This is a genomic window from Pseudaminobacter sp. Soil_N_29, assembly GCF_057656055.1.
The window spans coordinates 192,998-250,668 of record NZ_JBDGLC010000006.1 but is presented as its reverse complement, the minus strand read 5'-3'; the positions used below and the strand labels follow the sequence as shown (position 1 = coordinate 250,668).

47 protein-coding genes and 1 pseudogene (2 of these 48 running past the window's edge) are annotated in these 57,671 nt (G+C 63.8%); 15 read left to right on the top strand and 33 right to left on the bottom strand.

Features of this window, described 5'->3' with window-relative positions; genetic code table 11:
• Positions 1 to 484: the 5' end (the start) of a MobA/MobL family protein gene (locus tag AC3A4H_RS15715; protein WP_487767513.1), read on the bottom strand. The gene continues 1,010 nt to the left of window position 1, outside the view; only the first 484 of its 1,494 coding nucleotides appear in the window; its start codon is at positions 482 to 484; the stop codon falls past the left edge of the window.
• Positions 485 to 673: 189 nt separating this feature from the next.
• Here AC3A4H_RS15715 and AC3A4H_RS15710 point away from each other — a divergent pair, with 189 nt between their 5' ends.
• The 3 genes from AC3A4H_RS15710 to AC3A4H_RS15700 all read left to right on the top strand — a co-directional run bounded on the left by AC3A4H_RS15710 (position 674) and on the right by AC3A4H_RS15700 (position 3,087).
• Positions 674 to 973, top strand: a complete 300-nt coding sequence (locus tag AC3A4H_RS15710; RefSeq protein WP_487767512.1) for a hypothetical protein — start codon at positions 674 to 676, stop codon at positions 971 to 973.
• Entirely contained in the window at positions 960 to 1,736 is a 777-nt protein-coding gene (locus tag AC3A4H_RS15705; protein WP_487767511.1) for a hypothetical protein, read from the top strand. Before AC3A4H_RS15710 ends, AC3A4H_RS15705 begins: the two co-directional genes overlap by 14 nt.
• A 151-nt stretch (positions 1,737 to 1,887) precedes the next feature.
• Positions 1,888 to 3,087 carry a GGDEF domain-containing protein gene (locus AC3A4H_RS15700; RefSeq protein ID WP_487767510.1) on the top strand — a complete coding sequence of 400 codons (1,200 nt, stop codon included), beginning with the start codon at positions 1,888 to 1,890 and terminating at the stop codon, positions 3,085 to 3,087.
• Between the two features lie 377 nt (positions 3,088 to 3,464).
• Here AC3A4H_RS15700 and AC3A4H_RS15695 read toward each other — a convergent pair whose 3' ends face one another.
• The 9 genes from AC3A4H_RS15695 to AC3A4H_RS15655 all read right to left on the bottom strand — a co-directional run bounded on the left by AC3A4H_RS15695 (position 3,465) and on the right by AC3A4H_RS15655 (position 17,046).
• Entirely contained in the window at positions 3,465 to 4,100 is a 636-nt protein-coding gene (locus AC3A4H_RS15695; RefSeq protein ID WP_487767509.1) for a hypothetical protein, read from the bottom strand.
• A gap of 101 nt (positions 4,101 to 4,201) precedes the next feature.
• Positions 4,202 to 4,759, bottom strand: coding sequence for a hypothetical protein (locus AC3A4H_RS15690; RefSeq protein WP_487767508.1), 558 nt, complete (start codon positions 4,757 to 4,759; stop codon positions 4,202 to 4,204).
• 41 nt (positions 4,760 to 4,800) lie between these two features.
• Positions 4,801 to 7,488, bottom strand: coding sequence for a DEAD/DEAH box helicase family protein (locus AC3A4H_RS15685; protein ID WP_487767507.1), 2,688 nt, complete (start codon positions 7,486 to 7,488; stop codon positions 4,801 to 4,803).
• Entirely contained in the window at positions 7,488 to 9,170 is a 1,683-nt protein-coding gene (locus AC3A4H_RS15680; RefSeq protein ID WP_487767506.1) for a site-specific DNA-methyltransferase, read from the bottom strand. The genes AC3A4H_RS15685 and AC3A4H_RS15680 overlap by 1 nt, the downstream gene beginning before the upstream one ends.
• A complete protein-coding gene (locus AC3A4H_RS15675) occupies positions 9,167 to 12,055 on the bottom strand; it encodes an SNF2-related protein (protein ID WP_487767505.1) in 2,889 nt (962 codons plus the stop codon). The genes AC3A4H_RS15680 and AC3A4H_RS15675 overlap by 4 nt, the downstream gene beginning before the upstream one ends.
• A gap of 88 nt (positions 12,056 to 12,143) precedes the next feature.
• Positions 12,144 to 12,392, bottom strand: coding sequence for a hypothetical protein (locus AC3A4H_RS15670; protein ID WP_487767607.1), 249 nt, complete (start codon positions 12,390 to 12,392; stop codon positions 12,144 to 12,146).
• A gap of 371 nt (positions 12,393 to 12,763) precedes the next feature.
• Positions 12,764 to 14,113, bottom strand: coding sequence for a hypothetical protein (locus AC3A4H_RS15665; protein WP_487767504.1), 1,350 nt, complete (start codon positions 14,111 to 14,113; stop codon positions 12,764 to 12,766).
• A 353-nt stretch (positions 14,114 to 14,466) separates the two neighbouring features.
• Positions 14,467 to 14,802 carry a DUF2958 domain-containing protein gene (locus AC3A4H_RS15660; RefSeq protein WP_487767503.1) on the bottom strand — a complete coding sequence of 112 codons (336 nt, stop codon included), beginning with the start codon at positions 14,800 to 14,802 and terminating at the stop codon, positions 14,467 to 14,469.
• Between the two features lie 477 nt (positions 14,803 to 15,279).
• On the bottom strand, positions 15,280 to 17,046 hold the full coding sequence (locus AC3A4H_RS15655) for a recombinase family protein (RefSeq protein ID WP_487767502.1): 1,767 nt from the start codon (positions 17,044 to 17,046) through the stop codon (positions 15,280 to 15,282).
• A gap of 35 nt (positions 17,047 to 17,081) precedes the next feature.
• Between AC3A4H_RS15655 and AC3A4H_RS15650 the strand changes: the two are divergent.
• Positions 17,082 to 17,984: pseudogene (locus AC3A4H_RS15650) on the top strand (YifB family Mg chelatase-like AAA ATPase); the annotation flags it as partial.
• A gap of 232 nt (positions 17,985 to 18,216) precedes the next feature.
• Positions 18,217 to 18,975 (top strand): SDR family oxidoreductase, encoded by a 759-nt coding sequence (locus AC3A4H_RS15645; protein ID WP_487767501.1) that lies wholly within the window; start codon positions 18,217 to 18,219, stop codon positions 18,973 to 18,975.
• Between the two features lie 138 nt (positions 18,976 to 19,113).
• Here the strand turns inward: AC3A4H_RS15645 and AC3A4H_RS15640 are convergent, their stop codons facing one another.
• The 8 genes from AC3A4H_RS15640 to dnaK form a co-directional block, all read right to left on the bottom strand.
• The gene (locus tag AC3A4H_RS15640; RefSeq protein ID WP_487767500.1) at positions 19,114 to 19,734 is read right to left on the bottom strand and encodes a transglutaminase-like cysteine peptidase; all 621 of its coding nucleotides are present in this window, start codon (positions 19,732 to 19,734) and stop codon (positions 19,114 to 19,116) included.
• A gap of 182 nt (positions 19,735 to 19,916) precedes the next feature.
• Entirely contained in the window at positions 19,917 to 21,191 is a 1,275-nt protein-coding gene (locus AC3A4H_RS15635) for a polyhydroxyalkanoate depolymerase (RefSeq protein WP_487767499.1), read from the bottom strand.
• A 245-nt stretch (positions 21,192 to 21,436) separates the two neighbouring features.
• Positions 21,437 to 21,724 (bottom strand): DUF1330 domain-containing protein, encoded by a 288-nt coding sequence (locus AC3A4H_RS15630; RefSeq protein WP_487767498.1) that lies wholly within the window; start codon positions 21,722 to 21,724, stop codon positions 21,437 to 21,439.
• A gap of 76 nt (positions 21,725 to 21,800) precedes the next feature.
• The gene (gene pyrF / locus AC3A4H_RS15625) at positions 21,801 to 22,496 is read right to left on the bottom strand and encodes an orotidine-5'-phosphate decarboxylase (RefSeq protein WP_487767497.1); all 696 of its coding nucleotides are present in this window, start codon (positions 22,494 to 22,496) and stop codon (positions 21,801 to 21,803) included.
• Positions 22,496 to 23,086 carry an NADPH-dependent FMN reductase gene (locus AC3A4H_RS15620; RefSeq protein ID WP_487767496.1) on the bottom strand — a complete coding sequence of 197 codons (591 nt, stop codon included), beginning with the start codon at positions 23,084 to 23,086 and terminating at the stop codon, positions 22,496 to 22,498. Before AC3A4H_RS15620 ends, pyrF begins: the two co-directional genes overlap by 1 nt.
• A gap of 67 nt (positions 23,087 to 23,153) precedes the next feature.
• On the bottom strand, positions 23,154 to 23,762 hold the full coding sequence (gene pmtA / locus AC3A4H_RS15615; protein WP_348778816.1) for a phospholipid N-methyltransferase PmtA: 609 nt from the start codon (positions 23,760 to 23,762) through the stop codon (positions 23,154 to 23,156).
• A gap of 142 nt (positions 23,763 to 23,904) precedes the next feature.
• The gene (dnaJ, locus tag AC3A4H_RS15610; RefSeq protein ID WP_487767495.1) at positions 23,905 to 25,026 is read right to left on the bottom strand and encodes a molecular chaperone DnaJ; all 1,122 of its coding nucleotides are present in this window, start codon (positions 25,024 to 25,026) and stop codon (positions 23,905 to 23,907) included.
• Between the two features lie 195 nt (positions 25,027 to 25,221).
• Complete coding sequence (dnaK, locus tag AC3A4H_RS15605; protein WP_487767494.1) at positions 25,222 to 27,141, bottom strand: molecular chaperone DnaK; 1,920 nt, start codon at positions 27,139 to 27,141, stop codon at positions 25,222 to 25,224.
• Positions 27,142 to 27,357: 216 nt separating this feature from the next.
• On the opposite strand from dnaK, the gene AC3A4H_RS15600 reads away from it, so the two are divergent.
• Entirely contained in the window at positions 27,358 to 28,458 is a 1,101-nt protein-coding gene (locus tag AC3A4H_RS15600; RefSeq protein WP_487767493.1) for a zinc metalloprotease HtpX, read from the top strand.
• Here the strand turns inward: AC3A4H_RS15600 and AC3A4H_RS15595 are convergent, their stop codons facing one another.
• The 7 genes from AC3A4H_RS15595 to infC form a co-directional block, all read right to left on the bottom strand.
• Positions 28,459 to 29,445: a Gfo/Idh/MocA family protein gene (locus AC3A4H_RS15595; protein WP_487767492.1), complete on the bottom strand. Its 987-nt coding sequence runs from the start codon at positions 29,443 to 29,445 to the stop codon at positions 28,459 to 28,461.
• Between the two features lie 109 nt (positions 29,446 to 29,554).
• Complete coding sequence (gene pheT / locus AC3A4H_RS15590; RefSeq protein ID WP_487767491.1) at positions 29,555 to 31,960, bottom strand: phenylalanine--tRNA ligase subunit beta; 2,406 nt, start codon at positions 31,958 to 31,960, stop codon at positions 29,555 to 29,557.
• Between the two features lie 22 nt (positions 31,961 to 31,982).
• Positions 31,983 to 33,068 (bottom strand): phenylalanine--tRNA ligase subunit alpha, encoded by a 1,086-nt coding sequence (gene pheS, locus AC3A4H_RS15585; protein ID WP_487767490.1) that lies wholly within the window; start codon positions 33,066 to 33,068, stop codon positions 31,983 to 31,985.
• Positions 33,069 to 33,215: 147 nt separating this feature from the next.
• Complete coding sequence (rplT, locus tag AC3A4H_RS15580; RefSeq protein WP_348778809.1) at positions 33,216 to 33,614, bottom strand: 50S ribosomal protein L20; 399 nt, start codon at positions 33,612 to 33,614, stop codon at positions 33,216 to 33,218.
• 32 nt (positions 33,615 to 33,646) lie between these two features.
• Positions 33,647 to 33,850, bottom strand: a complete 204-nt coding sequence (gene rpmI, locus AC3A4H_RS15575) for a 50S ribosomal protein L35 (protein ID WP_348778808.1) — start codon at positions 33,848 to 33,850, stop codon at positions 33,647 to 33,649.
• 167 nt (positions 33,851 to 34,017) lie between these two features.
• Positions 34,018 to 34,635 carry a methyltransferase family protein gene (locus tag AC3A4H_RS15570; RefSeq protein WP_487767489.1) on the bottom strand — a complete coding sequence of 206 codons (618 nt, stop codon included), beginning with the start codon at positions 34,633 to 34,635 and terminating at the stop codon, positions 34,018 to 34,020.
• A 124-nt stretch (positions 34,636 to 34,759) separates the two neighbouring features.
• Positions 34,760 to 35,296 (bottom strand): translation initiation factor IF-3, encoded by a 537-nt coding sequence (infC, locus tag AC3A4H_RS15565; RefSeq protein WP_348779206.1) that lies wholly within the window; start codon positions 35,294 to 35,296, stop codon positions 34,760 to 34,762.
• A 199-nt stretch (positions 35,297 to 35,495) separates the two neighbouring features.
• Here infC and AC3A4H_RS15560 point away from each other — a divergent pair, with 199 nt between their 5' ends.
• From AC3A4H_RS15560 to AC3A4H_RS15520, 9 genes are all read left to right on the top strand, one after another.
• Complete coding sequence (locus AC3A4H_RS15560) at positions 35,496 to 36,269, top strand: alpha/beta hydrolase (RefSeq protein ID WP_487767488.1); 774 nt, start codon at positions 35,496 to 35,498, stop codon at positions 36,267 to 36,269.
• 3 nt (positions 36,270 to 36,272) lie between these two features.
• Positions 36,273 to 37,430: a benzoate/H(+) symporter BenE family transporter gene (locus tag AC3A4H_RS15555; RefSeq protein WP_487767487.1), complete on the top strand. Its 1,158-nt coding sequence runs from the start codon at positions 36,273 to 36,275 to the stop codon at positions 37,428 to 37,430.
• A 110-nt stretch (positions 37,431 to 37,540) separates the two neighbouring features.
• Positions 37,541 to 37,981 carry a DUF2852 domain-containing protein gene (locus AC3A4H_RS15550; RefSeq protein WP_348778804.1) on the top strand — a complete coding sequence of 147 codons (441 nt, stop codon included), beginning with the start codon at positions 37,541 to 37,543 and terminating at the stop codon, positions 37,979 to 37,981.
• A gap of 138 nt (positions 37,982 to 38,119) precedes the next feature.
• Positions 38,120 to 38,878 carry a M48 family metallopeptidase gene (locus AC3A4H_RS15545; protein ID WP_487767486.1) on the top strand — a complete coding sequence of 253 codons (759 nt, stop codon included), beginning with the start codon at positions 38,120 to 38,122 and terminating at the stop codon, positions 38,876 to 38,878.
• A 79-nt stretch (positions 38,879 to 38,957) separates the two neighbouring features.
• Positions 38,958 to 39,617, top strand: a complete 660-nt coding sequence (locus tag AC3A4H_RS15540; RefSeq protein WP_487767606.1) for a phosphoribosylanthranilate isomerase — start codon at positions 38,958 to 38,960, stop codon at positions 39,615 to 39,617.
• 75 nt (positions 39,618 to 39,692) lie between these two features.
• Positions 39,693 to 40,913: a tryptophan synthase subunit beta gene (gene trpB / locus AC3A4H_RS15535; RefSeq protein WP_487767485.1), complete on the top strand. Its 1,221-nt coding sequence runs from the start codon at positions 39,693 to 39,695 to the stop codon at positions 40,911 to 40,913.
• Positions 40,914 to 40,915: 2 nt separating this feature from the next.
• Positions 40,916 to 41,743: a tryptophan synthase subunit alpha gene (trpA, locus tag AC3A4H_RS15530; RefSeq protein ID WP_487767484.1), complete on the top strand. Its 828-nt coding sequence runs from the start codon at positions 40,916 to 40,918 to the stop codon at positions 41,741 to 41,743.
• A gap of 36 nt (positions 41,744 to 41,779) precedes the next feature.
• Positions 41,780 to 42,700: an acetyl-CoA carboxylase, carboxyltransferase subunit beta gene (gene accD, locus AC3A4H_RS15525; protein WP_487767483.1), complete on the top strand. Its 921-nt coding sequence runs from the start codon at positions 41,780 to 41,782 to the stop codon at positions 42,698 to 42,700.
• A gap of 54 nt (positions 42,701 to 42,754) precedes the next feature.
• On the top strand, positions 42,755 to 44,086 hold the full coding sequence (locus AC3A4H_RS15520; RefSeq protein WP_487767482.1) for a bifunctional folylpolyglutamate synthase/dihydrofolate synthase: 1,332 nt from the start codon (positions 42,755 to 42,757) through the stop codon (positions 44,084 to 44,086).
• A gap of 3 nt (positions 44,087 to 44,089) precedes the next feature.
• On the opposite strand, the gene AC3A4H_RS15515 is transcribed toward AC3A4H_RS15520, so the two are convergent.
• The 8 genes from AC3A4H_RS15515 to ahcY all read right to left on the bottom strand — a co-directional run.
• Positions 44,090 to 44,371: a cupin domain-containing protein gene (locus tag AC3A4H_RS15515; RefSeq protein WP_348778798.1), complete on the bottom strand. Its 282-nt coding sequence runs from the start codon at positions 44,369 to 44,371 to the stop codon at positions 44,090 to 44,092.
• A gap of 134 nt (positions 44,372 to 44,505) precedes the next feature.
• Positions 44,506 to 44,826 carry a thioredoxin gene (gene trxA, locus AC3A4H_RS15510; RefSeq protein WP_487767481.1) on the bottom strand — a complete coding sequence of 107 codons (321 nt, stop codon included), beginning with the start codon at positions 44,824 to 44,826 and terminating at the stop codon, positions 44,506 to 44,508.
• A gap of 74 nt (positions 44,827 to 44,900) precedes the next feature.
• Positions 44,901 to 48,428 (bottom strand): double-strand break repair helicase AddA, encoded by a 3,528-nt coding sequence (gene addA, locus AC3A4H_RS15505; protein ID WP_487767480.1) that lies wholly within the window; start codon positions 48,426 to 48,428, stop codon positions 44,901 to 44,903.
• Positions 48,425 to 51,556, bottom strand: coding sequence for a double-strand break repair protein AddB (addB, locus tag AC3A4H_RS15500; RefSeq protein WP_487767479.1), 3,132 nt, complete (start codon positions 51,554 to 51,556; stop codon positions 48,425 to 48,427). Before addB ends, addA begins: the two co-directional genes overlap by 4 nt.
• Positions 51,553 to 52,272 (bottom strand): nucleotidyltransferase family protein, encoded by a 720-nt coding sequence (locus AC3A4H_RS15495; RefSeq protein ID WP_487767605.1) that lies wholly within the window; start codon positions 52,270 to 52,272, stop codon positions 51,553 to 51,555. The genes addB and AC3A4H_RS15495 overlap by 4 nt, the downstream gene beginning before the upstream one ends.
• An 11-nt stretch (positions 52,273 to 52,283) precedes the next feature.
• A complete protein-coding gene (tsaE, locus tag AC3A4H_RS15490; protein ID WP_487767478.1) occupies positions 52,284 to 53,795 on the bottom strand; it encodes a tRNA (adenosine(37)-N6)-threonylcarbamoyltransferase complex ATPase subunit type 1 TsaE in 1,512 nt (503 codons plus the stop codon).
• Positions 53,796 to 53,803: 8 nt separating this feature from the next.
• Positions 53,804 to 56,371 carry a sensor histidine kinase gene (locus AC3A4H_RS15485; RefSeq protein ID WP_487767477.1) on the bottom strand — a complete coding sequence of 856 codons (2,568 nt, stop codon included), beginning with the start codon at positions 56,369 to 56,371 and terminating at the stop codon, positions 53,804 to 53,806.
• A 196-nt stretch (positions 56,372 to 56,567) separates the two neighbouring features.
• Positions 56,568 to 57,671: the 3' portion of an adenosylhomocysteinase gene (gene ahcY, locus AC3A4H_RS15480; RefSeq protein ID WP_487767476.1), read on the bottom strand. The gene runs 297 nt beyond the window's last position; 1,104 of the gene's 1,401 nt are visible here — the last part of the coding sequence; its start codon lies off the right edge, out of view — the gene reads right to left on this strand; the stop codon is at positions 56,568 to 56,570.

Below are 57,671 nucleotides of genomic sequence, written 5' to 3'. Positions count from 1 at the left end.
CGTTCCAAGTGCGGTCCTTTCGCTTCGAAAATCCGTCCCTGTCGAGTGGCCGCAGGGTTGCGAGGCCATGGACATTCGCGTTCCTGCCGCCGTCGCTCGCGGGCGTGTCATGGATGTCGACCTGGAAGATCATGCCGCGCTCAAGGAAGGGCGCATAAACATGACGGATGCAAGACTCCCACAACACCTCAGGAATCTGCCTCGGCATCGAGAAATCGACTATACGCGCCTCCTGCGCGTCGATCCGTTTCTCAGCCCCCGCCGCACGCTGCCATAGGGACTCCGGCTCGTGTGTCCAATCCGGCGCGCGCTCCGGCAGAAGCATGATCGTGCGGACGTGCTCCTTGCGCCTTCTGCTGAAATCAAACGCGCGGCCTTCGTGATCCACGGCCCGGCCGCATGCCTGATAGGCCGAGCGTTTCGCGGCGGAGTGCCCGTCGCCGCGGCTGACCACGCCGAACTGTACACGAAAGAAATCAGCCATCGGCCTTCACTCCGTGGCCGAAATCGCTGCCGCCAGGATCTTCTTTCGAGCTGACGTTGCGCAGCAATGTATAGGCGAGCCTCATCTTCTTTTTCCTTCCAGTCATCGCATGATGGTGAGCTCGCGTTTGCGCCGGCGCAAACGCCGACAAACAATAGTCCCGGAGGCATCATCAACCGGAGGGACGACATGGCCGAATCCATGGAACAGAGGCTCGAAGCGGCACGGCAAAAGGAGCGCGCTGCGCGGGCAAGGACGGCACGCCTGCGCCGTTCGCTCGATCGCTCGAACCGGAAGACGCAAAGCCAGGTCAGGTTCGTCCTTGGGGCGGCAATCATCGCCCTGGCGGACGCAGGCCGGGGGGAGCAGCTTGTCGCCAGCTTCCGCAGGTGGCTGGATCATCATCTCACGAGGCCACACGACAGGCACGTCCTGAAGGATACGCCTTTCGCGCTGGTGGAGAAGGAGGATGCCCATGGCGACGCATGAACACTTCGCCCCTCCCTCGCGATCGGGACGAACATCCTCCCGGGCTGTGGGACCCATTCCGGACACCGGGAAGAGAAGGAAACGACGAAGGGGCTGCGGCGCAACTGCCAGAAGACATGCCCGTCGCCACATAGCCAAGCGCCGCCTGCCGAACGTGCTCTGGCCGATCCTAGCAGCGCTCTTCTTCATCGCCATCGCCTTTGAGCGGTCGAATGGGTACACGCAGACGAGAGCTCGCGCACGGAACAGCCGAGCCGAAACGAAAACTCGATCGCCGCTGCATGGACCGGACGAGGAAGCCCAAACGTTGCCCTCTGAAACGGGTGCGGCACTCAACGGCGAGGCTATCCTAGAATACCGCCCTCCGGTCGATTTCCAGGCCAAGCGCGCTGCCGAGATAGTGGCGTTTCTGATCAGGAACCGGGGGAGGCTGGACACTGATGTCGTGCGTGCGAAGTGGAAACATCTCGACGGGTTTTCGCTGCCTCTTGCGCTCTACCTGCGCGACATTGATGCAAGGGGTGATTGGTTTGAACTCAAAACCGAGATTGCTGCATCGCCGCGTCTGGTGAACCCGAAGCCTTTTCGCCCCGATATTCCCTCCTCAATAAGGCACAGGAAGATTCTGGAGCTGATCCCAGAGTGGGCGCGGCGTGGCGAAGAGCTGCTCGCATTGCTCGATGCTGGAGAACTCGCTCCGGTTGCGTCTTCGGATCATCATCCGTACGATTACGACGCGCCGCGGAAGCCGACACGTCGGTAATTCCTCGCATACTTTCAAATCCCATAGGTTCTGCGCCAGGGTGCAATCAGCCAAGGAGAAGTCACGGATTTGATGCACTCCCCTACTTAACCGATACGCAACGGTAGCGTTCTAGTGTTCTTCCAGTACTGCGTGCGGGGAGGCACGACATTTGGATCCGACATATCTCCTTTCATTGGCCAATCCGATAATCGCAGGCCTGTTCTTTCTGACATTCTATTCGATCTGGCTTAGGCAGCGGGAGCGCACCTATATCCTCGCCTGGTCATTGGTCTATATGGCCGCAAGTGTCAGCTGGGGGGTCGAATTCCTGCGCGTCTTTTTCGGCGACATATGGGTTTCGTGGGCGGCCAACGCCATCTTTCCTGCTGTGACGTTTTTCACGGCGAGAGGCGTATGCCTGAGATATGCGGGCTCCTCACCTGATCGCCTTCTCTCATCGATCTACGGCCTGTCAGTGGCCGTCTCGTCGTATTTCTCCCTCGTCCATGTCGATGTATTCTGGCGTGGAACCTCGATTAGCGGCGGTATGGCGGTGATGCTCACTATCGGTCTCATGGCCGTGCTCCGAAAGAGACCACGCGATCGTGTTGATTTTGGGATAGCATTCGTCCTCGGCTTGGTAGCTATCATGGTGGCCTCGCGCCCCATCCTGTCGATTCTAGTCGAAGGTCCTCCGGCCGGGGGTGGAGCGATGCCAGCGTCATTCTGGATCGTGTCGATTAAGCTGACTGCTCTGTTCTCCTGGGTCACGTTTGCGATACTGTTCCTTATACGTATCGCCTCAGACCTGATGGAGGATCTCGCCGAGGTGTCGGTGACAGATGCGCTTTCTGGAGTTCTCAATCGTCGAGGCTTCTTCGAGCGTGCGGCTCCAATGCTGGAGCGGGCTAGTGCAGTACTTCCGGCAACGGTCCTGATCTGTGACATTGATCGGTTCAAGAAAATCAACGACATCTACGGCCATAGCGTGGGGGATGCTGTCATCAAAGGCCTCGGTAGGGTACTTGGCGATGCTACAGGTCAATCCGGAATAGTTGGTCGGCTCGGTGGCGAAGAATTCGCTGTCATATTGCCCGCAACTGAAACTCGCGCTGCGCTGCTTTTCGCCGAGGCCGTCCGGACTGCCTTCTCTCATGATCGCCATGAGGGACTCCCCTCGTCACATCAACCCACGGTAAGCATTGGCTTGGCCGAGGCACGAGGTGGAGAGAATCTGGACAGTGCGTTGGAGCGGGCCGATGCCGCATTGTACCGGGCAAAGCGTGGCGGACGCGATCGCGCTGAGTGCTGTTTTATGTCTGCCCCAGAGCCGCCGCCGTACCTAGCGGTTGAAAGGTGCTCGTCCTGAGCAGCTGGGCTGGCCATCCAGAATCCATCCCCTTGTTCAACGGATAGGCCGCCTCATCGAGTTGACCTCTGCGCTGACAGAGAATTGGCGGTCACATGAAAAGCATCAGTCGGACACGAGGGATTATCAACATCTCTTCGGGCAATATGAGATGGGTCTTCAACAAGAGGGCGGGCGCGGCTTGGTAGCCGCCCGCCTTTTTGACTGGCTCATGTCTACGCGTGACGCTCGATGAGCAGGGAAGCCCACTGGAGCGTGCCGCGCTTGGCGGACCACTCATCCGGGTATTCCTGCCGGAACACGTAGCCACCCAGCTTCGTGATCTTAGATGCTCTCTTCAGATCGCATCCAGCTTTGACGATCGTCGCGCGTTTAGATCAGTTCGTCGAAGTCGACAATGTAGTCAGAAAGCGCTTGGAATCCGTCCCGCAAGTCGCCCTAAACAGGTGAATGGCAGCGATGATCTCATCGGCTGCAATGGCAGGAACTTTGGATGACCGGATCAGGCGGGCGGCTTCGTAACAGGCGAGAAGAACGTCTCCCATAGGCGTGTCGTTCTTCCCTTGATAGTCTCCTACAAAGAGAGAGCGAGCCAAATCCCCGAGCGCCTCCAGCGCCTCGTGAGTTGCTCCGTGGGCGGACTCTCGCAATTTCGCATTTTCAAGCGCTTCCACATGATCGCGCATAGCCTTGTATCTAGGAGGTCGAGCAGACCGCCACATCTCTGGAACCTCAACCAGTGCGGCAGCGATCACGGCAACGTCCTCAGGGACCTTCGATCGGTAGCTCTTCACGCGTGAATAGAGGAGCCAAGCCTTGAACCGGGCCAGATCATACATCCTATCATCACTGATGAGGATCGGTTCATCGATAGGACCTTCGCAATATCCGTTTTGGACTGCATGCTTGAGAGCGGCGGCAAGTTGCTGCGCAGACATGAAATCGCGCGATGGTTCCAACGGAGCATCCATCCACCGCTTCCACTGATGTTCATCGGTTCTGTTGTTGGCCATTCACTTGCCTCTCCCGCCTTTGGCGCGCTTGTGCGCCCACGCGAGTTAAGAATTGGCCAATGAACGATCGTTCTGCATCCCAACTCGTTGGATCAGCATCGTCACGCGCCGCTCACGAGCAAGCGCCGGACCTTGGCTAACAGTAATGGGTCGATCTCGTCACCCGCCGAAGGCCGCACCATTCTTTCTGTCGCCTTGCCGACAAGCTTCTCAAGCTCGCGCGCCAGATTGAACGCTGCGCGGCTTGATGGCGACTTCGACATGAGCGTCCAATATGGGTTCTCAACCGCCGCCGTGCGATCCGCGTGCTTGTCTTTCGAGAATTTCAATTTCCCTGCAACGCTTGTGACTCTACCGTATCGGCAGAACCACTCCAGGACCGCATTCCTGTCGGCCTCCTTTTCGACTGCCTCTAAGAGCGAATGAACGATCCGAACGTCGTTATGCTTTGCGACGTGATCAAAAATCCCGATCGCCACCTCATGGATTATCTTCTTCTCATGTGGCCTGGTCGTCCTCGCCGGAGAGCGGCTAGACCCGCTGACCGACGCAAACTTCTTCTCCAGCTTCGTTAGGCTTTCAGGCAGTGGTCGGTTCTTGTCACTCTTTAGGTCGGCCAGGAGTTTGAAGATCGGCCTTTCATGATTCAGTCTGGTCACACCGATGCTCCTCCGTGCCTCTTCAAGACCTTGGCCACGCCTCAAACAAGCTCCGCCGCTTGCGCATAGGAAGAGACCAGCGATGCCATCGTCGCGCTGGGCTGCACCGCATCATGCGGGATCAGGACGTAGGTCCACGGCTTCCCGCCCGTGTCCCGGGCGTGTTCGTTGGCGTGGTGAACCCATTTCCGGGCCGCTTTGGCCTTGGACTGGACTACGGGATCGGCGATCTCATTTTTCGCCTTTATCTCGACGATCAGCTTGTTCTTCTCTGTCTCCACGACGAAATCCGGCTCGTATGATTGCCCGGCCGCATACTCGATCCGGAACTGACCGACTCCCGGCTTCATCCACCGCTGCACTGCCGTCTCGCTCGCCGCCTCCAGGATCACGGCGAACTGGCGTTCGGTATCCGAGTCAAATTTCTGGAACGGGTAGCAGCATTTCGAGAACCCCGCGAAGACGTATTTCGGGGTGTGGTTCAAGGGGTTGGCGGGCGTTCGGAAATCTCGAATGAATTCCTCGCTCGGCACGTTGTATGCCTGCGGCTTCAGCATGACGAAGCCTCTGGATACGTTCGCCCGATAATCTGTAGCCGTCTCCCAGTAGTGATTCTGCATTTGTCCAAAGATGAAACGGGCGAGATCCTTCCCGTGCACGATGAGGACGTTCTCCACGTCCTCCGGCGTGGTGAGGTAGGACTCCAGGCGCTTCACCATCTGCCCGGCCAGCTTGAAGAGGAGTTCGCTCTGGGTCTCGTAGTCGACCTGCGGCAGGTCCATCAGGTGGCGGACGAGGTAATTCTCCAGCCGCTCCTCCTTCGCCTGCTCAACCGTGCGTGCAAGGAAGGCGCGGGACTCGTCGCGTAGCCGCTGCACCATGATCTGGTCCGACAGCGGCTGCTTGGCGATGGTATCGAGATTCGAAAGATCGAAGTCTTGGAAACCGAAATTCACGTCACTCGTCGGGAGCACCACGATCTCGGGGATCGAGACGGTGTGCATGACGAGCTGCCTGGTCACTTTCGCGACGGTCGCGGCGACGTCCGTTTTTCGTTCGGAAAGTTCGAACGAACCCTGCTCCGGAGCCATGACCTGCTGCACGATCCGGGTGATTTCGGCCTGAACCTCCGGCGTTTCGAGCTTGTCGATCCCGGTCTTGATCTTGCGCTCGAACTCGCGCTGGATGACTTCCAGGGTGACGCGCGCAACCTCGCGCTCCTCCTGAGTAGGAAAGACGTAGGGCTCCTGTTCGGATTCCCCCAACTCTCCCGCCGTCCCGGTCAGCAACGTTTCGACTTTCGAAGGAGCTTCGATGACGTGCGCTCCTGCGTCCGACACGTCGCCACTGCCGCCGACGATGATGGTCTTCCGGATTGAAATGAGGGAGTCCGCGTCGCGCGCTGCCTTGATCACGTCGTCAAAGCGGTCGTGGGCGATAATCGTCAGTCGGTCGACTGCCTCCACGCCAGTCCGCTGGCCATAGGGCAGCCGCAGCCCGCGCCCGAGTGTCTGCTCCGTCAGGATATCGGATGCGGACGCGCGCAGCGGGACGATGGTGTAGAGGTTGGTGACATCCCAGCCCTCTTTCAGCTTGTTCACGTGGATGACAATGTCTGTCTGGGCATCGTGCTCCAGCGCCACCAGCTTTGCCGTGGCCTCCTCGGTCTCCTCGCCGCGCGTGCCGGAATGGACCTCGATCACCCGACCCTTGTATCGGCCCTGGAAGAACTCCTCGGACTCGACGTGCTTCCGGATGTCGCTGGCATGCGTCGTGTCCTGCGCGACCACGAGCATGAACGGATGGACAAGCTTGCGCCCGGTCTGCTGCGCGTAGATCGCCAGCTCCGCCTTGGTATGCTCGTGGCAGTGAATGCCGTCTTCCAACTTCATCCGCTCAAGCTGCTCGGGCGTGACGCTGTCGGCACGGAATCCCTCCCGGGTCGCGACCGCAGGATCCTTGACGAAGCCATCGACCATCGCCTGGCCGAGTGGGTAGTCATAGATCACGTTCTGGAACGGAACCGACCGCGCTCCGACCGAACGTGGGGTTGCCGTCAGTTCCAGACCGATGACGGGCCGCAGCTCGGCAATGGCGGTCATGCCTGCCTTTGCGCGGTAACGGTGCGCCTCGTCCATGAGAAGGACGAGATCTGGCAGGCCGGACAGGTACTCGAAATAGGACTCCCCGATATATTCGTGGAGCTTCCGGATGCGGCCCTGCTCCTTGTTGATCTTGTCGACGTTGAAGATGAAAACGATGGCCGTCTCGCCAAGCAGGTCACCGCGCACGGCGTAACCGCGCTCCCAATTGTCGCCCGTCTCGACGATCGGCGGGAGCTGCGCGAACTCCGCGATACCCTTGAAAACGTATTTCGGGGAGTTCTGCTGGCTGAAGTCGGCGACGAGCTTGTCGTAGATCGTGGTGTTCGGGGCCAGGATGAAGAAGTGCTTCGAACGCCCGGTGAGGTAGAGATAGGCGATGAATGCGCCCATCAAGCGCGTCTTGCCGACCCCGGTCGCCAGCGCGAAGCACAACGACGGAAAATCCCGCTCGAAATCCGTCACGCTCGGGTATGTCGCCTTGATCGCCTCAAGAGCTGCTGACACGTCTGCGCCCTTCGAAAACTCGATCGTGTCGAGCACGTCGGCTAGGATGTCGAGCGCCTCTGCCTGTGGCTTCCGAAGCGAGAGCCGAGCTTTGATCTGGTGGAGCTGCCGCTGCAACATCACTTGCCTCCCGCCATATCGAAGAGAGGCAGCGCGGCTTCGGCTCTCCCTCTCTTCGGCTCCTTGTCCTGCTGCGCCGGCTCAGTCCCCTCTTCGGAAACCAACTTCTGCGGGAGGGTTGCGATCCTGAGGGAATAGTCGTCCCGGCCCCATTCGCACTTCGCGAGAATGGAATGCGGTATCTTCTTCACCGTGAGGTTTGAAAAACTGTCTTCCTTGGCGTTGAACGCCTTACAGCAAACCAGCAGCGTCCGCTGCGGCCCGACTTCCTCGGACAGCTTCTTCAGCGCGTCATAGGTCAGTGACTGCGTCGTGACATAGATGAAATCGGTTTCGGTCGAATGGCCGTGCCGCCAGTATTCAGCCGGATCTTGGCTGGGCGCATAGGTGAAGCCGAGATGCTTGCAGAGCGCCTCGGCCAACATCGCAGCGTTGTATTCCTTGGCGATTACCCAGTTGCCGAAGCGATCCTTTTCAAGCAGCGATGGAGCAAGTCGATAGAAGCGGAAACCACCGCCGCCCTTCCATCCGGTTGCTTCCGTCACCCCGCCCGTGTCATCACCGTCGATGACTTTTTTCAACCGGGGAACGATGTGTGTGACGGCATGATCGCCTAACTCCACCATAATCCAGCGGCGGCCCATCTTGTGGGTGACCGCACCTGTGGTGCCGGATCCAGCGAATGAGTCGAGCACCAAGTCGCCCGGATTGGTGGCGATCTGAAGAATTCTCTGAAGCAAGCGTTCCGGCTTTGGTGTGGCAAAGATATCTGCACTGTTGAATGCCTTGGCTTCTTTCTTTGCCTGCTCGTTATCTCCAACTTCGTCGCGAAGCCAAATCGTTCGGGCAACGATCCCCTCTTGCACCTCTGACAGAAATCGTTTGAGGCTCGGCTTAGCATCACCTTTGGGGCCGAACCAAAGTCGATTGTCAGCCCTTAGCCGTTCAATTTCCTCAGGGGGCCTGCTCCAGCTTCTTCCGGCTGCCGGAAGTACATCTTTCCCGCTCGGCGTTTTGATGGGGTAGAAATCGCGATCCCGATGTTCAGCACGTGTCAAGTCACTGGGTTTCCAAACACCTCGTGGATCGTTATCGGGATTCCTGTATGCGGCATCCTGCTTCTCTGTTCTGGGCAACAAATTCCACGCCCACTTCTCTTTTTCCTTTGCCCACACAAGGATGTGGTCATGGTCAGACGAGATTCCCTTCTCGTTGTTACCTGGCGAATACTTCTTTTGCCAAGCTATATCTGCAATGAAGTTCTTTCTGCCAAATACCTCATCTCCCAGAACACGGAAATAGTGAGCTTCGTTGTCGTCCAAAGTCACCCACATGGAGCCATCATCTGCGAGCAAATTCAGAAGCTGCTCAAGACGATCACGCATTAAGGAGAGCCAGAGGGAGTGTTCCACGCCGTCATCGTAATGCGAGAACGCGGATCCGGTGTTGTATGGTGGATCAATAAAGATGCATTTTACACGCCCGGCATAGTCCGCCTCCAGCGCCTTCAGCGCCAGCAGGTTGTCGCCCTGGATCAGCATGTTATCGAAGATGTCCGCCTCGGAATGCCGCGCGCTGGCGTGCTGTGACAGCCCGGCATCCTCGACCAGAATCCTCGGCTCAAGCCTCGGCCGCTCATCCTTGCCGATCCAGGTGAGTTCAAGGCGGGTTTTCTTGCTCATGCCGCCAACTCCCAGCGGATTGTCATCAAGGGGGTGATTTTCGGCGTGATCGCCAGTTTCGCAGCGACCTCATCCAACTTGCCGTCGATCTCGTTACGGACTGCCCGCAATTTCTCGAAGCCAGCGAATTTCAAATCGTACCGCTCCGCTTCCAGCTTCTTGATGCGCTTCTCTTCCTCGATCTTCTGCGCCAGCGGCAACGACAGGTTGCCTCGAAGGGCCTTCTTGGCCGCGCGGGCCTCAGCCTCAAGCTCGGCGACGCGCCGATCATAGGTTTTTTCGAGGTCGTCGGCATATGTCTCGAGCTTCGCGGATTCCTCATCCAGCCACTTCCGACTCTCATCCTCGGCCGCCTGCTGCGCCGCCTTTACGGCCTCCCCATCAATGGCAGCCATCTTGTCGGCCGGATAGGCGGCATCCACAGCGCTGGCGACGGCGGGCACCTCGAAGAGTCGCTCGGCCGTGCCCTGAGCGAGAACTTTGCCGTCATCTGTAGCGGCGGCGATCACTATGCTGTCGCGCGATCCTAGCGCTGTTTCAGCCCGCAGCAGTGAAACCTTCAGCCATCCGGACTTTCCGGAAATTTGCTCAAGGTCTGACAGACGCGGCTGGCCGTCGCTCCTGTAAGCCTGGTAGTCGAAAAACAGCCTGGCTTCCGCGAGGTCACGGGTTCGGGCGACTTCGACCAGACTATCGGCAAGAGTGCCGTCACCGAGACGGAAGAACTGCCAGCCCTTTTCGTCCGCCTGTGGCCACATCGTTGACCATGTTTTCCCTTCATGTTCGAACCGCGGAATGCCGTCGCTGTGGAAGTTCGCCTTGGAAAGCTCGGCCCGGGCAATGAGCCAGAGGCGACGCTCGAAATCGGACATCGTCTGACGGATGTCGGTATCGCGCTGCTTCAGCATGTCGACTATGGATGCGTCGAAATGATCGAAGAGGTGCTGGCGCGTCTCTGCCATGTCGGCCTTGATCTGCTCGCCAAGCTCTGCTTCCAGCTCTGAGAATGCGTCGTTGACCTCTGCCTCGGTGCGGCAGCTCTGGACGACAGCCAACACCTTCTTCTCGAAGTCGATGCCAGATTCAATGGAGCCGAGGACGTTGTCGCTGGCTCCGAACACACCCTCGAACAGGTTGAACTTTTGGCTCAACAGTTCGTGAATCCGCTTCTCGGCTTGGTTCTTGAGGTTGAGCATGTTGACGACGGTCACGTCGATCGCTTGCCCGTAACGATGGCAGCGGCCGATCCGCTGCTCGATGCGCTGGGGGTTCCAGGGCAAATCGAAGTTGATCAGCAGAGAGCAAAACTGCAAGTTGATGCCCTCCGCACCGGATTCCGTTGCAATGAGGATGGTTTTGTCGTTGGACTTGAAAGCGTTGACGATGGCGCTCTTCATGTCGGCTCCCTTCGAGCCGGAAAACGCGTCAGTGCCTTCCTTTTCTTTTTTCCACGCCTTGTAGATCTTTTGACTTTCCGGGTCGCTGTTCGAGCCGTTCATCAGCACGATCTGCCCGGCATAGCCGTTCTGCGACAAGATTTCGGCGAGGTAGCGCTGGGTGCGAACGGATTCGGTGAAGATCACCGCCTTGCGCCTGCCGCCAAGATTCTCGACCGCATCCAGCACCTCCGGCAGTTTCGCCAGCAGCTTTTCGCCCTTGGCATTCGCGCCGATGGATCGGGCCAAGTCAAGGTAGCCTTGTAATTCGGCAATCTCGGCCGCTAGTAGCTTGGGATCGATGATATCGGGATCCCTGTCATCCTCATCATCTGCGCCGTTGCCGTTCGTGTCGGCAGACAGGGTGGTATCGTCGGCGATCTCTTCCTTGACCTCGGCGATGTCGTCGATGTCGGCAACGACGCTTTCATCGGCGACCTGGTTGCGGCGAAGCCGGGCGACGACGTTCTCCAGAAACATGATGATTGCTGCGATGGACGAGCCGAGCGTCTTGCGTGCACCGATCAGAACCAGCTGGTTCGGCTTGGAGCCGAAGGCGATGGAATCCTTACGTTGCAGGTAGGCGGATACGCCCTCGTAGAGCTTCGTCTCCAGATCGTAGGGCTCGAAATCGAATGTAACGGCGAGCCGTCTGGTGTATTTGACGTGTCCGGCTTCCTGCACCGAGCGCCGCAGATGTCGTTTGTAAATCGGTGACAAGCGCCGCTGCAGGCTTCCCAGCGAAAGCCTGTCTGCCGCGCGGCCGTACATCGCGCGAAAACTCTGCTCGTCGCCGAAGAAGCTGTCGTCGACCATAGAAACCAGCCCGTACAGTTCCATTAGAGAATTTTGCAGGGGCGTGGCGGTCAGCAGCACCTTGAAGCGGGAAGCGAGCACATCACGCAACTTCTTTGCTCGGGCCGACTGGCCTTTTTTGTAGACATTGCGCAGCCTGTGCGCCTCGTCGATGACGACGAGATCCCAGCCGACGCGGTGCAGTTCGGCGTGCTGGCGAGCGGCGTATTCATAGGAGGTGATGATGATCGCCCCGGGATTGTCGAACGGGTGTTTCTGGCCGTTCTTGACCGCTTCCCGATGCGTCTTCGAATCCAGGATGACACTCGGCAGGGAGAACTTTTCCTGCAACTCCTGCTGCCATTGTGTCCGCAGCGATGCCGGAACGATCAGAAGGACGTGACGGCGGCGTTCGGCCCACTTCTGAGCGATGACCAGGCAGGCCTCGATGGTCTTGCCCAGCCCGACCTCGTCGGCAAGGATAACGCCTTTGGAGAGGGGCGATTGCAGCGCGAAACGGGCCGCCTCGACCTGATGCGGCTTCATGTCGACTCGAGCGGTGGACAGCGACTTGGCGAACGCCTCGTCGTTCCGTCCCTCCAGCATGATTCGATTGGCAAAATATTTGCTGTGGTAGTGTGTGTAATCCGCCATTTTCCCCCGGCCCGTCACCCCGTGTCGGATCAACGATGTGATTCGGACAGCCGGGTCGGCGGAACCCTAATGCTGATGCTCTACTTCACTAAGCTTTTTCGTCATCAATAGGGGAGTCGCTTAGGGAAATCACGTCCCACTCGCGAGCTTCGCGGAGCATCGCCCCGAAATGCTCGATCTCATCCATGAGGCGGGGGCCAAACCTTGCCATCATCCTGCCCGCCGCCGTGGGACTCTTCCGCTGCGGCCCGGTGAAGAGCGCAACGCCGAAGAATTGCTCCATTCGCCTAACCCGGTCCGTGATGACGGACTTCTGGATTCCGTACCGCTCGGCCATACGCTCGCGAGCGCCGTGTTCATTTGCCACAGCTTCGGCGAGAAGCTCAGCCGTCAGTTGGAGGTCCTTCAATCGCATTGACGCGCTGGACGCTAAGACTGCCCGTTCGTTCATTTCGCTCCACCGCTCCCTCTCTCAGCAAGGATCTAGCAGGGAGCTCCTTTCCCGTTCCTTTAGACAGACAGTTTCCTACTATATAAGGAAAACGGGACAAGAAGCCCATCGAAGAGTCCATCTATTTGTTAATGCTGGGTTTTTCGCCTCTTAGATCGAGAGAATCTCCGAACGTCGCGCCAGGCTCCCGGCAGCGGACGCTAAGAGCATTAGAAGAACGTTCGAGTTTTTCGAACGGATTCCGTCTTCCCTTTGCGTCAGAACGGCGCTTCGTTATCGGGATGATGCCATGCCAGGTCGGCAGTCGAGGGAGCAAGCCACTCACCGCTCTGCTCAAGTTCACGCAAACGCTTGCAGTGCATGAGCGCGCCGTGGATGGCTTCACCCGCTTCGTGTTCAACTTTCATGAAATCCTCAAAGATCACGTCGCGGAGATAGGCGCAGCGGGCATAGCTGTCCGGGGCGATGTCGCGAAGGCGGTTCATGAACTCGATTTCGCGATCTACGTCGTTGAAATAGTCGATGGGATGATCGTATCGGACCCAGACCCGGATGTTGCCTATCCTGGTCGCAATGTCGGCCACGGCCCGGCGAAGTTGCGGATCGTGGATCTTCTCCGCGAGGCGGCCAAGATTCCTGTCAAAGTCATCATTGCTGTAGCTGTTTATCGCGCGCCAGAACCAATCATAGAGGGGGCGCGTGTCGATCACGGAGTGAGTCAGCCTGACAAACGGTTCGAGCCGCTGAGCATCGGTGACATAGGACCATAGCCCCAACTCAAGGACGCTCAGGACGCAACCAAGCCAGGGATCATCCCAGAATCCGCGTGGCGCTCCTTGCACTGGCTCCGGCAACACTATCCCTCGAAATCCTCGGTGCCTCTCTTCTTCGATCCATACCGCTGTTTCCTTCAGGTCGCCGAACTTCCGACCGCGCCGAATGGCGATCGAATTTTTCATTGGGATGATGTCAAAGCCGAGTCCATAGCCCTTAAGGGCGGACAGGTACTCGGTCAGCTTCTTGCGGCGCGTGGACTTCGTAGAGCGTGGGATCTCCGGAAGCGGTTTGGTCGGCGTGGCAACCTGTTCATCCCACAGGGCAGCAGCCAAATGATCGATTAAGACGAGACCAAGCCCGTCGCGTGGAAACGTCGCGTCCAGGATGGCAACGAGGCGGCGCTCCATGGGCGGAAGCTTGTCAATCTTCGCCCTCCGCCGTGGAGAAATTCCATGATGGCGAAGGTGGCGCGCGACTGTACTCTTCGATTGGCCGCCTGCCCGGGCGGCGTTCCGCACCGTCGCTGCTCCATAGGTTTCAGCGGCGAATTCGAGCAGCGCGGGGGCACTCACTTCGGTCGCAGCACGTTCTTCCCGGCTTCGAGCGGCCTTCTTGCGGGGCGGGTTGTATTTCTCGACGGTCCAGCGCGTCACATCCGCCGCTAGTCGCAGGGCTTCGGATTCGCTAAGTTCACTGCCTTCGTCCTTCACCCACTCCAAGATGGATGAGGTACAGAAGTCGAGCAACTTCCATTGATCCTTGCCGTGCTTCCGAACGTATCCGTAGGCGGCGTTGCGCAGAAACTCGAACGCATCGGGGTTGGCGCTCATGGAGCGCCCCTTTCGGGAAGCCATACCATGTGCTCCCCGTATCCGGCGGCGATTGCAATTTTCTTAATGTGGCTGACACGCGGTATGGCCGCAAGAACTCAGATTGCGCGTGCTACCCGTCCGTGCACTCGGGTCGTAAGAAAATGGCCCGCCGTTAGCGAGGCAGCGGCATCACGGAGCAGCGCATAAAGCCTAGGTGATGGCGCGTCCGCAGTGGGGCATTTAGGCGAAGCGCGACCGGAGATCGTCCCTTCCGGCAAGACTGATGTAAGCGCGAACTTTCTAATTGAACTGTGAGGCATAAAGGTCTGTGTTAGTCGTGTGGCGTTGGCCAAAGACATGAATTGGATCGCCTAAGCGACGATCCTGCCCTTGCTGCGGGCTTCTGAGGCGTAAGCCGAAAGGGGCTTGTCGGCTCGGAAATGGCGGTCGCGTTCGACCAACAGGCGCATAGGCCCGCGAAGGGCCGAGATTTCTGCAAGAGACGCGTAACCGAGTTCGGGGCTTCCGTGGCCGAGATCGCAAAGCCCGAAAAGGGTGTCTTCATCAGCAGCCAATTCGGTGAAAAGCCATGTCGCGCCAGCGTCTGGCGTGAACAGCTTTACCACTGGCTTGTGATCGACTTCACCGCGCTCGGAAATGTCGGCGTTACGGCGAAGGTGAGTGCGGATTTCGCGGGTGAGAAGCATATCAGGCCTCCTGTCGGTCGCGGGATTGCGACCGTTCTGAGAGCCATGAAGGGAGGGTTAGGGAGGTAGCTGGATGACTGAAAGGAACGCTGGCGCTTGTCCATGAGCGTTGACGACCGCCCGACCTAGAAAGGCAAAGAACGGTGCATCGATTCGGATGACCGACCTAGAGGCCGAATTTGATTCCGTGGCTTATCCGCCTCGATCAGCAAGGATGCAAAACCAGTGGACAGGCGTGCAGTTGGTATAATGTGGCCATCTTGGCCTCCTGATCTCGGCCGCCCCGTGCGACCGTTCCGGGAGCAGCCGGACAGCAGATAAAGGGTTGGCCAGCTGGATGCCGCAGCCACGCTTGCGGTTGTCCATGAGCGGATTATCCCGGCTGCTGTAGGACAGCGACGGAACGGTATTGGGGACAGGGATTGGAGTCCGGGTGGCGGTAAGACCCATATCGAAACGCTCTACCGCCCCTCGCGTTCAATCGGGGGAAGAGTCCCCGCTCCCCGTCTGCCTCTCTGCAGCAACTCTGCGATGCAAATCCGGAAAGGACGGCGGAATACTAGGCTCGTCGTCGTCGCCTAACCATGGTTCAAGGCCATGCGGAGCGCTGTCGTAGTCCAACGCCAATCGCCATTGAACGGCCCTGGTTGCACCATAGACGAACGGGATCTTATCTTTTGGTAGGTCTGGCCGAACGTTAAGCTTCGCATCAACGCCGAGGTCTGGGTCGAAGCGCACGACCTCGACCAGCTGTCGCATTTGCTCGGCAAGACGTACGCGGATGGTCCGGCGCTCTTCGCCTTCAGCTTCATCCATCGCCTGCGTAAGTGCGATCGTGTCGGCAAGGCGGATCTTCAAGCCTGGATCAGCTACAGCCTTGGCAACGGCCTCTTCGGCTTCAGCAAGCTCCGCTTTGGTCTGTTTGATTTCGTGGGCGAGGCGGCCGAACCGGGCTACAGCGGCCTCGTCCCCAGTTTCTACAACGCGCAGCACCGCATCGCGCTGCCCCTCAGCGGCAGAAAGCTTTGTGCGCAAACTCTCCACCCGCTGGACCTCAGTTAAGGTGCTTTCACCTCGCAAAGCAGCATCCACGTCAATGTATGACAAGTGCTTGAGCAACCTGCGCTCAATCACATCGACTCGCCATCGCCGGTCGTTTTCGCACCCCGCCTTGCGGCGGGCTGTGGAGCACTCGAAATAGACAGCGCCCTTGGGAGCTTTTCCTTTGTTGATGATGTGCATTGCACCGTTGCATCGCGTGCATTTTCCGAGGCCGATCAGGAGATGGGCGATGCCGTTGCCGCGTCGGCCAGCCGCACCGCTCTTGATGACCGTTCCTCCCTCGCCTGTCACTCGTCGCCGGGAGGCAATGACTGCTTGCGCACGCCAGAAGATCTCCTCATCGATGACGGCGGGGTAGTAGTCCCTAATTGGGTCGCCCTCTGGCTGATGAGTGCCGTATTTGGACGTTCCGGTGCCTGGCTGGAACTCGCCGAGTACCGCCTTGCTGTTGAGAATCTTCGCGATGCTTGATGACTGCCATCCTGTTGGCTTCACCTTCCTGTTTTCATGAGCTCGGAAGGTGGGAACTTGCTCAAGGTTAAGGCGGCTCGCGATGGTGCGACGACCGTAGCCTTCAATTGTCTCGCGGAAAACCCTCCGCACTATGTCAGCACGCTCTTCCCGAAGCACGAATTCGCCATTTTCCAGCGCGATCCATTCTGGAGTCCGGCGGGTCATGCGGTGGGTTCCCGCGCGTACTCCTTCGCGCTTTTTCGCCCATGCCTCCCCGACGCGCTCACCCTTAATTCGACTTTCCTCGTGGGCCCGCGCCATTATCGCTATGGATACAATCAGGGGTGTCCAGTCGTTTCGGAGGCGATCGGCTGAATACTCCTGGCCGTCGCTTAACGTGACCACCGTAACGCCTGCACGGATCAGGTCGAAAAGGCGGGCCGCTGCATCGAGCACGGCTTCACGAGACAAGCGGTCCAAGCTCTCAACGATGAGAAATGAACCCTGCGGCACCTTCCCGCGCTCGACTTCGTCAAGAAACGAGCGGAGCGCTCCAATGTCGCGGTTTGCACCGCGGAACGCCGACACGCCAAGGTCTCGAAGCGTGTCGTCGAGGACGATACCACGCTTCGCGCACCACTCCTCCGCCTTGGCGGTCTGTCGTCGGAGGGAGTCGCCCCTAGCCTGCTCGGGACTGCTGAAACGAATGTAGGAATAAGCTTTTGCCATAATGCACCCCGTATGACGAACCCGGATTAATGTAACATTACTTGTTGATGGTCGGGCCGCCCGGCTCGGGAAAATCCATGCTGGCGCAGCGCTTGCCCTCCATCCTGCCGCCGCTCTCTCCGAAGGAACTGCTGGAAGTGTCGATGATTGCCTCGATGGCCGGCGAGCTGGCCGACGGCAAGCTGACCGACCGTCGGCCGTTCCGCGCGCCGCATCATTCGGCCTCCATGGCGGCCATGGTCGGCGGCGGCTTGCGGGTGAAGCCGGGCGAAGTCTCGCTGGCGCATAACGGCGTGCTGTTTCTCGACGAACTGCCCGAGTTTACGCCGCAGGTGCTGGATTCGCTGCGCCAGCCGCTCGAGACCGGCGAATGCGTGATTGCGCGCGCCAACCACCGCGTCGCCTATCCGGCCCGCATCCAGCTGGTGGCGGCGATGAACCCGTGCCGCTGCGGCATGGCCGGCGAGCCCGGCTATCGCTGCGCGCGCGGGGCCCGCTGCCAGGCCGACTACCAGGCGCGCATTTCGGGCCCGCTGCTCGACCGCATCGACCTGCGCATCGAGGTGCCGGCGGTTTCGGCCAGCGACCTGATCCGGCAGGGCGCGGCCGAGGCAAGTGCCGCCGTGGCGGCGCGGGTGGGGATGGCCCGCGGCATACAACAGGAACGGTTCGCGCGCATCGGCGCCACTGCGGGACAGACCAACGCGCACTGCCCCACCGCGCTCATCGAGGAGATCGCCGCGCCCGACGCTGCCGGCCTGTCGCTGCTGCGCGACGCCAGCGAGAAACTCGGCTTCTCGGCACGCGCCTACCACCGGGTGCTGAAGGTGGCGCGCACGCTGGCCGACCTCGACGGCAGCGACGCGGTGGGTCGCATCCACCTGGCCGAGGCGATTTCCTACCGGGTGGCCGGCGAGCGCATGGTGCAGGCGGCATAGGGGGCGAGATCTCCGGCGACGCCAATCCGACGACGTGTCCGCCTCTCCTCCTGCAAGGGCCGTCGACGGTGGGAAGCGGCCGAACCGCAATTTGCCGTAGCCGCGCAGGGCTTGGGGCAAAAGCTGCCTTTGGCCTTTCAACGCTGCATGCCGCCGGTTGCATAAATCGGGTGGCCGCGCCCTCTGCCGCGCCGCTAGACAGCCATGACGCAATGATCAGGAGAGACACGTCGTGGAACTGGAAAGCAAGACTATCATCGTCACCGGCGCGAGCAGTGGGATCGGCGCAGCGGCGGCTCGGCTGTTCGCGTCCGAAGGGGCCAATGTGGTTCTCGGCGCGCGCCGATCCGGGGAGCTTGAGGCCCTCGCGCAAACGGTCAATCAAGCCGGTGGCAGCGCTGTGCTTTTGGCCGGCGACGTAAAGGATGAGGGCTACGCCGATGCTCTTGTCGACCTTGCGATAAAGGAGTTCGGCAGGCTGGACGGTGCATTCAACAATGTCGGCATCGTGGGCGAGCTGCAGCCTGTCCCGGATATGAGCATCGGCAACTGGACCGATGTGATTTCGGTCAATCTGACCGGTGCCTTCCTGGCCGCTAAGGCGCAAATTCCTGCGATGAAGGCGCGCGGTCGAGGTTCGATCGTCTTTACCTCGTCATTTGTAGGTTTCAGCAACGGCGGCATGCCGGGCATGGGAGCCTATGCGGCATCCAAGGCGGGATTGATCGGCTTGACCCAGTCGCTGGCATCGGACCATGCCCGCGAGGGTATACGCGTCAATGCGCTACTGCCGGGTGGTACGATCACGCCAAGCGGAGGTGAAGGGAATCCGGCCGCTTTGGAGTTCATTGCCGGCTTGCATCCCATGAAGCGGATGGCGAGTCCCAAGGAGATTGCGCAGGCAGCCTTGTTCCTCCTTTCTGATCGATCCAGCTTCATGACCGGGAGTCCGATGATCGCAGATGGCGGAATGTCGGTTCGGCTGACATGACAACCACACGGACGTCCTCCGAATTTGACATGACCGCCGTTCGGAGGGCGGCGTAGACGGAGCATGATGCCGTTGCCTGTGGCGGCAACCCGTCTCTGGCGACGTGCGGGAGGGTCGAGGACGACCGCGCCCTCCCCGCTACCGCACGGAGCCGACCAGCGGAGCCTGGCCTTCGCGGATGGTGACCCAGTGCCCGGTGTGATTGCTGGCCTGGCGCTTCAGGAAACGATAGCCGGTGTCGTCCCACGGCAGCACGGCATCCGTCAGGTTGTCGAGGATAAAATCGCCCTGGTCGGTGCGGACGGTCAGCACGGCATGGCCTTCGCCATCCGACTTGCGCACCACGGTGATCAGCAGATTGGAAGGCGAGACGCCGTTTTGCATCAGCATGCGGCGCTTTTCGAGCACATAGTCCTCGCAGTCGCCGACGGAATTGTCGGGATAGGCCCAGACCTCTTCCTTGCCGTAGATTTCCAGGTCGCTCATCGGCGTGATGGCGTGGTTGACGCTGACATTCAGCGAGACGAGCAGTTTCCACAACGCGCCGGTCAGTTCGGCCGGTGCGGTGTCACGCGAGCGGATGCTGCATTCGTCCGGATTGGCCTTGCAGAATTCGTAATGCCCGATGGGTTGCGAGGTCAGGCCGCCGGTGGCCATGGGCGCAGCCCAGGCGTGGCCGCCGCACCAGCCGCCCACCACCAGCCCGCTCAAAACCGCCGCACGCCGCAACGTGCGCCACGCCATTGGAAAGGAGTTCATACCCCCGGCCCCGCCTGCCCTTCATTGTTAACAAAACGTTAAGGGCCGGGTGCGAGCGATGTCAATTAACGGCGGCAGCTGTTTGTGGGGATGGTTAACGAGGCCGGGGCAGCGCGACGATTCTGCAACAGCTTCCGCAGGCGTCATGCAATGGCGACCGCGACACGCAGGAAGCGCGGCGGCTAGGCCTTTGTGCGGACCAGCCGGGGCTTGGGGCGGGGTTGCTGCCGGCGCGCGTTGCGGGCCATGAAGTCGAGGATGCGCGGCGCGATCTCGGCCCGGAAGCGCGAGCCGTTGAACACGCCATAGTGCCCGACCTTGGGCTGCATGTAGTGCTGGCGCATGTTGTCGGGGATGTTCACGCACAGGTCGTGCGCGGCCTGGGTCTGGCCGATGCCCGAAATGTCGTCGTTCTCGCCTTCGACGGTCAGCAGCGCCACGTTGCGGATGGCGGCCGGGTCGACCGGGTTTCCGCGATGCATCATCCGGCCCGTGGGAAGCAGGTGGCGCACGAAGACGGTGTCTACGGTCTCGAGATAGAACTCGGCCGTCAGGTCCATCACCGCCAGATATTCGTCATAGAAGTCGCGGTGCTTGTCGGCCCCGTCGCCGTCGTTCTTCACCAGATGCATGAAGAAGTCCTTGTGGGCGATGAGGTGCCGGTCGAGATTCATGCCCATGAAGCCGGAGAGCTGCAGGAAGCCGGGATAGACGTCGCGCGCGAAGCCGGGCGCCGGCCAGGGAACCTGCATGACGACATTGTCGCGGAACCAGTCGGTGCCCTTTTCCCCGGCCAGCAAGTTGACGGCCGTGGGGTTGCGCCTCGTGTCGATGGGGCCGCCCATCAGCGTCATGCTGGCCGGAGCGAAGGCGTCGCCGCGCGCTTCCATCAGCGCCACGGCCGCCAGCACCGGCACCGAAGGCTGGCACACCGCCATGACGTGGGTGTCCGGTCCCAGCGCGTGCAGCATGTCGATGACATAGTCGACATAGTCGTCGAGATCGAACCGGCCTTGCGAGAGCGGCACCATGCGCGCATCCGCCCAGTCGGTGATGTAGACCTCGGCATGCGGCAGCATCGCTTCCACCGTGCCGCGCAGCAGGGTGGCGTAGTGCCCCGACATCGGCGCCACGATCAGCAGCTTGGGGTCGGGGCGGCGTGCGGCAGGCAGATCGCGCTCGAAATGCAAGAGGTTGCAGAAGGGCCGCGACCACACGACCTTCTCCTCCACCGCCACGACGCTGCCGTCGACCGTGGGGTGCGGCAGCGCGAAGGCCGGCTTGCCATAGCGGCGCGTGGTGCGCTCGAACAGTTCGGCCGCGGCCGCGACCGAACGCCCCCATGGCGTGGTGGATAGCGGATTGAGCGGGTTCGAGCAGAACAACTTGACCGCGTCGGCATAGGCCCGGACGGGCTGCAGCGCGGCGTGATTCATTTCGTAGAGTTGGTAGAACATCGAAACCCTTACCCGGCGGCGGCAGACTGCACCGGCCGAAAGCCCGCTTCGCTACGCAGCAAAATTAGCGGAGATTTGCTGCGGCGCAATATATCACTTGGCGCGGAACATGCCCCGACTTTCGTACCGAATGTTGAAAAAATATTGTCCGCAGACGCCATAATTGGAGAAAAAAGCGATCGCGGCCCGGCGCGAGGCCGGTTTTCCGAACGGATTCGGGTGTGAAATGCGCGGCGGTCAGCCCCTCACGCGCCCTCGACCAGCACGATCTCGCCATCGGCGTATTTCTGGCGGATGGCCTTGGCGGCCTGGTATTCGGGCGAGTTGTAGCAGTCGCGCGCGGCGGCGAGCGAAGGAAACTCGATGACCACGTTGCGGGCGCGGCCGGGGCCTTCCACGGCCTCATGCGCGCCGCCTCTGGCGAGGAAATTGGCCCCGAAGCGCTCGAAGGCCGGCCTGGCGGTGGCCACATAGTCCTTATAGCCCTCCGGGTCGCGCACATCGACCCGAGCGATCCAGTATCCCTTCGCCATCAGCCTGCTCCTCCGTTCGGGCCATGTCCTCCGGCTGCCGCCGGGCCCGATCCGCTTCCCATGCCGGATACAAAAGTCAGGCGGCCGCCATCTCGTCGAGAATAGCCTGCGCCGCCGCCCGCCTGTCAACCGCACCAACGATCGGTCGCGCGACGACGAGATGGCTGGAGCCATTGCGCATTGCATCGGCCGGCGTCACCACGCGCTTCTGGTCGCCCCGCTCGGCGCCGGCGGGACGGATGCCCGGCGTAACCACCGCCAGTTCCGGGCCGACGACGCGGCGCACCGCGCCGGCTTCGGCCGCCGAGCAGACGATGCCGCCCATGCCGGCGGCCCGCGCCTGTTCGGCCCGGCGCAGCACCAGCGTCTGCGGGTCGTACTGGTAGCCGGCGTCGATCAGGTCCTGCGCATCCATGGACGTCAGCACCGTGACGCCGAGCAGGCAGAGGTCGCTGCCGCTGGCGGCTTCCACCGCCGCGCGCATGGCCTTCGGATAGGCGTGCAGGGTGAGCATGGACACGCCCATCCTGACGATGTTTTCCACGCCCTTGGCCACCGTGTTGTCGATGTCGAGCAGCTTCATGTCCAGGAAGACCTTGGTGCCGCCGCTTGCCAGCTCGCGGGCGAAATCGAGCCCGCCGGCGAAGGCGAGCTGGTAACCGATCTTGTAGAAGCAGGTCACGCCGTCGAGCTCGCGCACCACGGCTTCGGCTTCCTTAACGGTGGGCACGTCGAGGCCGACGATGAGACGGTCGCGCATCTGAGCAGGCATCAGGCTTCCACCCGCGTCGAAAGCATGCGGGCCCGTTCGATCAGGGTGCGGGCGACGAGTTCCATTCTGTGGCGCAGCTGCTCATCCTTGAATTCGCCGTTTTCGTCGAAGGCGTCCTGCGCCCGCGGCACGGAGCATTGCGGCGTGATGATCTCGACCTGGCAGTTCATCAGCACCGAGCGCAGATGGTAGAGGCCGCGCGCGCCGGCGAAATTGCCATTGGAGGAGGAGCACAGCGCCGCCACCTTGCCGGCATAGGGGTGGAAGGACACATCGCCATCCTTGCGGATGCGGCTGACCCAGTCGATGGCGTTCTTGAGCAGCGGCGGGATGGAGGAGTTGTATTCGGGGCTGGCGATGAGGAAACCGTCATGCGCGGCAATCTGGCGGCCGAGTCGCATGGCGTTTTCGGGGATGCCTTTTTCCTTCTCCAGGTCCTGGTCCATGATCGGCAGCGGATAGTCGGCGAGCGAAATGCGGGTTACTTCGGCGCCTTGCAGCGCCAGCTCGCGTTCGGCCGCATCGGCGGTCTGGCCGCTATAGGCCCCTGTGCGGATCGATCCGGCAAAGACGAGAATTCGGGCGGTCATGCGCATCTCCTGTTCGCTCCCGGTATAGGGAAACCGGCGCGCGAATCAACCGCCCGCCCGGTACGCGTCAGCCGTGGGCCACGCGGCGATAGACCCAGAGCTGGGCCGGAGGAATGTTGCGGATGACGAAGTCGAAATGCTCGACCGTGTATTCGCCGCGCCGCGCCGGCACCGGCGACAGCGGACCGTAGGTGATCTGCACAACGGGCCGGCCCAGCGGCAGGCGGTCGAGCAGGTCGTTGATGTATAGAACCCGCTTTTCGGCAGGGATGTTCAGGAGCGGCACGGCCGAAATGGCGCAATCGAACTGCTGGCCGGCATTCTCGCCCAGCGTGCGGTCAAGATCGAAGGCATCGCCCTGGATGACGTTCACACCCGGAAAGGCGCGGCGCATATGCTCGGCGAACTCACGGGAATATTCCACCGCGAAGAGCTTCTCCGGCGCCACGCCCCGGCCGAGAATGGCGCGACTGACGACACCGGTGCCCGGCCCGAGCTCGAGCACCGGCAGGCCCGAGGCGGGGTTGACCACCGAAGCCATCCTGCGGGCGGTGACGGAGCTTGTGGGAATGATGGCGCCGACTGCTTTCGGCTTGTCCATCCATCCCTTGAAGAAGCGCAATTCGTCGTCGAACTTGGTCGCGAGCGATTTGCGCAAACCAGAACCAGTTGCCATCGGCATTGTCTCCTGCGATTCGCCCCCGAACCGTCGCCTTACGTAGCGGCAGCCACCCTGCGCACGCAAGGCAAAATAGGGCCGATCGGCACGAAACCAATAGCGCGCGGCGCAGGGCCCTTCCGCGGAAAGGCCCTGGCTTTCATTCACCGAAGGATTCGAAAAAGTCCTTCATGCGGGTGAAGAACCCGCTGGATTGCGGGTGGTTCTCGGTCGACGAGAGGCGCTCGAACTCTTCCAGAAGCTCGCGCTGGCGCTTGCTGAGGTTCTGCGGCGTCTCGACCACGGTCTGGATGTAGAGGTCGCCGATTGCTGACTGGCGCAGCACCGGCATGCCCTTGCCCTTGAGGCGGAACTGGCGGCCGCTCTGCGTGCCTTCCGGCACCTTCACGCGGGTCTGCGTGCCGTCCAGCGTCGCCACCTCGAACGAGCCGCCGAGGGTGGCGGTGGTCATCGAGATCGGCACCTTGCAGTACAGATCGGCGCCGTCGCGCTGGAAGAACTCGTGCGGCTTGACCGACAGGAAGATGTAGAGGTCGCCCGGAGGGCCACCACGCAGGCCGGCCTCGCCCTCATTGGCGAGCCTGATGCGCGTGCCGTCCTCGATGCCGGACGGGATGTTGACCGAGAGCGTGCGCTCTTCGGTGACGCGGCCCTGGCCCGAGCACTTCTGGCAGGGGTCCTTGATGGTGGTGCCGCGGCCGTGGCACTGCGGGCAGGTGCGCTCGATGGAGAAGAAACCCTGGCTGGCGCGCACGCGGCCGGAACCGGAGCACATCGAGCAGGTCACCGGCTGCGTGCCCGGCTTGGCGCCCGAGCCGGAGCACTCGTCGCACGAGATGGAGGTCGGCACGCGGATCTGCGCGGTCTTGCCGGTAAACGCCTCCTCGAGCGAGATTTCCATGTTGTAGCGCAGGTCGGCGCCGCGCTCGCGGCCGGAGGAGCGGCGGCGCCCGCCGCCCATCATCTCGCCGAAAATATCCTCGAAAATGTCCGAGAAGCCGCCGGCACCGAAACCGTGGCCGCCGCCCATGCCGCCATTCTCGAATGCCGCATGGCCGAAACGATCATAGGCCGCGCGCTTCTGCGGGTCCTTCAGCGTTTCGTAGGCTTCGTTGATTTCCTTGAACTTGTGTTCGCAGGCTTCGTCACCCGGATTGCGATCGGGGTGGAACTTCATCGCCAGCTTGCGGAAGGCGCTCTTCAGCTCCTTCTCGTCGGCGCTCCTGTCGACGCCCAGAGTTTCGTAAAAATCAGCTTTCATCTTGCTCCGCGACCCGGATGTTCAATGTCTTGATGCATCTCTTCGTCCGTTACTTCGGCGCTGGCATCCGATTTAGTAAGCCTTCAGCGCCGATACCAGAGTTACAATGCTTCGCAACGTGGATTTTCCGCCGGACTTGCAAAAAGGCCCGGCAAAATCGCGCCGGGCCCCCTTGTAGCAAACGGGTCACGCCTGTCAGGCGGACTTCTTCTTGTCGTCGTCTTCGTTGATTTCCTCGAAGTCGGCGTCGACGACGTCGGCGCCATCTTTCGCGGCTGCCGCCGCTGCGTAGGCGCCGGCCGCTTCCTGCTGCTGCGCCTCGTACATGGCCTGGCCGAGCTTCATCGCGGCTTCGGCCAGCGCCTGGCTCTTGGCGTTGATCGCCTCGACGTCATCGCCCTCGGCGGCCGTCTTCAGCGCGGCGATCGCATCCGAAATCGCGGTGCGGTCGGCCTCGGAGACCTTGTCGCCATAATCCTTGAGCGACTTCTCCGACGAATGAACGAGCGACTCGGCCTGATTGCGGGCCTCGACCAGCGCGCGGCGCTGCTTGTCGGCCTCGGCATTGGCCTCGGCGTCCTTGACCATCTTCTCGATGTCGGCGTCGGACAGGCCGCCGGAGGCCTGGATGCGGATCTGGTGCTCCTTGCCGGTGCCCTTGTCCTTGGCCGAGACGTTGACGATGCCGTTGGCGTCGATGTCGAAGGTGACCTCGATCTGCGGCACGCCGCGCGGAGCCGGCGGAATGCCGACCAGGTCGAACTGGCCGAGCAGCTTGTTGTCGGCCGCCATTTCGCGCTCGCCCTGGAAGACGCGGATCGTCACAGCCGACTGCGAATCCTCGGCGGTCGAGAAGACCTGGCTCTTCTTGGTCGGGATGGTGGTGTTGCGCTCGATGAGGCGCGTGAACACGCCGCCCAGCGTCTCGATGCCCAGCGAAAGCGGGGTCACGTCGAGCAGCAGAACGTCCTTGACGTCGCCCTGCAGCACGCCGGCCTGGATGGCTGCGCCCATGGCAACGACCTCGTCCGGGTTGACGCCCTTGTGCGGCTCCTTGCCGAAGAACTGCTTCACCACTTCCTGGATCTTGGGCATGCGGGTCATGCCGCCGACCAGGACCACCTCGTCGATCTCGCCAGCCTTGAGGCCGGCATCCTTCAGCGCCGCCTTGCAGGGCTCGACGGTGCGCTGGACCAGATCGTCCACCAGCTGCTCGAACTTGGCGCGGGTGAGCTTCATGGCCAGGTGCTTCGGGCCGGTCTGATCGGCCGTGATGAAGGGCAGGTTGATTTCGGTCTGCGAAGCCGACGACAGCTCGATCTTCGCCTTTTCAGCGGCCTCCTTGAGGCGCTGCAGCGCAAGCTTGTCGCCCCGCAGGTCGATGCCCTGCTCCTTCTTGAACTCGTCGGCCAGGTACTCGACCAGGCGCATGTCGAAGTCTTCGCCGCCGAGGAAGGTGTCGCCATTGGTCGACTTCACCTCGAACACGCCGTCGCCGATCTCCAGCACGGAAATGTCGAAGGTGCCGCCGCCAAGGTCATAGACGGCGATGGTCTTGCCTTCGTTCTTGTCGAGGCCATAGGCCAGCGCGGCAGCGGTCGGCTCGTTGATGATGCGCAGAACCTCGAGGCCGGCGATGCGGCCGGCGTCCTTGGTGGCCTGGCGCTGGGCGTCGTTGAAATAGGCCGGAACGGTGATGACCGCCTTCTCGACCTTCTCGCCGAGATAGGATTCCGCCGTTTCCTTCATCTTCTGCAGGATCATCGCCGAGATCTGCGACGGCGACAGCTTCTTGCCGCCGGCCTCGACCCAGGCGTCGCCATTGTCGCCCTTGACGATGTGATAGGGCACCAGCTTCTTGTCCTTCTCGGTCACCGGGTCGTCATAGCGACGGCCGATCAGGCGCTTCACTGCAAAAATCGTGTTTTCGGGGTTCGTTACCGCCTGGCGCTTGGCCGGCTGCCCCACCAGCCGTTCATCGCCGTCCGTGAAAGCGACGATGGAAGGGGTCGTGCGCGCGCCTTCCGCATTTTCAATAACCTTGGCGTCCTTGCCGTCCATGACGGCGACGCAGGAATTCGTCGTTCCGAGGTCGATACCGATTACTTTTGCCATGTCGTTCTCTCCACTTAGCAAGCTGCCAGGACCCATCAGGCGTTCCGGCGGCAGCCCCTTGGTTCACAAGAAAATGTTCGCTGGCTTTGCCTGTACCTGCGGCAGCTCCGGCGATCTTGGGGGTATATAAGAACAGGCGTCACACTGCGCAAGCGCCCTCGAAGCCACCTCCGGCGCGGGATTGGGCAATTCGATCGACAGCACCATATGTGTTGCATGGACCGCAATTACACGCTCGACCTCGTCGCGCAGCGTCGCAAGCGCATGGCCAACATGCTGCACACTTGGCTGCTTGGCGCGGCGGCGCTGTTCCTTCTTGCCATAACGGCCTGGGCCTTCGCCGGCTCTTCGGGGCTGGTCTTTGCGCTCCTCATCGGCACCGTATCCATGGCCGCCATGCGCCGGGTCAGCCCGCAACTGGTGCTTGCCATGTACAAGGCAAGCCCCGTTTCGCCCGAAACCTTTCCGGCGGGGCTGCGTATAGTGGCCGAACTGTCGCGCCGGGCGGACCTGCCCAGCACGCCGAAGCTGCATGTGATTCCCTCGCAGATCATGAACGCCTTCGCGGTCGGCCAACGCGAGGATTCGGCCATCGCAATCACCGACGCGCTGGCGCGCAAGCTTTCCGCGCGCGAACTGGCCGGCGTGCTGGCCCACGAGATGAGCCACATCGCCAATGGGGACGTGAAGGTGATGGCCTTCGCCGACATGGTGTCGCGCTTCACCTCGGTCATGTCGACGGTGGGACTTTTTTCGCTTTTCCTCAACATCGGCGGCGCCGTCGGCGGCTCCGGCCACCACGTTCCGTGGCTCGGCGTGCTGGTCCTGATGGCTGCGCCCACCGTCGGCGGCCTGTTGCAGATGGCGCTGTCGCGCACGCGCGAGTTCGATGCCGATCTGGGCGCCGTCATGCTGACCGGAGACCCGGACGGGCTGGCTTCCGCTCTTACCAGGCTTGAAACGGCCCAGGGCCGGCGCTGGGAAAACCTGCTTCTGCCTGGCGGGCGCCTGCCCGATCCTTCGGTGCTGCGCAGCCATCCGCGCACGGAGGACCGTATTTCGCGGCTGATGGCGCTGAAGGCCGCCAACAGATCCGGTGCGCCCTTCGTACCGTTCGAGGCGCCGCGGCGCCCGCGGATCTCGACCGTTCCGCACATCCGGCCCTCGCATGGCCCCTATTTCAGCGGACCGTTCCATCCGCTCTTCGCCATGGAACAGCAGCCGGAGGCCGGCGACGCGCCTGCCAGCGACGTGCCGCTCAACCCGCCGCGGGGCCGCCCGCGCATCCGCCCGACGCGCGGCGGCGTCTATTGGTGATCAGACCTTTTCCCAGCCGTCATGCTCTCCGGCGCGGAAGATCGCGTCGATGACCTTCTGGTTGAGCACCGAATTCTCCAGCGAAAACACCGGCTCCCCGCTTCCTTGCGCCGCGCGCGCGAACGCCTCGACCTCCAGCCTGTACTGGCGCGTTCCGGGGAAACGGAACACCGTCGCCTCATTGCGCCGCTGGTCGTGCAGCTCGACGCGGTGGTGGTCGTAGTCGCCGGCATTGAACGGCGCATGCACCTCGATAAAGCCCTTTTCGCCGTGGAAGAGCATGGACTGGCGCAGCGCCATCTGCGTGGAGCAATAGAAACTCAGCTCGAAATCGCCGAAATCGGCCTTGACCGAGGAATAGATGTCGGTGCCGAAGGTCTTGTCGCGCTCGATGGTCGCCTGGATGCGCAGCGGCTCCTTTCCCGTAACCAGCCGCGTCGTCACGGTGGGATAGACGCCGATGTCGGGCAGCGCGCCGCCCCCCAGAGCAAGCTGGTTGCGCATGTTGGCCGGGTCGACATTGTAGTAGCTGAAGGCGCCCTGCACGTGCCGCAGCCGGCCGATGGCGCCATCGGCGATCAGCTCGCGCACCTTGCGCCACTGCGGGTGGTAAAACACCATGAAGGCTTCGCTGATCAGCACCTTTTGCCGGTCGCGTATTTCGATCAGCGGGGCGATGTCCTCGGCCTTCAGCGCCAGCGGCTTTTCCACCAGCACATGCTTCCCGGCCTCGGCCGCCTTCGCCGCCCATTCGACATGCTGCGAGGTGGGCAGCGGAATATAGACCCCGTCCACCGCATCCGAGGCCAGAAGCTCCTCATAGGAGCCGAAGGCATGCGGCGCGCCGAAACGGTCGGCCAGCGCACGCGCCTTGCCGGCATCGCGGCTGGCAATGGCCGCCACCACGCCGTTTTCCGCATCGGCCATCGCTGGCAGCACCTGGTCACGCGCGATCTTGGCCGTAGACAGAACTCCCCACCGAAACATTCTTCTTACTCCCCTCGCCCGTACCTGATGGCGCGAACGTAGCCAGCGGTTGGCCAAAAGAAAAGCCGGGCGCGAGGCCCGGCTTCATAAAGTGGAATGCCTGAGGAGATCAGCCGCGCAGCACGCCGCCGGTCTGCTTCTTGACGTTCTCGACGACCTTGGCCGCAAGCGCCTCGAAATCCTCGTCGGTCAGCGTGCGCTCGACCGGCTGGATCGAAACCTCGATGGCGATCGACTTCTTGCCCTCGCCGAGCGAAGCACCCTCGAACACGTCGAAGACGGAAACGCCGGTGATCAGCTTCTTGTCGGCGCTGGCGGCTGCGCGCATCAGCGTGCCGGCCTCGACCGCCTTGTCGACCACGAATGCGAAGTCGCGCTTCACCGCCTGGAAGGCCGAAAGCTCAAGCTTCGGCTTGGTGCGGGTGGGCTTGGCCTTCGGCTCGGGGATGGCGTCGACAAACACTTCGAAGCCGCAGATCGGGCCCGACACGTCGAGCGCCTCCAGCGTCCTGGGGTGGAACTCGCCGAAGGTTCCGAGCACGGTCTTGGGCCCGAGTTTGATCACACCCGAGCGGCCGGGGTGGTACCACGAGGGCGCACCCGCCTCGATCTGCAGCCTGTCCACCGGCGCGCCGCAGGCCTCGAGCGCGGCAAGCGCGTCGGCCTTGGCATCGAACACGCCGACGGCGGCGGCATTGCCGGCCCAGCTGCGGCCAGCACCTTCAAGCTTGGCCGTGCCGCGGCGCACGCCCGCGGCAACGCGGCGCTGGGCTTCCGGCGTGTCGCCCTCATAGGTGCCCGAAACCTCGAACAGCGCCACATCGCCAAGACCGCGGTCAGCGTTACGCTGGGCTGCCGCGAGCAGGCCCGGCAGCAGCGAGGGACGCATGTCGGACATGTCGGCAGCGATCGGGTTGGCAAGCTTTAGTTCCGGCTGGCCGCCGCCGAACAGCTCGGCATGCTTTGCCGGGATGAACGACCAGGTGACGGCTTCCATCATGCCGCGCACGGCGAGCGCACGCCGCGCCGCGCGGCTGCGTATCTGCAGCGTGGTCAGGATCTTGCCGTTGACCGCATCGTGGCTGGAAAGCGGCTGCGGCGCGATCTCATCGACGCCATGGATGCGCATGACTTCTTCCACCAGGTCGGCCTTGCCGTCGACATCCGGGCGCCAGGACGGCACCTCGACATCGACCACATCGCCATTGCCGAGCGGCTTGAAGCCGAGGCGCGACAGGATCGACAGGCTTTCGGCCCTGGGAACCTCGATGCCGGTCAGGCGCTTCACCTCGGACAAGGGGAACGAAACGACCTTCGGCTCGTGGCCGGCATAGCCGACAACCTCCGCCTCGGTGGGCTCGCCGCCGCACAGGTCGAGCACCATGCGCGTCGCCAGCTCCAGCCCCGGAACCATGAACTCCGGGTCGACGCCGCGCTCGAAGCGGTAGCGCGCATCGGTGATGATGCCGAGATGACGACCGGTGCGGGCGATGTTGAGCGGCTCCCACAGCGCCGACTCGATCAGCACGTCGGTGGTGTTCTCGTCGCAGCCCGAATGCTCGCCGCCCATGACGCCTGCGATCGACTCGACGCCTTCAGCATCGGCGATCACGCACATTTCCGGCGTCAGCTCATATTCGCGCCCGTCGAGCGCCAGCACCTTCTCGCCGTCCTTCGCCCGGCGCACCGTGAGGTTGCCGACGACCTTCTTCGCGTCGAACACATGCAGCGGCCGGCCGCGGTCGAAGGTCATGTAGTTGGTGATGTCGACCAGCGCGTTGATGGGGCGCAGGCCGATGGCGAGAAGCCGCTGCTGCATCCACTTCGGCGACGGCCCGTTCTTCACCCCGCGCACCAGGCGCAGCGCGAAGCCGGGGCACAGTTCCGGCGCCTCGATGGTAAGCTTCACCGGCGTCGCGCCCTTGCCTGCAACCGGCTCGACCGGCGCCGTCTTCAACGTGCCGAGGCCGGAAGCGGCGAGATCGCGAGCGATGCCGTAGACGCCTGTGGCGTCCGGCCGGTTTGGCGTCAGGTTGATCTCGATGACCGGATCGTCGAGCTTGGCGTAGGTGGCGAAGGGCGTGCCCACCGGCGCATCTTCCGGCAGCTCGATGATGCCGTTGTGCTCGTCCGACAGCTCAAGCTCGCGCTCGGAGCACATCATGCCGTGGCTCTCGACGCCGCGGATCTTGCCGATGGAGAGAGTGACGTCGATGCCGGGCACATAGGTGCCGGGCGCGGCGAAGGCGCCGATCAGGCCGGCGCGCGCATTGGGAGCGCCGCAGACGACCTGGATCGGCGCGCCTTCGCCGGTGTCCACCGAGAGCACCTGCAGCTTGTCGGCGTCGGGGTGACGCGCGGCCGTCAGAACCTTGGCGATGACGAAAGGCTTCAGGGCCGCCTTGTCGTCGACGGATTCGACTTCGAGGCCGATCGAGGTCAGGCGCTCGACGATCTCTTCGAGCGAGGCGTCGGTCTCGAGATGGTCCTTGAGCCAGGAGAGTGTGAATTTCATTTTTCTATCCCTTGCCGCTCGATCAGTTGCTCAGTCCGCCGAACAAAGTCGGCATGTCGAGCGGACGGAATCCATAGTGCGACAGCCAGCGAACGTCGGCGTCGAAGAAGGCGCGCAGGTCCGGCATGCCATATTTCAGCATGGCGATGCGGTCGATGCCCATGCCCCAGGCAAAGCCCTGATACTCGTCGGGGTCGAGACCGCCGGCGCGCAGCACGTTGGGGTGAACCATGCCGCAGCCCAAAATCTCCATCCAGTCGTTGCCCTCGCCGAAGCGCACCTCGCCCGGACGCGAGCGGTCGCACTGGATGTCGACTTCCAGGCTCGGCTCGGTGAACGGGAAGAAGCTCGGGCGGAAGCGCATCTTGACCGACGGCACCTCGAAGAAGGCCTTGCAGAACTCTTCCAGCACCCACTTCATGTTGGCGACGTTGGCAGTCTTGTCGATGACCAGCCCCTCAACCTGGTGGAACATCGGGGAATGGGTGGCGTCGCTATCCTGGCGGTAGGTCTTGCCGGGAATGACGATGCGGATCGGCGGCTTCTGCGTCTCCATGGTGCGGATCTGCACCGGCGAGGTGTGCGTGCGCAGCACCTTGCGCTCGCCCTTCTCGTCCGGGTTGAAGAAGAAGGTGTCGTGCATCTCGCGCGCCGGATGGCCTTCCGGAAAATTCAGCGCCGTGAAGTTGTAATAGTCGGTCTCGACATCCGGACCTTCGGCGATGGCGAAGCCGAGATCGCCGAAGATCGCCGCGATTTCGTCGATGACCTGGCTGATCGGGTGGATGCGGCCGCGCTCGGCCGGCGACTGGCGCACGGGCAGCGTGACGTCGACCTTCTCGGCGGCGAGGCGCGCGGCGATAGCGGCGTCCTTCAGTTCGCTCTTTCGGGCAGCCAGCGCCTCGGTGACGCGGTTCTTCATTCCGTTGATGACCGGGCCCATGGTCTGGCGCTCTTCCGGGCTCATGGCGCCGAGCGTCTTCAGCTTTTCGGAGATCGAGCCCTTCTTGCCCAGCGCGGCGACGCGCACGGCCTCGATCGCCTGCTCGTCGGAGGCCGCGGCTATTGCCTCGGTGATCGATCGTTCGAGTTGATCAATATCTGTCATCGTCGTCCCTTCGGCCGCTTGCGGCCCGTCATCCGAGGTGTCGTCCTGCCGGCCGTTTCATGCCGTTTTCATACGAAAAACCCGCGCCAGCCGTGCCAGCGCGGGTTTCCCAGTCAGTTGATGTCGAAGCTTGGGAAGCGCTGGTCTTTAAGCGACTGCGCTTTCAAAAGCGTTCGGCGTGGTGTTCTTCAGGTACTCCAGCGCCACCTTGGCCTTGCCGACGAGCACGGCGAACGCCTGCGGCTCGTGGATGGCCATGTCGGACAGGACCTTGCGGTCGATCTCGATGCCAGCCTTGTTGAGGCCGTCGATGAAGCGGCCGTAGGTCAGGCCGTGCTCGCGCACAGCGGCGTTGATGCGCTGGACCCAGAGGGCGCGGAAATTGCGCTTCCGGTTCTTGCGGTCGCGATAGGCGTACTGCAGCGACTTCTCAACCGCCTGCTTGGCGATACGGATGGTGTTCTTGCGGCGACCATAAAAGCCCTTGGCGGCTTTCATGACCTTCTTGTGCTTGGCGTGGCCGACAGTGCCTCTTTTTACGCGCATGTCATGATCTCCTTAAAACGCGTTAGCCGGGCTCAGAGGCCGTTCGGCAGAAAATTCTTGATGACCTTCTTGGCATCCGGCTCGGCGAGAACCATGGTGCCGCGGGCATCGCGAATGAACTTGTTGGTGCGCTTGATCATGCCGTGGCGCTTGCCGGCAGCAGCCGACAGGACCTTGCCAGTGGCGGTAATCTTGAACCGCTTCTTGGCGGCCGATTTGGTCTTCATCTTGGGCATTTTGCTTTCCTTTCTGCTGCGCTGGATTGCGCTTATTTCGCTTCGGGCCGACCAAAGCCCGAAAAGCAACAGGAACCGCCACGGCATGCCCTGCCGGACGGTTCTGGACGCGGCCTTATAGCGACGCGCCGGCCAAAGCGCAACCGCTGAATCGCGCGGCTACGGGATCAGAGCACGCGGAAAAGGACCGGCAGGATGCCGCTGTTCTGCAGATATTCGACGATCTCGAAGAACGGATATGCAACCAGGAAAATCAACCCGTCGGTGAAGGTGCGGTAAAGCACCTTCGGCCGCACCGAAAGCATTTCGGCATCCTTGAAGAGCCCGAAATTCGGGAGGAAGCGCGGCACCCTTTGCATGTAGCGAAGATAGACGTCGCCGAATGTATTCGTCAGATATTTTTCCTCGACCAGGATGACGTAGAGGAAGCACAGATAGGTGACCACTGCAAAGACCACCGCCACGGTCACCGAACCTGCCAAGGCGCCGACCCCCGCAGCGCCAATGGCGCTGAAGACATAAAGCGGGTTGCGCGTCACCGAATAGGGCCCGGTATCGACGATCTCGGCGGCCTTGCGGCCGCCGATATAGAGCGTGCACCAGGTCCGCCCGAGGATTGCCAACAGGATGAGTCCGAAGCCCAGGGCTTCCACATACTCATGAGCCTTGCCACTGCTGGGCAGCCTCGACTGAACGAACAGAAGGCCAAGCAGGACAACCGCGATAAGGACTGCAAGCGCCAGGCGTCGGCGGTGCTGGAAACGGCTCAGATCGTGCGGAGACATTGGGACCTGTAACATGATGTGAAAAAGGGTGCGGTCTGCCGATGGCGAAGACCGCACCCTTGCGGAAAGTTCTTGCACGGCGCGCCGCCGGCGGCGGCGCAATCATCTTGGATGCCGGCTGGCCTCAGCGCGGCGCGAGCACCATCATCATCTGGCGGCCTTCGAGCTTGGGTTCCGCCTCGACCTTGGCAATGGTCGCGACTTCCTCACGGACCCGGTTCAGCAACTGCATGCCGAGTTCCATATGCGCCATTTCGCGGCCACGGAAACGCAGCGTCAGCTTGACCTTGTCACCTTCCTCGAAGAAGCGCCGCACCGCCCTCATCTTCACCTCGTAATCGTGGCTGTCGATGTTGGGACGCATCTTGATCTCCTTGATCTCGATGGTCTTCTGATGCTTGCGGGCTTCGGCCGCTTTCTTCTGGTTTGCGTATTTCAACTTGCCGAGGTCGAGAATCTTGGCGACCGGCGGCTGAGCGTTGGGGGAAATCTCAACGAGGTCGAGACCTGCCTCTTCGGCGGCCTGCAGGGCTTCGTTGATTGAAACTTCGCCGCGATTGCTTCCGTCTGCATCGATGAGCTGGACGCGGGGTACACGGATATCGCGATTGGAGCGCGGCCCGTCCTTGGTGGGTGCCGCTGCTTTGAAAGGTCTGCGAATGGTCGTTATCTCCTCAAACCGTTGACGTTCATTGCTTGTATTGCGCCTATGTTGGTACGACGCGGAGCGAGTCAATAGCACACGGAATAGAATAAATCACCTGAATCCATGATTCGTTCGCCATCACTTTCGCCGGCAGCGCGACACTTTCCGGCGGATTCAACCTGTGCCACAACAGCTACACCGACAGGACACCGAAATGACCGACACGCCACCGCACTTCCTCGACATCGACGGCACCGCCATAGCGGTGCGCCATTCGGGCGGTAGCGAACCGGGCGTGGTGTGGCTCGGCGGCTTCCGCTCCGACATGCTGGGAACCAAGGCCGAAACCCTGAACGACTGGGCGCAGCGCAGCGGCCGCGCCTTCCTGCGGCACGACTATTCCGGCCATGGCGAGTCGGGCGGCGAATTCGCCGACGGCACGATCTCGAAATGGCTCACTGAGAGCCTTGCCGTATTCCGGCACTTCACCAAGGGCCGACAGATACTGGTCGGCTCCTCCATGGGCGCGTGGATCGCGCTGCGCATGGCGCAGGAATTGCGCAAGGCCGGCGAAGGCGAGCGCGTGGCCGGGCTGGTGCTGCTGGCACCCGCGCCCGATTTCACCAGCGAGCTCGTGGAACCCAAGCTGAGCGATGCCCAGAAGCGCGATCTGGCCGAAAAGGGCTTCTTCGACGTGCCCTCCGAATACTCGCCGGAAAACTACATCTATACGCGCGCGCTGATCGAGGACGGTCGGCTGAACCGGGTGATGGACCGCCCCATCGACACGCATTGCCCGGTGCATGTGCTGCAGGGCCTCGCCGACCCGGACGTGCCCCACACCCACGCGCTGAAGCTGGTGGGCCTGCTGCCCGCCGACGATGTCACGCTCTCGCTCATCCCCGATGGCGACCACCGCCTGTCGCGGCCGCAGGACCTCGATATGCTGATCCGCGCCGTCGAAGCCGTCAGCGAGCAGTCGAGGTAGGCGATGCGTCTTTCGGTTCCCGTCTCGGCCTTCGTTGCGGCCATCGTCGGCTTCGGCGGCACGCTGGCCGTCATCATCGCGGCCGCCGAGGCGGTCGGCGCGAGCCGGGCGGAAACCGCAAGCTGGGTGACCGCGATCTGTCTCGCCATGGCGTTGGAAACCGCCTGGCTGAGCTGGCGCACCAAGATGCCGGTCATCACCGCCTGGTCGACGCCAGGGGCGGCACTGGTAGCGGCAAGCTCGGGCTTCACCATGAACGAGGCCGTGGGCGCCTTCATCGTGGCGGCGCTGCTTTTGATCGTCACCGGCTTGTTCAAGCCGCTGACCAGGCTGATCGCCAGGATCCCGGCCTCGGTGGCGTCGGGCATGCTGGCCGGCATCGTCGTCACTTTCGCCATCAATGCGGCCAAGGCCGTCCCGGTCGATCCGGTTCTGATCCTGCCGCTGGTTGCGGCCTTCTTCGTGATCCGTCTGTTCAACCCGGCGCTGTCGGTGCTGGCGGTGCTGGTGGGTGGCGGCGCTCTCGCCTTCCTGACCGGGCGCGTGGGCGGGCTCCCCACGCCGGAACTCTCGACGCTGACCCTGATCACCCCGACCTTCTCCACCGCCGCCGTCATCGGGCTTGCGGTGCCGCTCTACCTCGTCACAATGGCCTCGCAGAACCTGTCCGGGCTGGCCGTGCTGCGGGCGGCCGGCTACCACCCCGAGCCGGGGCCGCTGATCTCGGTGACCGGCCTCTTCTCGCTGCTCTCCGCCCCGTTCGGCGCGCTGACCACCAACCTGGCCGCGATCTCGGCGGCCATCTGCACCGGGCCCGACGCCCACCCAGACCCGGCCGAGCGCTGGAAGACCGGGCCGTTCTATACGCTCGCCTATCTCGTCTTCGCGCTCTTCGGTGCCTCGCTGGTGGCGGTCTTCGCCGTGCTGCCGCAGAGCCTGATCGTGCTGGTGGCGGGCCTGGCTCTGATGGCGCCGCTGGCCAATGCGCTGACGATCGCGCTGAAGGACGAGCGCGAGCGCATGGCGGCCACCACGGCCTTCGCCGTCACCGCATCGGGGCTGACGATATTCGGCATCGGCGCCGCCTTCTGGGGGCTGGTGGCCGGACTGACGGTGCTGGCGCTGGACGCCATCAGGATTCTCGAAAAACGCACGTCCTGACAGGGGCTTGTCCGGTTTTCGCCAAAACCGTCTTGAACCGGGGTTTTGCCGTTCCCATTTCGATCTGGAGCAGCCGGCGTGGCTGCCTCGAACCGAAGGAACCGGAAAACATGAGCACGACTGCACTGATCCGCCCGGCCTGGACGCCGGCGACCATTGCCTTGATGGTGATCGGCTTCATGGTGTTCTGGCCGCTTGGCCTCGCCATGCTTGCCTATATCATCTGGGGCGACCGGCTTGACGGCTTCAAGCGCGACGTCAACCGGGCGACGGACGGCATCTTCGCCGGCTGCCGCAAGGCTTCCTACAGGGCGCATTCGGGGACCGGCAACGTGGCCTTCGACGACTGGCGCGAAAAGGAACTCGAGCGCCTTGCCGAGGAGCGCCGCAAGCTCGACGAGACGCTGACCGAATTCGACGACTACATGCGCGAGCTGCGCCGCGCCAAGGACCAGGAAGAGTTCGACCGCTTCATGGCCAACCGCAACAGATCGAAGCCGACGGCAAGCGCTCGCGGCGGGCCCGATGCCGGCCCGAGCGACGAAGCCTGAAATCATCCCGCCCGAACTCGCGGCGCCGCCCCAGCGGCGCCGTTTTTCTTTGCACTGACCCCGTTGCGCCCCCTGCAAAGCCGGGGATTTTGGGCGCACGAGCATCATGTTCGGCGCCGAATCACTTATTGTTGCCACATGCCGTTCGGTTTCCTGAAAAAATCGCAGCCTCCGGCGCCCAATCCGGTGCAGCAGCGCGAGCACACCGTGTCGGGCCGCACCCTGCCGTTGCGCATCGTCGAGAGCGACCGCGCCACGCGGCTGACGCTGCGCATCGACGCGGGCGGGCGCGGCCTGCGCATCACCGTGCCGCCGGGCCTGGCCCGCGGCGAGGTCGACCGTTTCCTCAACCGTCATCAGGGCTGGCTGGAGCAGCGGCTGGCCAATGTACCGGACCGGCCGCAGGTGCGCCCCGGCATCAAGGTGCCGATCCGCGGCGTGCCGCACCTCATCGTGCACGAGGCGGAAAAACGCGGCACCACACGGATAGGCGGCGACGCCGGCGGGCCGACCCTGACCGTTCATGGCGAGGCGCTGCACCTGCCGCGCCGGGTGGCCGATTTCCTCAAGCGCGAGGCCAAGCGCGACATCGAGGCGCTGGTGGAGAAGCACTGCACGACAGTCGGCCGGCGCGCCAAGGCGATCCGCTTTCGCGACACGTCGAGCCGCTGGGGCTCCTGCACCTCGGACGGGGCCCTGTCGTTCTCCTGGCGCATCATGATGGCGCCGCCGCCGGTGATAAACTATCTCGTCGCTCACGAGGTGGCGCATTTGCGCGAGATGAACCACGGCCCGCGCTTCTGGCAGCTCTGCGAGGAACTTTGCCCCGACACCGAGCGCTGCAAGGCATGGCTGAAGCGCAACGGCACCGCCCTTCAGGCAATCGTGTTCGAATAGGGCGGCCGTTTTCGGCTTGTCTGCCGATCCGCGCACGCTTTTCCTCGACACCGCCACCATTTCGTGGCACTCCCCCCGCATGGCACTCGACATCAAAATCTGCGGCCTGAAGACGCCGGAAGCGGTGGCGGCGGTGCTGGCGGGCGGCGCCAGCCATATCGGCTTCATCTTCTTCGCCAAGAGCCCGCGCCACGTCACCCCACAGGAGGCGGCGCCCCTGCGCCAGGCAGCCAAGGGCCACGCCAGGGCGGTGGCCGTCACGGTGGACGCCGACGATGCGATGCTCGATGAGATTGTCGCCGCGATGGCGCCCGACATGCTGCAGCTGCACGGCAAGGAAACGCCGGAGCGGGTGACGGCGGTGAAGCAGCGCTACGGCCTGCCGGTGATAAAGGCTTTTGCCGTGCGCGAGGCCGCCGATCTGGCGGCGGTCGAGCCCTATCGCGGCCTTGCCGACCGCTTCCTGTTCGACGCCAAGCCGCCGGCGGGCTCCGAGCTTCCGGGCGGCAATGGCGTGTCCTTCGACTGGCGCCTGCTGGCAGGCCTTGACGCTGAACTCGATTACATGCTTTCGGGTGGTCTCAACGCCGCCAATGTCGGCGACGCCATCAGGCTTGCCAATCCGCCCGCCATCGACATCTCGTCCGGCGTGGAAAGCGCGCCCGGCGTCAAGGACGTGGCGCTGATCGAGAATTTCTTCCGGGCCGTGCGGGCGGCAACCGACACCTGCGCCGCCTGACCCCATCAAGGGCATGTGCGGCGGCGGAAAAGATTCCGGCAAGGCGTGCTCGAACAAAGACTTAGGAGATCGGCCGTGAACCAGCCGGCAGAGCCCAATTCCTTCCGCACCGGCCCCGACGAGCAGGGCATGTTCGGCATTTTCGGCGGACGTTTCGTCGCCGAGACGCTGATGCCGCTGATCCTCGACCTGGAGCAGCACTGGGACGCGGCCAAGAACGACCCCGCCTTCCGCGAGGAGCTCAACGCGCTCTCCACCTTCTATGCCGGCCGGCCCTCGAAGCTCTATTACGCCGAAGGCCTGACAAAGCACCTCGGCGGCGCCAAGATCTATTTCAAGCGCGAGGACCTGAACCACACCGGCAGCCACAAGATCAACAACTGCCTTGGCCAGATCCTGCTCGCCAAGCGCATGGGCAAGAAGCGCATCATCGCAGAGACCGGCGCCGGCCAGCACGGCGTGGCCTCGGCCACGGTCGCCGCGCGCTTCGGCTATCCCTGCATCGTCTATATGGGCGCCACCGACGTGGAGCGGCAGAAGCCCAACGTGTTCCGCATGAAGCTGCTCGGCGCCGAAGTGCGCGCGGTCAGCTCCGGACATGGCACGCTGAAGGACGCCATGAACGAGGCGCTGCGCGACTGGGTGACCAATGTCGAGGACACCTATTACCTGATCGGCACCGCCGCCGGCCCGCACCCCTACCCCGAGCTGGTGCGCGACTTCCAGTCGGTGATCGGCACGGAAGCGCGCGCGCAGATGCTGGAGCAGGAGGGCCGCCTGCCCGACGTCATCGTCGCCGCCGTCGGCGGCGGCTCGAACGCGATCGGCCTGTTCCACCCCTTCCTCGACGACCGCAACGTGAAGATCATCGGCGTCGAAGCCGGCGGGCGCGGCCTCGAGGGCGTCGAGCATTGCGCCTCGATGAATGCCGGCCGCCCCGGCGTGCTGCACGGCAACCGCACCTACCTCTTGCAGAACGACGACGGACAGATCCTCGACGGCCACTCGATCTCGGCCGGCCTCGACTATCCCGGCGTCGGCCCCGAGCACAGCTGGCTGCGCGACACCGGCCGCGTCGACTACGTGCCGATCATGGATGACGAGGCGCTGGAGGCGTTCCAGGTCACCACACGCGTCGAAGGCATCATCCCGGCGCTGGAATCGGCCCACGCCATCGCGCATGCGATGAAGATCGCGCCGACCATGGGCAAGGACCAGATCATGATCGTCAATCTTTCCGGCCGTGGCGACAAGGACGTGCACACAGTGGCCAAGATGCTGGGCATGGAGATCTGACGATGAGCAACCGCATCGCCCGCCGCTTCGACAAGCTGAAGGCCGAGGGCCGTCCGGCGCTCGTCACCTATTTCATGGGCGGCGACCCCGACTACGAAACCTCGCTGTCGATCATGAAGGCGCTGCCCAGGGCCGGCTCCGACGTGATCGAGCTCGGCATGCCCTTTTCCGACCCGATGGCCGACGGCCCGGCGATCCAGGCGGCCGGCCTGCGCTCGCTGAAGGCCGGCCAGACGCTGAAAAAGACGCTGCAGATGGCGCGCGACTTCCGCGCCGCCGGCGACAACGACACGCCGATCGTGCTGATGGGTTATTACAACCCGATCTACATCTATGGCGTCGACCGTTTCCTCGCCGATGCCATCGAAGCCGGCATCGACGGGCTGATCGTGGTCGACCTTCCGCCGGAAATGGACGAGGAGCTGTGCGTTCCGGCGCTGAAGGCCGGCGTCAACTTCATCCGTCTGGCGACCCCGACCACCGACGACCACCGCCTGCCCAAGGTGCTGCAGAACACCTCCGGCTTCGTCTACTACGTCTCGATGACCGGCATCACCGGTTCGGCGCTAGCGGATACCGACAAGGTGGCCGCCGCCGTCACCCGCATCAAGGGCCACACCGACCTGCCGATCTGCGTCGGCTTCGGCGTGAAGACGGCCGAGCAGGCCCGCTTGATCGGCGCTGCGGCTGACGGCGTCGTCGTCGGCACGGCGATCGTGAACACGGTGGCCAATGCCGCCAGCGCGACGGCCGCGGTTCACGCCGTGTCGGCGCTGGTCGAGGACCTGGCGAGCGGCGTGCGTTCGGCACGCCTTGCTGTCGCCCAATAACATCACCATGTCTTTGACATCACTGGAACAGATGCCATGAACTGGATCACCAATTTCGTCCGCCCGAAGATCAACTCGATGCTGGGCCGGCGCGAGATGCCGGACAACCTCTGGATCAAGGATCCCGAGACCGGCGAAATGGTCTTCCACAAGGATCTGGAAGAAAACCAGTACGTCATTCCCTCCTCCGGCTATCACATGAAGATCGCCGCGCGTGAGCGGCTGAAGACCTTCTTGGACGACGGCGCGTTCGAGGTCATCGACAATCCGAAGGTCCCGACCGACCCGCTCAAGTTCCGCGACGAGAAGCGCTATGTCGAGCGGCTGAAGGACGCCAAGGCCAAGACCGGCCTGGAGGATGCCATCCTCAACGCGCTTGGCAGCATCGAGGGGCTGCCGGTGGTCGTGACCGTTCAGGACTTCGCCTTCATGGGCGGCTCGCTGGGCATGGCCGCGGGCGACGCCATCGTCAAGGCCTTCGAGACGGCGGTCGAGAAGCGCCGGCCGCTGATCCTGTTTGCCGCATCCGGCGGCGCGCGCATGCAGGAGGGCATTTTGTCCTTGATGCAGCTGCCGCGCACGACGGTGGCCGTCGACCGGCTGAAGGAAGCCGGCCTGCCCTATATCGTGGTGCTGACCAACCCGACCACCGGCGGCGTGACCGCTTCCTACGCCATGCTGGGCGACGTGCACATTGCCGAGCCCGGCGCGCTGATCGGCTTCGCCGGCCCGCGCGTCATCGAGCAGACGATCCGCGAGAAACTGCCCGACGGTTTCCAGCGCTCCGAATATCTGATGGAGCACGGAATGGTCGACATGGTGGTTTCGCGCCTCAAGCTGAAGCAGACCATCGCGCAGCTTCTGAAGATCCTCATGAAGGTGCCCGAGCACGCGGAAGCCGGCGAAACGGTTCCCGCCATGGCGGCCACCCGCGCCGAGGCGCGGCCGCAGGCCTGACGCGGACGACACGACGCTCAAGCCGGCTCGAGACCTTGCTCCCGGGGAGAAACCATGTCCACCCTTCTGGCCGACCGCCAAATCGAGCGCCTGATGGCGCTGCACCCGAAAGGATTCGACCTTTCGCTGGACCGCATCTCGCGCCTGCTCGAACGGCTCGGCAACCCGCAGGACAGGCTGCCGCCGGTGGTCCACATCGCCGGCACCAATGGCAAGGGCTCGACGGCGGCCTTTTCGCGCGCTTTGCTTGAGGCCGCGGGCTACCGCACCCACGTCCATACCTCGCCGCATCTGGTCAACTGGCACGAGCGCTACCGGCTGGGCGCGGAAGGTGGCGGCAAGTTCGTGGCCGACGCCGTGCTTGCCGACGCGATCGAGCGGGCGGCCGAAGCCAATCGCGGCGAGACCATCACCGTTTTCGAGATCCTCACCGCCGTCACCTTCCTTCTGTTTTCCGAACATCCCGCCGACGCGGCGGTGATCGAGGTCGGGCTGGGCGGCCGCTTCGACGCCACCAACGTGATCAAGAAACCGGCGGTTTCGGTGATCATGCCGGTTTCGCTCGACCACGAAGCCTATCTGGGCGACCGGGTGGAGCTGATCGCAGCCGAGAAGGCCGGCATCATCAAGCGCGGCTGCCCGGTGATCGTCGGCGCGCAGGAGAGCGACACCGCCCGCGAGGTGCTGGTCTCGACCGCCGAGCGGCTCGGCTGCCCGCTGGCCGTCTACGGCCAGGATTTCCTGGCGACGCAAGAGCATGGGCGCATGATCTACCAGGACCAGTCGGGCCTGATGGACCTTTCGCCGCCACGCCTGCCAGGCCGCCACCAATATGCCAACGCGGCGGCCGCGATCGCGGCTGTAAAAGCCGCCGGTTTCCGGCTCGACGAAGGCGCCGCCGACCGCGCCATGACCACGGTGAGTTGGCCCGGGCGCATGCAGCGCCTGCCGCAGGGCAAGCTGGTGGACATGGCCCCGGCCGGCGCGGAGATCTGGCTCGATGGCGGCCACAACCCGGGCGCCGGCATGGTCGTGGCCGAGGCGCTGACCGAGCAGGAAGAAAAATTCCCGCGGCCGCTGTTCCTGATCTGCGGCATGATCAACACCAAGGACCAGACCGGCTATTTCCGCGCCTTCAAGGGTATTGCACGCCATGTCTACACGGTTCCGGTGGCCTTCAGCGACGCCAGCGTGCCCAATTCCGAGCTTGCCATCCGCGCCGCGGAGGCCGGGCTTTCCTCGGAGCCGGTCAGTTCGGTGGCCAATGCGCTGATGCTGCTGCGCGACACCTGGGACGCCTCGGAGCCGGCGCCGCGCATCCTGATCAGCGGTTCGCTCTATCTCGCAGGCGCCGTGCTGGCCGAGAACGGCACGCCGCCGGTGTAATCGCTACTTCAGCTCGATCTCGATGAAGGCATATTCGCCGTCATTGGCGTTGATCACGTCGTGCTCGACGCCCTCGGAGCGGAAATAGGGCACGCCCTTCTTCATTTCCGCGAGCGCTTCGCCGTCCTTGGTTAGAAGCTTCACCTTGCCGTCCATCAGCGGCACCACGACATAGTCGTGGCCGTGGCGGTGCCAGCCGGTGCTGGCGCCCGGCGCAAAGCGCCATTCGGTGACGACGACGCGGTCATTGTCGATGAAGACGGTGGGCTTGGCCGATCCGGTCATTTTCTGCTCCCTTTCATGCATGCTCCATGAGAGCGAGGGAGCAGCCCTCTGACGAGGGCCAGCGCGCCGAAAACCAGGGCGCCAAAGAAAAAGCCCGGCGCTGGGCCGGGCTTTCACTGCATCTCAGGCAAGGATCAGGCGGCGCCGCCGATCCAGCTCGACAGCGCGGTCTTGGGCGCAGCGCCGACCTTGATGTCGGCCACTTCGCCGCCCTTGAAAATCATCAGGGTGGGGATGGAGCGCACGCCATACTGCGCGGCCAGCTCCGGATTCTCGTCGATGTTGAGCTTGGTGATCTTCACCTTGCCGGCGAGCTCGTTGGAGATCTCTTCCAGCGACGGTCCGATCATCTTGCAGGGGCCGCACCATTCGGCCCAGAAGTCCACCACCACCGGACCCTCGGCGTCCAGCACAGCGGACTTGAAATTGCTCTTGTCGACCTTGACGGTGGCCATGATGAAATCCTTTCGGGTGTAAAAGTCGCGCTACATATGGTGCCGGTTGAGCAGGCGTTCAAGCACAGTTTGTGTCACGACGCGTTGAGTCGAGCAAGGGCGTCGTCCATCGCCGCCTCGGGAATCCGGATGAGGCCCGGAATCTCGGTAAACAGAAGTGCCGCCGACACGCCCCTGCCGGGATAGAGCGGCCCCAGCAGCGCGCGGTAGAGCGCTAGCTGCGTGACATAGGCAAGCGGCACCTGCTCGAAGGACGCTGGCGCGGGCCGATTGGTCTTGTAATCGACGATCAGCACCTCGTCGGGTGTCACCGCCAGCCGGTCGATCTTGCCGGAAACCGTGCGCTGCTTGCCCTTGACCGTGACGCTGCCCATGATCGCCACTTCGGCGCGCGAACCGGGCGCGAACAGCGGCGCAAAATCTTCCGAGGCCAGGATTGCTTCAACGGAGGAAAGCAGCGCCTGCCGTTCCTCTCCCTTCCATGCCGCGCCGGCGCGGGCGAGATAGCGCAGCGCTGCCGGCCGCCGGTCTTGCTCGGCTATGCCGGGCAGCATCTGCAACAGCTTGTGCAGCACCAGGCCGCGCGCGATGGCAAAGCCCGGTTCGACCTCGGGATCGAGCACCGGCGAGCGCGTGGAGGCCACCGGCTCAACCGCTTCTTCGATCAGCGCTGAGGCGCCGGAGGGCGACAAGGGACGCGGCAGGAGTTCGACCGGGGGCAGCTTTTCCAACAGCTCCGGCGGCATTGCCGCAACCGGTTCCGCGTCCTTCGCCACCGGCGGTTCGGCCATCAGTTGCACCGCCGGCAATGGCGTGACGCGAAAACGATGGACAAAAATGTCCGGCGCGACGGGATGAGCGCGTTCCTCGCATTTGCCCGACGCGATCAGCGCCTTGCTGACCAACGCGTGCCAGGTGGCCGGGTTCGGGGCGCGCTTGCCGTGATAGCCGCAGACGATCAGCCGGTCTTCGGCCCGCGTCATGCCGACATAGAGCAGGCGGCGATATTCGTCGTCGGCGCGCTCCTTCAGCGTGTCCGACATGGCCTGCGAATAGAAATTCTTCACGTCGCTGCCCGAGCGCCAGAGATAGCCCTTTGTCCGGCGTAGCTCCTCGCTTTTGGCCTCGAAGGGCATCAGGCGTGGCAGGTGCTGGTCGCTGAAGGGCGTGGCGCCGCCATCGACAAGGAACACCACCGGCGCTTCCAGCCCCTTGGAGGCATGCGCGGTCATGATGCGCACCTCGTCGCGCGTCTGGTCCATCTCGCGCTTGATCTCGGGGCCGGCGCTTTCAAGCGTCGCCAGGAAGGATTCGAGGCCCGGCAGGCCGGTGCGCTCCTCGGCAAGGCAGAAGGACAAAAATTCGTCGAGGATGTCGCCGGCATCCTGCCCCAACCGCGAAATCATCGCCTTGCGCACGCCGTCGCGGCCGAGAAGACCCGAATAGAACTCGAAGACAGGCTTGTAGGCGGCTTCAGTCGCCCAGTCGTCGAGCCGCTTTGCCACCGCAGCCAGTTCCGGCGCGCTTTCGGCCTTGCGGCGCAGCGAGGTGTAGAGCGACACGCCGGCGGGTCGTGCGTGGGCGAGATCGAAAAGCGTGTCCTCGCTCAGCCGGAAGATCGGGCTTTTGAGGATCGCGGCGAGCGACAGATCGTCTTCGGGCTGGATGAGGAAGCGGCCGAGCGCCATCAAATCCTTCACCGCGATATGGCCCGGCAGGCTGAGGCGGTCGGCGCCGGCCACGGCGATGCCGCGGTTCTTCAGGCTGCGCGCCAGCGCATGGACAAAGCGGTCGCGCTTGCGCACCAGCACGATGACGTCGCCGGCCGACAGCAGCTTGCCGCTGCCCTCGATGATCTCGCCCGAGCGGATCCAGTGCTGGATGGTGGCGGCGACGTTTTCGGCCACGCGCACGGCCGGCGCATGGGCGTGGTCGATGGCCTGCGTCCAGTCGTCCGGTTCTTCCGCAACGTCCGCGCCGATCGACGGCCAGACCTCGACATAGCCGGGCGCGCCGGCGCGGATGGCATTGTGCTGCACCGGGCCGGGGTCGAGCGTGATGCCGCGTCGCGTCTCATCGCTCGAAAAGACCGTGTCGACGGCCTGCAAGACATCGTCGGTGGAGCGGAAGGAGAGCGTGAGCTTGACCGGCTCGAAATTGCCGTTGGCGGCGCGCACGCGCTGCGAGAATTCATGGCCGGTGCGGGCAAAGGATTCCGGCGCCGCGCCCTGGAACGAATAGATCGACTGCTTTTCGTCGCCCACGGCAAAGACCGTGCGGTGGACATTGTCGCGCGCGCTTTGGCCGGCGAAAAACTCTTCTGCGAGGCGCTTCACCACCTCCCACTGGTCGGGGCTGGTGTCCTGCGCCTCGTCGAGCAGGATGTGGTCGATGCCCTTGTCGAGCTTGTATTGCACCCAGGGGCCGGCATCCTGCCGGGCCAGCAGGCGCACGGTGCGGGTGATGAGGTCGTTGAAATCGAGGAAGCCGCGCCCGGTCTTCAGCCGCTCATAGCGGCCGATCAGCCAGTCGGCGATGGTCAGCGCCGCGCGCGTACCCTCCAACATCCGGAACATGGCCAGCCGGTCGGACGTGGCGATGATCGCGGCGGCGGCCGCCGAGTAGCGCTCGGCGAGGTCCGGCATGCGGTCGTGCAGCGCCTTCTTGAAGGTTTTTATCGGATCGTAGGGATCGCCGTCGGACTTCAAAAAGCCCTTGGCGAGCAGCTTCAGCCGCGCGATCGGGTCGCGCTCCTCGAAGGCGCGCGACGCGTCGGGAATGATGCTGTCGAGCGCACGGCGCGCATCGACGGCCTCCGCGGCCAGTGCGAACTCCGTAAACACATCGGCGGGGAAGCCGGGCAGCGGCCAGATCGAGTCCGCAATGCCCTCGGCGGTGTCGTCCGGCGCAAAGCCGAATTCCTCGAACAAGGCCGGATAGGCGGGGTCATGGCCGATGGCGTCGATGAAGGCGCGCAGGCCGTCGCGCTTGGCGACGATTTCGCTAAGCAGCGCATCCAGCCCGGCCTCGCCGCCGCGCTCCAGCACCATGGCGAAGGCTTCGGCAAGCTCGGGATGGTCGGCGGCCACAGCGCCCGTCACCATCTCGCGGCGGGCGGTGGCAAACAGCGTCTCTTCCATCAGCGGGTCGAGCATCTGGAAGTGGGCGGCGATGTTGGCTTCCAGCGGGAACTGGTGCAGCACCGATTCGCAGAAGGCGTGGATGGTCTGGATTTTCAGGCCGCCCGGCGTTTCCAGCGCCTCGGCAAACAGCCGGCGCGCGCGGCGCAGCTTTTCGGCGTTCGGCGCCCGGCCCTCCAGCTTCTCGATCTCGGCGCGCAGGGCCTCGTCGTCCAGCATGGTCCATTTCGACAGATTGCCGAAGACGCGGTTGGACATGTTGGCGGCTGCCGCACGGGTATAGGTGAGGCACAGGATCTTTGACGGGTCGGTGCCTTCGAGCAAAAGCCGGATGACGCGCTGCGACAGCACATGGGTCTTGCCCGAGCCGGCATTGGCCGACACCCAGACGGAATTTTGCGGGTTAGCCGCCTTGGCCTGGCGCTCGACGGTTTCGGCGGGAACGGAAAAGATCTTCCTCATTCGTCGCCCCCGGATTCGCCCGCATTGTCGCCGCCGGCCGACCATTCCAGCACGCGCGCCAGATGGTCGTAATCGCCATCGGTCTCGCCCTCGCGGAACGGCAGCGCGCGCGACAGATAACCGGTATCGGCGCGGTTATAGTGCTGCAGCAGCTCCTCCAGCCGCCGCCAGGCTTCTTCCGCCAGATCGCCGGCAGGGCGAATTTTACCGTCGTACTTTAGGATTGATTCAGGCAGCACCTCGCCATTGGGCTTGAAGCGCACGAAGGCTAGGTCCGCCGGCTGCAGCGATCCGAGGTCGTGGAACGCACCGCGCTTCAGCAGTGCCCCTTCCAGCGCGAGCTGCGGCGCCAACAGCGTGTGCGCCTGCGCCTTGGAAGGCGAGGAACCGGTCTTGTAGTCGATGATATCGGCCATGCCGGCTGCAAGCAGGTCGACGCGGTCGGCATAGCCGGACAGCGTCACGCCCGAAGCGCCGACCGGCGTCTTTTCGGCGCGCGCTTCCGGGTGGCGGGCCTTTGTCCCGAGGGCGCGCCCGCGCTCCCACACGATGATGTTTTCGGCCAGTTTTTCGAAGCGCGGCCACCACACGGCGCGCACGTCCTCCGGCAAATTGGCCTCGTCGAAGGCGGCGCGGCCGGCCTCGAGCAGCACGGCAAGCGCGGTTTCCGCCCTCGGGTCGACGCCGGAGGTCGTAAAACGTTGCATGATGTCGTGGAACAGGGTGCCGCGTTCGGCAGCGCCCGGATCGCGCACCAGCTCTTCCAGCGGCAACAGCTTGAGAATGCGCTTGGCGTAGATCGCATAGGGGTCGCGGCGCAGCGTCTCGATCTCCGTCACCGAGAAATGGCGCGGCCGGGCGTCCACCGGGGGCTTCGGCTGCGGGCGTTCGGCGAAGGGGATTTGCGGGCCGGCATCCAGCGCGAGGGCACGGCCGAGCAATTCCTCGCCGCGGGCGCGCATGGCCGCCGCCGCGCCCGGCCCGGCAAAGGTGAGGATGCGCTGCAGCCAGCGCGAGGGCACGGCCGGCGCGTCGCCCGAACGCGCCGAGCGCGTCAGGATCACCTGCGGCGTGCCCAGCGCCATCTGGAAATCATGCGCCGACTGGCCGATGCGCCGCTCCGGCGGCTCGAGCTCGATGCCGGTCTTCATCAGGCGCGACATGAAGCGGTCGGCCTGCGCCTTGCGCGGCCACACGCCCTCGTTCAGCCCGCCGACGATGAGCGTGTCGACGCTCAGCAGGCGGGCTTCCAGCGCGCCCCAGATCGAGACGCGGCCGTCACCGCCATGGGCGGGCTTCACCACCTCCGGCGCGACCAGTGCCTCGGCGACATCGGGCCATTCGTCGGCCGCGAAGGAGAAGGGCGCGGTGGCCGCCACCAGCCCGCGCAGCAGGTCGGCCAGCTTTTCGCCCGCCTCGCCAGCATAAAGTTCAGTCAGGCTGCCATCGGCGCTGCGGCCCAGCGCTTCGAGCACCGTGACCGTGGCGCGGACGATGGCCGAAAGCTCGACCTCGCTCTCGCCCCGGAAGGCGACCAGCGGCGCCAGCGCCTCGTCCAGGCGGGCGAGCACGGCGCGCGCGTCGGTAAGCCGCCGTTCGCTGAGCCGCGTTTCCCAGAACGGCTTTCGCCCCTCGCCGGCCAACCCCGCAAGGCGCTCCTCGAACAGGCTGCCCAGATGGGCAACGTCCGGCCTGCCGGTGCCGCCGCGCAGGGCCACGAGTTCGATGGTCTCGGCAGCGTGGCGAACTTGACGACGCTCCATGCCGAGCGACAGCAGCGGATGCTTCAGCAGCGACAGAACCGAAACCGGATCGCCGGGCCGGAACGCCGCCTGAAGCATGAGACGCAGCAGCGCGCCGGGCGGCGTGTTGGCAAGCGGCGTGCCGCCGGAATCGTTAGCCTGGATGCCGAAGCGCAAAAGCTCGACTGAGACGCGCCGGGCGAGGTTGCGGTCGCCGGTGACGAGAGCCGCCTTGTGGCCGGGCTCGGCAATCGCCTTGCGCAGGGCGAGCGCAATCGCCACCGCCTCGTCGCGCTCGCTCGCCGCTTCCAGCAGCGTCACGCCGGCAAAGGCGGCTTCAACATCGGACTCGGAGACTTCTGCCCGCTGACCCGCCCAGGCATCGGTGGTTTCGGCCGGCAGCAAGGCCTGCGCGACCAGCGTGTCGCGCACGGCCAGTGCCGGCCCGATTGCTCCAATCTCTTCGACGTCCGCGCGCAAAATGCCGATCTTTTTCAGCAGCTTGGCAAGGCCATATTGCGGGTGGCCGAGCACGGCTGCGGGCGTGGCCTCGGCGGAGATGACCGACCAGGAGCGCTCGTCCATGCCCCGGTCGAGACCGGGCAGCACCACCACCCCGCGCGGCAGCCGCGCGATGGCCGACAAAAGCTCGGCGGTGGCGGGGATGGAGCCGGTGGAGCCGGCGGCAATGACCGGTCCCTGCGGCGGTCGTTGGCGCAGCCGCTCGGCCTCCAGCCGGATCAGCGCATTGCGATGCGCGGCCGGATTGGAGCGGTCGAGTTCGGCCAGAAGGTTCGGCCAGGCGGTCATGACGATTTCGAGGAAATCGAGCGTTACCTGCCACCAGTTGGCGAGGTCGCCGGAAACCAAGTCGTGAAGCCGCGCCCAGTCCGAGCCCTCGGTCTCGATCTCGTCCATCAGCCCGGCAAGGTCGCGCGCCAGCCACACCGCATCGGCCGCCGAGGCCGGAACGACGATTTCTTCCTCGAAAAGAATGGCGACATGGGCCGGCAGCCGCCGCTTCCAGCTGCGCACCAGAGGGGCGAGCAGGAGCAGGCGGTCGATGGCCGCGATCGGCGGCGCGAGGTCGATCTCGCCGGCGCCTTCGGGCGCGAACAGGGCCTCGTCCTCATCGAATTCGCCGAGCGGGCGGATGGTAGGCAGGATAGCCGAGCCGCCTTTCGCCTTCTCCACGAACACGCTGCGCAACTCGCGCGCGGCGCGGCGTGTCGGCACATAGATGGTGACATCGGCCAGCGCCAGCGGATCGCCGTCGAAGCGGAAATCGGGGATCAGGCGGCCGTCGAGCAGGCTTTCGGCCAGCGTCGGCAAAAAGGCAGCGCCGGGCGGAATGGAGAAAAGGCGGGGCGCGGGCCGGCCGCTCATGCGTCCTGAGCCATGGCGCTCGCCACCACCGCTTCCGCAGGCGCAATGGCGTCGGGCGTGCCGACGGTGATCCAGCGGCCTTCCATCTTCATGCCACAGAGCCGGCCGGCGGCGATGGCGCGGTCGAAATAGAGGTTGAGCGAGTGCGGCGTGGCCTCGGCGCCGGCGAAGATGCGCGGATGGATGATGGCCGCGCCGGCATAGATCAGGCCGGCAGGGTCGCCCGCCGCGCGCTTGAGCGCGCCGTCGGGGCCGAGCAGGAAATCGGTGCCGCCGCTGTGGCCGGTTGCCGAGGAGAAATCCGCCAACATGAGCAGAATATCCATCCTCGACGCGTCCCAGGCAAGGGCCAGCCGCTTGAGATTGGACTCGTCCCGGTCGATCCAGAACGTGTCGGCGTTGAGCACCAGGAAAGGCTCCGCGCCAAGCTGAGGCAGCGCCTTGACGATGCCGCCGGCGGAATCGAGCAGCGCTTCGCTCTCGTCGGAAATCACCACGGCCGGGCGCGGGCGCCCCGCCACATGGGCGACGATCTGCTCCGGAAAATAATGGACGTTGACCACCGCCTTCGCCACGCCGGCCTCGGCCAGGCTGTCCAGCCCCCAGTCGAGCAGCGTCTTGCCGGCGACGCGCACCAGGGGCTTGGGCATGGTGTCGGTGAGCGGCCGCATGCGCTTGCCGAGCCCTGCGGCGAGGACCATGGCGGTTTTCGGCATGCGCGGGTCGGTCAAATCTCTGCGTCCTCGGTGAAGCCGTGAACCTGATAGAAATCGCGCAGCTCGGCAAGGGCGGGATGGGCGAGCGCCCGGCGCAGATAGTCGCGGATGCGCGGCAGGTGCTTCAAGTAGGCTGGCTTGCCGTCGCGGCGGTCGAGGCGCACGAAGATGCCGAGGATCTTGGAATTGCGCTGCGCGGCCATGATGGCATAGGCCTCGGCAAAGCCTTCCGGGTCAAAACCGCCGGCGGCCTGCCGGGCCGCGACATACGCCTTCACCGTGGCCGCCTCGATCTCCTCGGGCACGGTCACGCGCGCATCCATGGCGAGCGAGGCGACGTCATAGGCCGAGGGGCCAATCAGTGCGTCCTGGAAGTCGATCACGCCGAGCCGGTCGAAGCCCTCGCGCTCGGGGCGCCAGATGATGTTGGGCGAGTGGAAATCGCGCTGCACCAGGCTCTTTTCAGCCTTGTTCAACCTGTCGATCAGCGCGTTCCAGAGACGGCGGTAATCGTCGCGCAACGCCGGGCCGGCCGGCTTGCCCGTCACCGCCGGCACATACCAGTCGAGCAGCAGCTCGACCTCGATCAGCATGGCGTCGCGGTCGAAGGGCGGCACGACGTGGACGACACCGGGGGCGACCTCGATGCGGTCCGGCCAGGTCTTGCCATGCATCATGGCCAGCAGCTCGGCCGCGGCCACATAGCGCTCTTCAACCGGCTTGCCGTCCACCAAAAAGCCTTCCCCGCCGAGATGCTCGATGAGCAGAAAACCGTTTTCGAGATCCTGCGCATAGATTTCCGGCACGCTGACGCCGCCTTCATGCAGCGCGCGATCGAGCGCGACGAAAGCAGCCACGCTGCGCGCCGTGTGGGCGATCTCGGCATAGGCCTTGCCGTCACGCACGGGCGGGCCCAGCACCAGTTCGGGCGAGTTCATGAGGATGCGCGGCGCGTGGCCTTCGAGCGTGACGATCTCGTAGGCGCGGGCCGAAGCGTCGCCGGTGAAATAGCGGCGCGAGGCTTCGCCCCAGCCGGAACGCTGCAGAAAATTTCGGGCGGCGAAGGAGCGGCTGATGCGGGCGCCCGCGGCCGCATCCTGCGCGACGATGCGCGCCAGCCGCCCGGCGCCGCTTTCGGTCAGCTCGATGCGGATGGCGGTTTGCGGCATGCGGTGGCCGGCCTTTTCCGGCCATTCGACAAGGGCCGCCCCTTGCTCCAGCGCGTCATCGAAGCCGAGCTCGTCAAGCTCCTCCTCCGACGACAGGCGGTAGAGATCGAAATGCTGGATCGGCAGCCGACCCTCATAGACCTGCACGAGGGTAAAAGTCGGGCTCGGTACTTCGAGCTCGGGATCGCCGGCAATGGCGCGGATCAGGCTGCGCGCCAGCGTGGTCTTGCCGGTGCCTAGGTCGCCGTGCAGCGCCAGCACGTCGCCGCGGCTCAGGGCCAGGGCCAGGTCCTCACCCAGGCGCAGCGTCGCCTGCTCGTCGGCCAGAAAGCGTTCGACAATATAGCCGGTCATCGAGACCGTTACTCCGCAGCCACGCGAATGCCGGTGGGCGTGATGGGGAACAGGCAGATCACGGTGGTGCCGCGATCCTTGCCGGTTTCGATGCGCACCGAGCCGCCATGAAGCTCGACAAAGCTCTTCACCACCGACAGGCCAAGGCCGGCACCACGCCGCCGCCCGCCATTGACGCGCGGCTCGAAGCGGCGGAACACCGTGTCGAGGATTTCCGGCGGCATGCCGGGACCGTCGTCATGAACCGCAAACTCCACGCCCTGCGCCATCTGCCGGCAGGTGAGCGCCACGGTGCTGCCCTCCGGCGCATAGTTGGCCGCGTTGCTGAGCAGATTGTAGAGGATCTGGCGAATGCGCGTCTCGTCGCCGTGAAAGCTCTTCGGCGCCTGGGCGATGTCAACGGTCAGGCGGATGCGATGCTCGTCCAGCCGGTCGGCGACCAGCTCGGCGGCGGCGGCGATGGTGCGGTCGATGCGCACCTCGGCCACCTCCAGCTCCATGATGCCGGCATCGACGGTAGCCAGGTCGAGAATGTCGTTGACGATGGTCAGGAGCACCGCGGACGACGAACCGATATGCTCCAGATATTCGCACTGGCGCTGGGTCAGCGGCCCGGTGGCAGGTAGCGACAGCAGTTCGGTGAAGCCGATGATGTTGGTGAGCGGCGAGCGCAGCTCGTAGGAGACGTGCTGGACGAAGTCGTTCTTGAGCTGGTCGGCCCGCTGCAGCGCCTCGTTCTTGTCCTTCAGCGCGCGCTCGACATTCACGCTGTCGGTGACGTCGACAAAGGTGATCATCACCTGGCCGTTGGGCAGGTGGATGACGGCGTAGCGCAGCACCGTGCCGTTGTGGAGCTCGGTCTGGCCGCGGCCGTTGCGGCGCTCTTCATCGAAGCCGGTAACCGCTGCGACGAAGCTCGCCCAGGGGCTGTCCTTGACGACGGTGTCGCATTGCGCCCGGATGACCGAGATGTGGGTATTGGCGCCCACCAGTTCGGGCGACAGGCCCCACAGGCTGACGAAGGCCGGGTTGGACAGGCGGATGCGCCCGTCAGGACCGAACACGGCCACACCCTCGGTGAGGTTGTCGAGCGTCTCGCCCTGCACGCGCACGGCGGCATTGTAGCGGCTTTCCAGGTTGATGCGCTCGGTCAGGTTCTCGAACACCCAGGTGACGCCGCCCTTGGGCTGCGGATTGGCGATGACGCGCAGGGTGCGGCCGTCGGGCAGGTGCCACCAGTGTTCCTGCGGCTCGACCGCGCGGTAGGCGCCCAGCAGGTTTTCCTTCCAGCGCCGCCATTCCGGCTGTTCGGCGATCTTGCCTTCGCTGCGCAGCCGGTCGAGCAGCAGCGCATTGTCGGGCGCGCTGTCGAGGAAGCCGACGTCGAGGTCCCACAGCTTCTGGAACGCCTGGTTGAAGAAGCGCAGCTTCTCCTGGTCGTCGAAGATCGCCACCGCGGTGTTGAGCTGGTCCAGCGTGTCGGCGTGGCTGCGCACGGCGCGCTCATATTCCTCGCGGATCGTCTCGATGCCGCTCATGTCGACGGCGATGCCGGCGGCGCCCTCGGGGCCGGCGAAATCGGTGACGGCAAACATCTTGCGGTCGCCGCCGATCACCGTCGACAGGGTCTGCTCGAACAGCTGATGCGTGGCGTGCTTCTGCGCGATCGCCTCGCGCGCCGGCGTGCCGAGAAATTCCTTGCCCTCGCGCAGCACCGCCTCGGGCGTCGCGGCCTCCACCGCGTCGGCATAGGCGCGGTTGACCCAGCGCAGCCGGCCATCGGCACTGCGCAGCCAGAACGGCATCTTCAGCGCATCGACCAGCCCGATCATGTTGTCGTGGTCGGCGGCAAGCCGCTGGTTCTCCAGCTTCAGGCGCACCTGTTCGCGCTGGGCCACCGACAGCGAGACGAAGCGGACCAGCGTGTGCGACGGCGTCTTGCGGCCCTGCACCTCCAGCGGCGCGCCGGTATGCGTCTCCACCGCGAGATCGAACTGGGCGCCCTTTTCGCGCAGGCCGGCCACCGCGCGGTCGAGCGCGGCTGCCGCGCGCGGCGTCAGCCAGCGGCCGAATGCCAGGAACGCCGCCCGGTCTTCCGGCGCGCCGACATCCACCGGCAGCGAGCCGACCAGTTCGGGCTTCTGCTTCTCGCTGGCCCAGACCACGATGCGCTGGTCGCGCAGGTTGAGAAGGGCGTCCGACCGCTGCAGCGCGGCGTTGAGATCGGCCACACGGGCGCGCAGCGCGACGTTGTCGGCCGAGATTTTGGCCCGCTCGCGGATCAGCACGATCGCCGACAGCAGTGCCGCTCCCATGACCCCGACGAAGACGGCCATCTGCATGACTTCGACCACGCCGACCGGCAGGCTGGCCGACCTGGCCGATGCGGCGGCTTCAGCCAGCGCCGGATCGGCCCGCAACAGGCCGTAAAGGGATGTCGCGGCCATAAGAGCGCCGGCAAACGGCCGCGCGAGCAGGCCGGTTCGCCGGCCTTGCGCCACGCGCCCTTGGCTGTTTGAATCCCTGTGGCCGCCGGAGACGGCCTGTCCCGCCCGAAGCGGGTTTTCCCCCGGCATGTCCTGTTCCTCTCGCCGCGTGAATGCAAGACCGACCGCCCTTGCGCCTGCCCTCCCCGCCCGGAGCCCAAAGCGTTGCGAATCAAGAACACAATAGCCGCTGGTGGAATCGACGTGAAGGAGCTGCGGCAGCAAAAAGAAAACCGGACGAAGTCAATCGCCCGGTATCAATATATTGTGTATTGGTTAATTTAGATCAGTATCTGTAGTGTTCAGGCTTGAACGGACCCTGCGGCGTCACGCCGATATAGGCGGCCTGATCGTCCGAAAGCTCGGTCAGCTTGGCGCCGAGCTTGTCGAGATGCAGCCGGGCGACCTTCTCGTCGAGGTGCTTGGGCAGCACATAGACCTCGTTCTTGTACTGGCCGCCCTTGGTGAACAGCTCGATCTGCCCCAGCACCTGGTTGGTGAAGGAGGCCGACATCACGAAGCTCGGGTGGCCGGTGGCGTTGCCGAGGTTGAGCAGGCGGCCTTCCGAGAGCAGGATCATGCGCTTGCCATCCGGGAAGGTGATCATGTCGACCTGCGGCTTGACGTTGGTCCACTTCAGGTTGCGCAGCGCCGCGACCTGGATCTCGTTGTCAAAGTGGCCGATGTTGCCGACGATGACCATGTCCTTCATCGCCCGCATGTGGTCGAGGGTCACGACATCCTTGTTGCCGGTTGTGGTGATGACGATGTCGGCGGTCGGCGCGGCGTCTTCCAGCGTGACCACCTCGAAGCCGTCCATGGCCGCCTGCAACGCGCAGATCGGGTCGACCTCGGTAACTTTTACGCGCGCGCCGGCGCCCTTCAGCGAAGCGGCCGAGCCCTTTCCGACGTCGCCATAGCCGCAGACGACGGCCACCTTGCCGGCCATCATCACGTCGGTGCCGCGGCGGATGCCGTCGACCAGCGATTCCTTGCAGCCATACTTGTTGTCGAACTTCGACTTGGTGACGCTGTCGTTGACGTTGATGGCCGGGAAGGGCAGCAGGCCCTTCTTCTGCAACTGGTAGAGGCGGTTGACGCCAGTGGTCGTCTCCTCGGTCACGCCGCGGATCGCCTCGCGCTGCTTCGTGAAGAAGCCCGGCGTGGCGGCCATGCGCTTCTTGATCTGCGCGAACAGGATCTCTTCCTCCTCGCTGCCGGGCTTGGACAGCACGTCCTCACCGGCCTCGGCACGCGCGCCGAGCAGGATGTACATGGTGGCGTCGCCGCCATCGTCGAGGATCATGTTGGAGGTGCCGCCATCGGCCCACTGGAAGATCCTGTCGGTGTATTCCCAATATTCCTCAAGCGTCTCGCCCTTAACGGCGAA

Coding starts and splice junctions, on each gene's coding strand:
- AC3A4H_RS15710 (WP_487767512.1), top strand. CDS start 674: ATGGCCGAATCCATGGAACAGAGGCTCGAAGCGGCACGGCAAAAGGAG.
- AC3A4H_RS15705 (WP_487767511.1), top strand. CDS start 960: ATGGCGACGCATGAACACTTCGCCCCTCCCTCGCGATCGGGACGAACA.
- AC3A4H_RS15695 (WP_487767509.1), bottom strand. CDS start 4,100: ATGGCCAACAACAGAACCGATGAACATCAGTGGAAGCGGTGGATGGAT.
- AC3A4H_RS15685 (WP_487767507.1), bottom strand. CDS start 7,488: ATGTTGCAGCGGCAGCTCCACCAGATCAAAGCTCGGCTCTCGCTTCGG.
- AC3A4H_RS15680 (WP_487767506.1), bottom strand. CDS start 9,170: ATGAGCAAGAAAACCCGCCTTGAACTCACCTGGATCGGCAAGGATGAG.
- AC3A4H_RS15675 (WP_487767505.1), bottom strand. CDS start 12,055: ATGGCGGATTACACACACTACCACAGCAAATATTTTGCCAATCGAATC.
- AC3A4H_RS15670 (WP_487767607.1), bottom strand. CDS start 12,392: ATGGCCGAGCGGTACGGAATCCAGAAGTCCGTCATCACGGACCGGGTT.
- AC3A4H_RS15665 (WP_487767504.1), bottom strand. CDS start 14,113: ATGAGCGCCAACCCCGATGCGTTCGAGTTTCTGCGCAACGCCGCCTAC.
- AC3A4H_RS15660 (WP_487767503.1), bottom strand. CDS start 14,802: ATGCTTCTCACCCGCGAAATCCGCACTCACCTTCGCCGTAACGCCGAC.
- AC3A4H_RS15655 (WP_487767502.1), bottom strand. CDS start 17,046: ATGGCAAAAGCTTATTCCTACATTCGTTTCAGCAGTCCCGAGCAGGCT.
- AC3A4H_RS15640 (WP_487767500.1), bottom strand. CDS start 19,734: ATGAACTCCTTTCCAATGGCGTGGCGCACGTTGCGGCGTGCGGCGGTT.
- AC3A4H_RS15635 (WP_487767499.1), bottom strand. CDS start 21,191: ATGTTCTACCAACTCTACGAAATGAATCACGCCGCGCTGCAGCCCGTC.
- AC3A4H_RS15630 (WP_487767498.1), bottom strand. CDS start 21,724: ATGGCGAAGGGATACTGGATCGCTCGGGTCGATGTGCGCGACCCGGAG.
- pyrF (WP_487767497.1), bottom strand. CDS start 22,496: ATGCCTGCTCAGATGCGCGACCGTCTCATCGTCGGCCTCGACGTGCCC.
- AC3A4H_RS15620 (WP_487767496.1), bottom strand. CDS start 23,086: ATGACCGCCCGAATTCTCGTCTTTGCCGGATCGATCCGCACAGGGGCC.
- pmtA (WP_348778816.1), bottom strand. CDS start 23,762: ATGGCAACTGGTTCTGGTTTGCGCAAATCGCTCGCGACCAAGTTCGAC.
- dnaJ (WP_487767495.1), bottom strand. CDS start 25,026: ATGAAAGCTGATTTTTACGAAACTCTGGGCGTCGACAGGAGCGCCGAC.
- dnaK (WP_487767494.1), bottom strand. CDS start 27,141: ATGGCAAAAGTAATCGGTATCGACCTCGGAACGACGAATTCCTGCGTC.
- AC3A4H_RS15600 (WP_487767493.1), top strand. CDS start 27,358: ATGGACCGCAATTACACGCTCGACCTCGTCGCGCAGCGTCGCAAGCGC.
- AC3A4H_RS15595 (WP_487767492.1), bottom strand. CDS start 29,445: ATGTTTCGGTGGGGAGTTCTGTCTACGGCCAAGATCGCGCGTGACCAG.
- pheT (WP_487767491.1), bottom strand. CDS start 31,960: ATGAAATTCACACTCTCCTGGCTCAAGGACCATCTCGAGACCGACGCC.
- pheS (WP_487767490.1), bottom strand. CDS start 33,068: ATGACAGATATTGATCAACTCGAACGATCGATCACCGAGGCAATAGCC.
- rplT (WP_348778809.1), bottom strand. CDS start 33,614: ATGCGCGTAAAAAGAGGCACTGTCGGCCACGCCAAGCACAAGAAGGTC.
- rpmI (WP_348778808.1), bottom strand. CDS start 33,850: ATGCCCAAGATGAAGACCAAATCGGCCGCCAAGAAGCGGTTCAAGATT.
- AC3A4H_RS15570 (WP_487767489.1), bottom strand. CDS start 34,635: ATGTCTCCGCACGATCTGAGCCGTTTCCAGCACCGCCGACGCCTGGCG.
- AC3A4H_RS15560 (WP_487767488.1), top strand. CDS start 35,496: ATGACCGACACGCCACCGCACTTCCTCGACATCGACGGCACCGCCATA.
- AC3A4H_RS15555 (WP_487767487.1), top strand. CDS start 36,273: ATGCGTCTTTCGGTTCCCGTCTCGGCCTTCGTTGCGGCCATCGTCGGC.
- AC3A4H_RS15550 (WP_348778804.1), top strand. CDS start 37,541: ATGAGCACGACTGCACTGATCCGCCCGGCCTGGACGCCGGCGACCATT.
- AC3A4H_RS15545 (WP_487767486.1), top strand. CDS start 38,120: ATGCCGTTCGGTTTCCTGAAAAAATCGCAGCCTCCGGCGCCCAATCCG.
- AC3A4H_RS15540 (WP_487767606.1), top strand. CDS start 38,958: ATGGCACTCGACATCAAAATCTGCGGCCTGAAGACGCCGGAAGCGGTG.
- trpA (WP_487767484.1), top strand. CDS start 40,916: ATGAGCAACCGCATCGCCCGCCGCTTCGACAAGCTGAAGGCCGAGGGC.
- accD (WP_487767483.1), top strand. CDS start 41,780: ATGAACTGGATCACCAATTTCGTCCGCCCGAAGATCAACTCGATGCTG.
- AC3A4H_RS15520 (WP_487767482.1), top strand. CDS start 42,755: ATGTCCACCCTTCTGGCCGACCGCCAAATCGAGCGCCTGATGGCGCTG.
- AC3A4H_RS15515 (WP_348778798.1), bottom strand. CDS start 44,371: ATGACCGGATCGGCCAAGCCCACCGTCTTCATCGACAATGACCGCGTC.
- trxA (WP_487767481.1), bottom strand. CDS start 44,826: ATGGCCACCGTCAAGGTCGACAAGAGCAATTTCAAGTCCGCTGTGCTG.
- addA (WP_487767480.1), bottom strand. CDS start 48,428: ATGAGGAAGATCTTTTCCGTTCCCGCCGAAACCGTCGAGCGCCAGGCC.
- addB (WP_487767479.1), bottom strand. CDS start 51,556: ATGAGCGGCCGGCCCGCGCCCCGCCTTTTCTCCATTCCGCCCGGCGCT.
- AC3A4H_RS15495 (WP_487767605.1), bottom strand. CDS start 52,272: ATGCCGAAAACCGCCATGGTCCTCGCCGCAGGGCTCGGCAAGCGCATG.
- tsaE (WP_487767478.1), bottom strand. CDS start 53,795: ATGACCGGCTATATTGTCGAACGCTTTCTGGCCGACGAGCAGGCGACG.
- AC3A4H_RS15485 (WP_487767477.1), bottom strand. CDS start 56,371: ATGCCGGGGGAAAACCCGCTTCGGGCGGGACAGGCCGTCTCCGGCGGC.